General features: G+C 43.2%; 48 protein-coding genes, 1 tRNA gene and 7 pseudogenes (2 of these 56 only partly in view). 25 read left to right on the top strand and 31 right to left on the bottom strand.

The window, feature by feature from the left end; translation table 11 throughout:
- The 6 genes and pseudogenes from NXX38_RS13975 to NXX38_RS13950 form a co-directional block, all read right to left on the bottom strand.
- Window positions 1-718: pseudogene (locus tag NXX38_RS13975) on the bottom strand (HEPN domain-containing protein) (it extends 171 nt beyond the left edge of the window).
- 129 nt (window positions 719-847) lie between these two features.
- Window positions 848-1,294: pseudogene (locus NXX38_RS13970) on the bottom strand (SWIM zinc finger domain-containing protein); the annotation flags it as partial.
- A 9-nt stretch (window positions 1,295-1,303) separates the two neighbouring features.
- Window positions 1,304-2,164: a hypothetical protein gene (locus NXX38_RS13965; protein ID WP_258979816.1), complete on the bottom strand. Its 861-nt coding sequence runs from the start codon at window positions 2,162-2,164 to the stop codon at window positions 1,304-1,306.
- Window positions 2,161-5,826 (bottom strand): ATP-binding protein, encoded by a 3,666-nt coding sequence (locus tag NXX38_RS13960; RefSeq protein ID WP_258979815.1) that lies wholly within the window; start codon window positions 5,824-5,826, stop codon window positions 2,161-2,163. The genes NXX38_RS13965 and NXX38_RS13960 overlap by 4 nt, the downstream gene beginning before the upstream one ends.
- Window positions 5,810-6,361, bottom strand: a complete 552-nt coding sequence (locus tag NXX38_RS13955) for a condensin complex protein MksE (RefSeq protein ID WP_258979814.1) — start codon at window positions 6,359-6,361, stop codon at window positions 5,810-5,812. The genes NXX38_RS13960 and NXX38_RS13955 overlap by 17 nt, the downstream gene beginning before the upstream one ends.
- Before the next feature lie 29 nt (window positions 6,362-6,390).
- Complete coding sequence (locus tag NXX38_RS13950; protein ID WP_258979813.1) at window positions 6,391-7,587, bottom strand: hypothetical protein; 1,197 nt, start codon at window positions 7,585-7,587, stop codon at window positions 6,391-6,393.
- Window positions 7,588-7,872: 285 nt separating this feature from the next.
- On the opposite strand from NXX38_RS13950, the pseudogene bla reads away from it, so the two are divergent.
- From bla to NXX38_RS13935, 3 genes and pseudogenes are all read left to right on the top strand, one after another.
- Window positions 7,873-8,753: pseudogene (bla, locus tag NXX38_RS13945) on the top strand (class A beta-lactamase, subclass A2).
- A 71-nt stretch (window positions 8,754-8,824) separates the two neighbouring features.
- Complete coding sequence (locus NXX38_RS13940) at window positions 8,825-10,255, top strand: GNAT family N-acetyltransferase (RefSeq protein ID WP_195649205.1); 1,431 nt, start codon at window positions 8,825-8,827, stop codon at window positions 10,253-10,255.
- Window positions 10,256-10,277: 22 nt separating this feature from the next.
- Entirely contained in the window at window positions 10,278-10,802 is a 525-nt protein-coding gene (locus tag NXX38_RS13935) for a hypothetical protein (RefSeq protein ID WP_148364486.1), read from the top strand.
- 31 nt (window positions 10,803-10,833) lie between these two features.
- Here the strand turns inward: NXX38_RS13935 and NXX38_RS13930 are convergent, their stop codons facing one another.
- The gene (locus NXX38_RS13930) at window positions 10,834-11,508 is read right to left on the bottom strand and encodes a MarC family protein (protein WP_148364485.1); all 675 of its coding nucleotides are present in this window, start codon (window positions 11,506-11,508) and stop codon (window positions 10,834-10,836) included.
- A 158-nt stretch (window positions 11,509-11,666) separates the two neighbouring features.
- Here NXX38_RS13930 and NXX38_RS13925 point away from each other — a divergent pair, with 158 nt between their 5' ends.
- Entirely contained in the window at window positions 11,667-12,647 is a 981-nt protein-coding gene (locus tag NXX38_RS13925) for a linear amide C-N hydrolase (protein ID WP_004304821.1), read from the top strand.
- Window positions 12,648-12,762: 115 nt separating this feature from the next.
- Here NXX38_RS13925 and NXX38_RS13920 read toward each other — a convergent pair whose 3' ends face one another.
- Window positions 12,763-13,227 carry a MaoC family dehydratase gene (locus NXX38_RS13920; RefSeq protein WP_004301986.1) on the bottom strand — a complete coding sequence of 155 codons (465 nt, stop codon included), beginning with the start codon at window positions 13,225-13,227 and terminating at the stop codon, window positions 12,763-12,765.
- 120 nt (window positions 13,228-13,347) lie between these two features.
- Window positions 13,348-13,875 carry a GDSL-type esterase/lipase family protein gene (locus NXX38_RS13915; RefSeq protein WP_234131954.1) on the bottom strand — a complete coding sequence of 176 codons (528 nt, stop codon included), beginning with the start codon at window positions 13,873-13,875 and terminating at the stop codon, window positions 13,348-13,350.
- Window positions 13,876-13,950: 75 nt separating this feature from the next.
- Between NXX38_RS13915 and NXX38_RS13910 the strand changes: the two genes are divergently transcribed.
- The gene (locus NXX38_RS13910; protein WP_258979810.1) at window positions 13,951-15,654 is read left to right on the top strand and encodes an RluA family pseudouridine synthase; all 1,704 of its coding nucleotides are present in this window, start codon (window positions 13,951-13,953) and stop codon (window positions 15,652-15,654) included.
- On the opposite strand, the pseudogene NXX38_RS13905 reads toward NXX38_RS13910, so the two are convergent.
- From NXX38_RS13905 to NXX38_RS13895, 3 genes and pseudogenes are all read right to left on the bottom strand, one after another.
- A pseudogene (locus tag NXX38_RS13905) lies at window positions 15,651-17,013 on the bottom strand (MATE family efflux transporter). The gene NXX38_RS13910 and the pseudogene NXX38_RS13905 sit on opposite strands and share 4 nt — an antisense overlap.
- Window positions 17,014-17,135: 122 nt before the next feature.
- Window positions 17,136-17,342: a hypothetical protein gene (locus NXX38_RS13900; protein ID WP_148364480.1), complete on the bottom strand. Its 207-nt coding sequence runs from the start codon at window positions 17,340-17,342 to the stop codon at window positions 17,136-17,138.
- Between the two features lie 78 nt (window positions 17,343-17,420).
- Window positions 17,421-18,926 carry a TrkH family potassium uptake protein gene (locus tag NXX38_RS13895; protein ID WP_234131952.1) on the bottom strand — a complete coding sequence of 502 codons (1,506 nt, stop codon included), beginning with the start codon at window positions 18,924-18,926 and terminating at the stop codon, window positions 17,421-17,423.
- Window positions 18,927-19,176: 250 nt separating this feature from the next.
- On the opposite strand from NXX38_RS13895, the gene NXX38_RS13890 reads away from it, so the two are divergent.
- From NXX38_RS13890 to NXX38_RS13875, 4 genes are all read left to right on the top strand, one after another.
- A complete protein-coding gene (locus NXX38_RS13890) occupies window positions 19,177-19,476 on the top strand; it encodes a nitrous oxide-stimulated promoter family protein (RefSeq protein ID WP_074557894.1) in 300 nt (99 codons plus the stop codon).
- 20 nt (window positions 19,477-19,496) lie between these two features.
- The gene (locus tag NXX38_RS13885) at window positions 19,497-20,222 is read left to right on the top strand and encodes an SDR family NAD(P)-dependent oxidoreductase (protein WP_074557892.1); all 726 of its coding nucleotides are present in this window, start codon (window positions 19,497-19,499) and stop codon (window positions 20,220-20,222) included.
- Between the two features lie 20 nt (window positions 20,223-20,242).
- Window positions 20,243-20,509, top strand: coding sequence for a zinc ribbon domain-containing protein (locus NXX38_RS13880; RefSeq protein WP_217723144.1), 267 nt, complete (start codon window positions 20,243-20,245; stop codon window positions 20,507-20,509).
- 460 nt (window positions 20,510-20,969) lie between these two features.
- Complete coding sequence (locus NXX38_RS13875) at window positions 20,970-23,720, top strand: response regulator (RefSeq protein ID WP_258979809.1); 2,751 nt, start codon at window positions 20,970-20,972, stop codon at window positions 23,718-23,720.
- Between the two features lie 41 nt (window positions 23,721-23,761).
- On the opposite strand, the gene NXX38_RS13870 is transcribed toward NXX38_RS13875, so the two are convergent.
- Both NXX38_RS13870 and NXX38_RS13865 read right to left on the bottom strand, forming a co-directional pair.
- A complete protein-coding gene (locus tag NXX38_RS13870; protein WP_148364476.1) occupies window positions 23,762-24,025 on the bottom strand; it encodes a GNAT family N-acetyltransferase in 264 nt (87 codons plus the stop codon).
- An 81-nt stretch (window positions 24,026-24,106) separates the two neighbouring features.
- Window positions 24,107-25,421 (bottom strand): annotated as a pseudogene (locus NXX38_RS13865) (TIGR01777 family oxidoreductase).
- A 130-nt stretch (window positions 25,422-25,551) separates the two neighbouring features.
- Between NXX38_RS13865 and NXX38_RS13860 the strand changes: the two are divergent.
- The gene (locus NXX38_RS13860) at window positions 25,552-26,532 is read left to right on the top strand and encodes a lytic transglycosylase domain-containing protein (RefSeq protein ID WP_195649200.1); all 981 of its coding nucleotides are present in this window, start codon (window positions 25,552-25,554) and stop codon (window positions 26,530-26,532) included.
- 38 nt (window positions 26,533-26,570) lie between these two features.
- Window positions 26,571-27,440, top strand: a complete 870-nt coding sequence (locus NXX38_RS13855) for an ion transporter (RefSeq protein ID WP_074557882.1) — start codon at window positions 26,571-26,573, stop codon at window positions 27,438-27,440.
- Between the two features lie 5 nt (window positions 27,441-27,445).
- Here the strand turns inward: NXX38_RS13855 and NXX38_RS13850 are convergent, their stop codons facing one another.
- Entirely contained in the window at window positions 27,446-27,814 is a 369-nt protein-coding gene (locus tag NXX38_RS13850) for a DUF2809 domain-containing protein (RefSeq protein ID WP_258979807.1), read from the bottom strand.
- Between the two features lie 174 nt (window positions 27,815-27,988).
- Between NXX38_RS13850 and NXX38_RS13845 the strand changes: the two genes are divergently transcribed.
- Window positions 27,989-28,657, top strand: a complete 669-nt coding sequence (locus NXX38_RS13845) for an MgtC/SapB family protein (RefSeq protein WP_148364473.1) — start codon at window positions 27,989-27,991, stop codon at window positions 28,655-28,657.
- 32 nt (window positions 28,658-28,689) lie between these two features.
- On the opposite strand, the gene NXX38_RS13840 is transcribed toward NXX38_RS13845, so the two are convergent.
- From NXX38_RS13840 to NXX38_RS13830, 3 genes are all read right to left on the bottom strand, one after another.
- Window positions 28,690-29,466: a TIGR03915 family putative DNA repair protein gene (locus tag NXX38_RS13840; RefSeq protein ID WP_148364579.1), complete on the bottom strand. Its 777-nt coding sequence runs from the start codon at window positions 29,464-29,466 to the stop codon at window positions 28,690-28,692.
- Window positions 29,467-29,623: 157 nt separating this feature from the next.
- Window positions 29,624-30,892, bottom strand: coding sequence for a putative DNA modification/repair radical SAM protein (locus tag NXX38_RS13835; RefSeq protein WP_004304808.1), 1,269 nt, complete (start codon window positions 30,890-30,892; stop codon window positions 29,624-29,626).
- 269 nt (window positions 30,893-31,161) lie between these two features.
- Entirely contained in the window at window positions 31,162-31,338 is a 177-nt protein-coding gene (locus NXX38_RS13830; RefSeq protein WP_004301965.1) for a histone H1, read from the bottom strand.
- A gap of 148 nt (window positions 31,339-31,486) precedes the next feature.
- On the opposite strand from NXX38_RS13830, the gene NXX38_RS13825 reads away from it, so the two are divergent.
- From NXX38_RS13825 to NXX38_RS13810, 4 genes are all read left to right on the top strand, one after another.
- Entirely contained in the window at window positions 31,487-32,134 is a 648-nt protein-coding gene (locus NXX38_RS13825; RefSeq protein WP_148364472.1) for a helix-turn-helix domain-containing protein, read from the top strand.
- Between the two features lie 46 nt (window positions 32,135-32,180).
- Window positions 32,181-33,569 carry a sodium:alanine symporter family protein gene (locus NXX38_RS13820; RefSeq protein WP_258979804.1) on the top strand — a complete coding sequence of 463 codons (1,389 nt, stop codon included), beginning with the start codon at window positions 32,181-32,183 and terminating at the stop codon, window positions 33,567-33,569.
- 111 nt (window positions 33,570-33,680) lie between these two features.
- Window positions 33,681-34,310 carry a hypothetical protein gene (locus NXX38_RS13815; protein ID WP_148364470.1) on the top strand — a complete coding sequence of 210 codons (630 nt, stop codon included), beginning with the start codon at window positions 33,681-33,683 and terminating at the stop codon, window positions 34,308-34,310.
- Window positions 34,311-34,557: 247 nt separating this feature from the next.
- Window positions 34,558-36,693, top strand: coding sequence for a KamA family radical SAM protein (locus NXX38_RS13810; protein WP_258979802.1), 2,136 nt, complete (start codon window positions 34,558-34,560; stop codon window positions 36,691-36,693).
- 92 nt (window positions 36,694-36,785) lie between these two features.
- Here the strand turns inward: NXX38_RS13810 and NXX38_RS13805 are convergent, their stop codons facing one another.
- From NXX38_RS13805 to NXX38_RS13790, 4 genes and pseudogenes are all read right to left on the bottom strand, one after another.
- Window positions 36,786-38,099, bottom strand: a complete 1,314-nt coding sequence (locus tag NXX38_RS13805; protein ID WP_148364468.1) for a nucleobase:cation symporter-2 family protein — start codon at window positions 38,097-38,099, stop codon at window positions 36,786-36,788.
- A gap of 72 nt (window positions 38,100-38,171) precedes the next feature.
- On the bottom strand, window positions 38,172-38,879 hold the full coding sequence (locus tag NXX38_RS13800; RefSeq protein ID WP_148364467.1) for a DUF5020 family protein: 708 nt from the start codon (window positions 38,877-38,879) through the stop codon (window positions 38,172-38,174).
- Between the two features lie 73 nt (window positions 38,880-38,952).
- Entirely contained in the window at window positions 38,953-40,548 is a 1,596-nt protein-coding gene (locus tag NXX38_RS13795; protein WP_217723154.1) for a SusD/RagB family nutrient-binding outer membrane lipoprotein, read from the bottom strand.
- A gap of 15 nt (window positions 40,549-40,563) precedes the next feature.
- Window positions 40,564-43,693, bottom strand: a pseudogene (locus NXX38_RS13790) (SusC/RagA family TonB-linked outer membrane protein).
- A 108-nt stretch (window positions 43,694-43,801) separates the two neighbouring features.
- Here NXX38_RS13790 and NXX38_RS13785 point away from each other — a divergent pair.
- The 3 genes from NXX38_RS13785 (at window position 43,802) to NXX38_RS13775 (ending at window position 44,920) form a co-directional block, all read left to right on the top strand.
- A complete protein-coding gene (locus tag NXX38_RS13785; RefSeq protein WP_258979801.1) occupies window positions 43,802-44,380 on the top strand; it encodes a uracil-DNA glycosylase family protein in 579 nt (192 codons plus the stop codon).
- Between the two features lie 48 nt (window positions 44,381-44,428).
- On the top strand, window positions 44,429-44,782 hold the full coding sequence (locus NXX38_RS13780) for an arsenate reductase family protein (protein ID WP_004308288.1): 354 nt from the start codon (window positions 44,429-44,431) through the stop codon (window positions 44,780-44,782).
- Window positions 44,783-44,847: 65 nt separating this feature from the next.
- Window positions 44,848-44,920: transfer RNA gene (locus tag NXX38_RS13775), tRNA-Trp, on the top strand.
- A gap of 259 nt (window positions 44,921-45,179) precedes the next feature.
- On the opposite strand, the gene NXX38_RS13770 is transcribed toward NXX38_RS13775, so the two are convergent.
- Window positions 45,180-47,030 (bottom strand): von Willebrand factor type A domain-containing protein, encoded by a 1,851-nt coding sequence (locus NXX38_RS13770; protein ID WP_258979800.1) that lies wholly within the window; start codon window positions 47,028-47,030, stop codon window positions 45,180-45,182.
- Between the two features lie 189 nt (window positions 47,031-47,219).
- Here NXX38_RS13770 and NXX38_RS13765 point away from each other — a divergent pair, with 189 nt between their 5' ends.
- The 5 genes and pseudogenes from NXX38_RS13765 (at window position 47,220) to NXX38_RS13745 (ending at window position 51,326) form a co-directional block, all read left to right on the top strand.
- Window positions 47,220-47,876, top strand: coding sequence for a CDP-alcohol phosphatidyltransferase family protein (locus NXX38_RS13765; protein ID WP_258979799.1), 657 nt, complete (start codon window positions 47,220-47,222; stop codon window positions 47,874-47,876).
- The gene (locus NXX38_RS13760) at window positions 47,873-48,829 is read left to right on the top strand and encodes a phosphatidate cytidylyltransferase (protein ID WP_258979798.1); all 957 of its coding nucleotides are present in this window, start codon (window positions 47,873-47,875) and stop codon (window positions 48,827-48,829) included. The genes NXX38_RS13765 and NXX38_RS13760 overlap by 4 nt, the downstream gene beginning before the upstream one ends.
- A gap of 24 nt (window positions 48,830-48,853) precedes the next feature.
- Window positions 48,854-49,510 carry a lysophospholipid acyltransferase family protein gene (locus NXX38_RS13755; RefSeq protein ID WP_258981951.1) on the top strand — a complete coding sequence of 219 codons (657 nt, stop codon included), beginning with the start codon at window positions 48,854-48,856 and terminating at the stop codon, window positions 49,508-49,510.
- The gene (locus tag NXX38_RS13750) at window positions 49,511-50,083 is read left to right on the top strand and encodes an RNA polymerase sigma factor (RefSeq protein ID WP_004301947.1); all 573 of its coding nucleotides are present in this window, start codon (window positions 49,511-49,513) and stop codon (window positions 50,081-50,083) included. It abuts the gene before it with no gap.
- Window positions 50,080-51,326, top strand: a pseudogene (locus NXX38_RS13745) (carboxypeptidase-like regulatory domain-containing protein). Before NXX38_RS13750 ends, NXX38_RS13745 begins: the two are co-directional and overlap by 4 nt.
- A gap of 25 nt (window positions 51,327-51,351) precedes the next feature.
- Here NXX38_RS13745 and NXX38_RS13740 read toward each other — a convergent pair.
- The 6 genes from NXX38_RS13740 to NXX38_RS13715 all read right to left on the bottom strand — a co-directional run bounded on the left by NXX38_RS13740 (window position 51,352) and on the right by NXX38_RS13715 (window position 56,035).
- On the bottom strand, window positions 51,352-52,224 hold the full coding sequence (locus tag NXX38_RS13740) for a pyridoxamine kinase (protein WP_258979797.1): 873 nt from the start codon (window positions 52,222-52,224) through the stop codon (window positions 51,352-51,354).
- A 135-nt stretch (window positions 52,225-52,359) separates the two neighbouring features.
- On the bottom strand, window positions 52,360-52,941 hold the full coding sequence (locus NXX38_RS13735; RefSeq protein WP_195650569.1) for an LUD domain-containing protein: 582 nt from the start codon (window positions 52,939-52,941) through the stop codon (window positions 52,360-52,362).
- Window positions 52,938-54,323 (bottom strand): lactate utilization protein B, encoded by a 1,386-nt coding sequence (locus NXX38_RS13730; RefSeq protein WP_195650570.1) that lies wholly within the window; start codon window positions 54,321-54,323, stop codon window positions 52,938-52,940. The genes NXX38_RS13735 and NXX38_RS13730 overlap by 4 nt, the downstream gene beginning before the upstream one ends.
- On the bottom strand, window positions 54,320-55,060 hold the full coding sequence (locus tag NXX38_RS13725) for a (Fe-S)-binding protein (RefSeq protein ID WP_148364457.1): 741 nt from the start codon (window positions 55,058-55,060) through the stop codon (window positions 54,320-54,322). The genes NXX38_RS13730 and NXX38_RS13725 overlap by 4 nt, the downstream gene beginning before the upstream one ends.
- 52 nt (window positions 55,061-55,112) lie before the next feature.
- Entirely contained in the window at window positions 55,113-55,658 is a 546-nt protein-coding gene (locus NXX38_RS13720; RefSeq protein ID WP_117936630.1) for a radical SAM protein, read from the bottom strand.
- A gap of 20 nt (window positions 55,659-55,678) precedes the next feature.
- Window positions 55,679-56,035, bottom strand: coding sequence for a 6-carboxytetrahydropterin synthase (locus NXX38_RS13715; protein ID WP_117936628.1), 357 nt, complete (start codon window positions 56,033-56,035; stop codon window positions 55,679-55,681).
- A gap of 129 nt (window positions 56,036-56,164) precedes the next feature.
- On the opposite strand from NXX38_RS13715, the gene NXX38_RS13710 reads away from it, so the two are divergent.
- On the top strand, window positions 56,165-56,524 hold the full coding sequence (locus NXX38_RS13710; RefSeq protein WP_004301938.1) for a YbaN family protein: 360 nt from the start codon (window positions 56,165-56,167) through the stop codon (window positions 56,522-56,524).
- Here NXX38_RS13710 and NXX38_RS13705 read toward each other — a convergent pair.
- Entirely contained in the window at window positions 56,494-57,060 is a 567-nt protein-coding gene (locus NXX38_RS13705; RefSeq protein ID WP_148364456.1) for a 5'-methylthioadenosine/S-adenosylhomocysteine nucleosidase, read from the bottom strand. The two genes, NXX38_RS13710 and NXX38_RS13705, sit on opposite strands and share 31 nt — an antisense overlap.
- A gap of 24 nt (window positions 57,061-57,084) precedes the next feature.
- Window positions 57,085-57,671 carry the final stretch of a Fic family protein gene (locus NXX38_RS13700; RefSeq protein WP_258979794.1) on the bottom strand. The gene runs 718 nt beyond the window's last position, so only the last 587 of its 1,305 coding nucleotides appear in the window; the start codon falls outside the window, past its right edge — the gene reads right to left on this strand; the stop codon is at window positions 57,085-57,087.

Raw genomic sequence — 57,671 nt, 5'->3', positions numbered from 1 at the left:
TTTCTCTTCATCCGTATTTTGAGGAAAGACTGTGGTTAATTCCATAGAAAAACGCTTTACCATCCCACCAAGTTCTTTGATTTTATGACTCTTCGGGCGATAGTTCGTAAAGACCATCAGGATACAATTATAAAGCTTCTCACATGTCTGATGGAAGCAGAAATGCTGAAATTTTATTTTGTTTCTTAGGCAAATAAAATTCATTCACCCCTTCCAAAAGCCCACAAGCATATGGATATAATTCATCAAATTCTTTTTGCGCAATATCCCGAATCTCCCTAAAGCTCAACTTACGTGGTTTAGCCAATTCACATTTACCACTATCGTAAAGCATGATACCCTCCTTTACTATATCCGTAAAGAAATACTGGCTGATTTCCAAATTACGGTTTACTGTATTAATATGTTCTACAACAAATTGTGGAAAAGCATGACGACGGTCCGCAAACAAGTCATGATATTTATTCGTAATACGGTGTAATTTCTCCTCCACTTGCTTAGCCGGTCCGGTTATGACCACAAGAATATCATAATCACTCTGATAGGAAGTATGCACACCGAATTCTATATTACTATCCCATAAAACATAGTTTCCCCTTGCATAACTTCCGAACAGGATAACCATCTGACAATTCCCGATGCTTTTACACACTAAATCCAGCAAGACTGTCAATTCTTCCTGTGTACGTTTGGGTAAACGTTTTATAGACTTTTTCATAATCAAGCTTATTTGATAACCTTACAAAGGTACGAACTTTGCTATCTCCAAACAACAGAGATACAGAAAAACTTATAATTAAGTTGATGTACACAAGTCTTTAGTACCGGAGACCATTCCTTAACTATTAAAATAATTCAAAAGCGCTATTTTAAATTCCGGATTCATTGAGGCATACTCACTGATAAATTTAGAAAGTTCCTGCGGATTAATGAATGACAGCAATTGTTTGATGTCCACATCGGGTTGTACAACCTCTTCTTCCTTTGTAACTATTCTCATTTTTGAAAATGCACTACGTCTCACTCGTTTATTATTATCACGAATTGCCAGAAGTGCTGCCACGACATGCTTGCAGATTTCTCCATCATACGGACAATCACAGTACCAGGATTCTACTTCCTTTCCGTTCATAGATATTTCTACATTATAATCATCCGTTCCCTCTACGATTGCAGTCCATTCACCGGGTGAGGTTTCTTCCAGCTCGGAAACGACATCTGTATCATAATACTCTTCCCCGCGCATCAATATCTTATAGGGGACAAAGTTCTCAAAATTATCCAGTGTAATCATATGACTAATCTAATACTTTATATATCCTTCTTGTTCATACGCTTTCCCATATTTATGAATCATTGCCACCAATGGCCTTAAACGTTCGTCAGAAACCAACATAGCCCTATAACGCAAATACTGATTATCATAAAGTTGCCGGTTTCCGTCCTTGAGGCGTTTCTTCACATCCGCAGGAATGAAAAATTCCGCACGGTTACCCAATTTGACATAGAATTCATTTAAAAAGATAGAAATGCCAGCCAAATCTATGTCTCCGAAATGAATATAGCGATTGGGAATTATCTTTAGCCAGTTACACAAATCCTTCGATTGCGGATAACGGGACACGAAAAGAACTTTCATTCCTTCAAACAAGTACTTTTGGGCACGGATATGCTGAAAATTCTCTCCATTCTCTATACCTACTACTACAACATCTTCAGGAATACGGAAATATTCGTAATCCTGCATGAAGATGGAAGTGCCTTGCAAGGGAGAAAGAACACATGGTTTGCCATGAAAAGTAGCTTCTATAGGCGTATAACAATTGAGGAGAAAACCTTTGAACGTACGGGTATATCTCAATTTAGAGTCCCCCGCCTTCGCCACTTGCTCCGAACGTGACACTTCATCCGGACAGTTCTTCATCTCAATCCAATCTTCCAGCTCCATGCCGGAAGTATAATTCTGGGAGATGTAGATACGGCATCCTTCCGGGTCAATCATACGAAAACTACGCTTACTCCCTCGGGGAACAATAGTGATGATTCCCTCATCCATTAATCTATTTGCTATCAGTCCATCAAACTTTGTGTAAGGTATGAGCTCGCCGCCCAGCATTTTCAGAACCAGCCTCGCCATCGCCAATGTAAATAAACTGCCACTCATTTTTCTATCTTATTATAGGTTAACAATGGGACAACCAGGGTATTTGACCGCCCGTCTTTACTCAATAAATAGGTATAACGATAGTCTTCCACATTGTAAGTAGTGGGAGAACTGTTTACCAACAAAATATTCCGGCAATTGGCAAAGTCCAAAATACCTTTCACATTGTTGGGGTGTAACTTGCCTATTTCATCCATCATACAATGGATTTTAAAGTCACCAAACTTACGTGACGCCTTTTCTTTGAACACATTAATCAGCATGATATTGACCATTGCTTTTACCAAAATGTCCGTGCCGTCAGAACCTACATTGGCAATCTTCTCCACCCATCCCGTATCGTTATCATTCTCTTTCACGCGGAACTCCAGTTTGAATGTATCGGCAAGCGCCAACCGTCTGCGTCCCGGCTCGTCAAGCAGGAATTTCATAAACGACAACAAATGCTGGACAACCACCGCATTGACATCTTCACGGGAATCCTGCGAGAACAAGTCAACCTTTCCCATATTATATTGGTTCTCATCACTAAACCGTTTAATCTCCAGCAATAGCTGCATCAGTTTATCGCTGCTCTGAAGCGGGCGAAGAGCTATTTCCTTTATTACTCCGGCAAAATTCCGCTTGACAAAATCGTCGTTTATATCCTTTATTGTTCTGTGTATCTCGCTTTCATTACGGGTCAGTCCTCCCACTTCCTGCGAAATCCGGCGGATTATATCCGTATACCGTTCACTGATATGTTTCTGATAGTCGGAAATCTTATCATTATCCACAAACTCGCACAGATTGGAAGCGAAATCGTAGTAATCCTGTTCTCCAACCAGTTCCGTACGGAAATGAAACGTGTTTTTTGACGAGAAGTTTCCATTGAACTGCGTCACCGCTTTCTTGAATTCTTCTGTTTTTCTGATAGTGGATACGATGAGCGACTTCAACTCTTCCACAATAACATCGCAATTTTTCCGGGTAGGCTTCTCTCCTATTTCTGTCACAGAAGGCGGACAAAAAGTTTCATCTTTCCGGAACATATCCACTTTATTCAACCCGTCCTCCAATAAGTGCAATTCTTTGCTAATCCGCTCAAGATGCTCGTCCGCCCCTTTTTTCTGAATCTGCAACTTCTCCTTTTTCAGAGCGAAACGTTCGTCCAATGCAACTAGCTTCGCATCCTGTTCTTTCTTCCGACTTCGCGTAGCAGGTTCTTTATCAAACAGTTCCTCCTTGTCTCTTTCATAATAAAGAACTTGCGGGCGGGATCTACCTATATAATCCAATTCTTTATTTATTTCGGCAAGCCTGTCATCATACTTGCGGATAGTGACCGTATCAGCACCCTTCCCATTCAATTCATTCTCCTGCGCCTGCTTCAATTCCTTTTTCCGCTCTACAATTTGCTGTTTCATCCGCTCTATCTCTTGCTGAATGCCGGCAACACACTCCTCCAGTTCCTTCCGGAATTCAGTCCTGCCGTCATTATACACTTTCCGGCAGGCTTTCAACAGTTTTTCCCGTTCCGCCAAATGCTTCTCCTTCTCTCCTTCCGCCACATAAAGACGATGGCCGATTTCATTCAGTTGCGCCTGCAATTCTTCGGTACATCCTCTTTTCCATTCCTCTTCCTTCGTCTTCCATGAGGCGTAATCGGCCTGCAAATTCTTCAATTTTGCTGGAATCTGCATTCGCTCAGCTTCCATCAGATGTTGTTCTTCCAAAATACTATGTATTTGCTTCGAATACTTCTTCTCCAAAGAAGAAACAACTTCCCCCTCTTCTTCTGCCAGTCGGGTGAGACGGTCGGTACAGAGTTGCCGGGCTGCTTGTTGCCTGCCGCGCTCCTGCTTCATTTCCTCGGGAGTGCGGACAGAACGCTCGATTGCTGCCAGATTGAGTGAAACGCCGAACAAAGTCGCTTCCTTATTCACTAATTGAGGTTGCAGTTCATTGTTGTACAACACCAGTTCCTCATCTGCCACCTTGCCTATCGTCTCCTGCCAATCCGGTTTGTTCTTCTCCAACCATTCACACAAAGAACCTTTTCGTTTCTCAATCAAGGCGTCCAATGTTTGTAACTGTTCTTCAATCGCACTCCGCTCTTTGCGAACGATCTCCATCTTTGCCTGAAATTTCCATTTCAATTCTTTCACTTTCCATTCACACTCCTGTCTCAACTGCTTTATTTCTCCTTGTTGCTGACGAATATTAAGCTCCAACTCCTTGTCCTTTTTGCGCAGTTCGTTAATCCCGTCTTCACAATCGGACATTTCCTTTTGATGGGGATGTTCGTATTTCACCTTTTGAAGTTTCAGGTTACACTTTGCCTGTTCATCGCGCAACTGCCGGATACGATTATCCACAGTCTGCACTTTCTCTTCTTGCGTTGCCCTTATTTTTTCTTCTTCCACACGAAGCTGTTGCATCAATTCCTCCTGCTTGCCGGCAATCTCCGCATTCCGAGCATTTATCCGTGCTTGCTGGCTATTCTCAAAAGTACGGAAATCAGCTTCCAGTTTCTCAAACAGCAATCGGTACTTACTCAATACATCCTCATAAGCCCTTGTCAGTTCCGATTTCATATTCCGGACTTGTTCAAGTTCCTGAATCAGTAGTTCTTCGCAAGATACCCGTTTGATGATTTCTTCAATCTGCATCTGCTCGTAATGCAGACGTTTCTCACGTATCTTTTTGAGCAAATCGCTTATTATACCTATATCCCTAATCAAGCCATCACGCTCATTGGTGTACTTTTGTTGCAGTTCACCCATAAGCCGCAGCAACCGTTCACGTTCCGTCTCCGCTTTAGCCTGTTCCTCCTTCACTAACGGAATCTCATGCAAAGCCTGTTTCTCCGCAAAGTTAAGCTCCGCACGCCCTTCACCAATCTGCTTTTGGGTATAAATCAAGTCACGATAGGCGTTCATTACTTTCTCCGCCATCTTCCGGACAGGCACTTCTCCATTCTTGTTCTTAAACCAAAGCATCACGTCCCTGTATTCCTGCTCGAATTCCTTTATCTGGCTACGATAGAAGTCCAAATCGACAGAGATATCCTCATCACTCATCGAACGGATAATGGTATCTTTTATAAAGTCAGCATCCAGTTTGGAATTTAAAAAGACGTTCTGTATCGTACGGGGAATATTCTGATATTTTGCACTTTCCACAATGGCAAACTTGCGGTAAGGTATCATTTCATGCTTGCGGTTATTACCGAAAATAATGTCCCGATACATTTCATAGCTAGTCACTTGTGCAGTAATCTGAATCTTCGAACCGATATGTTCGCGGATGCGTCCCCACTCGGAATGTACCACATTGTGTTCGTCAATGAACCAGTCCTGTTGGAATGGCGCATCAATAAAACGGAAAAACACCCGTCCCTGGGATTTGGCAGCTACCACACAATACGCCCCATTCTCCCGCATCACCTCATAGATAATGTAAGAATTGGCATAAGGAAAGTAAAAAGCATCGAAGCTTTTCTTCTCTTTCGGAATGCCCAGTCTTAGTTTGTCAGCATTATAAAAGAATAGGATGGCACGGAGCAGTGTACTCTTACCAACACCTTGCGTACCTATAAAATGTACGTTCCCATCCAACTTCACTTCCGCATATGGAATATGGGCACTGTTCAGAAAAATAATCTTATTCAGGTATCTCATCTTGCACCTCCTCTGAAATTGTGATACAATCAACCAAGTCCTCCATATAATGGAAAGCCGACAATACTTTATATGTCCCATCGAGTTCGTTTTCTTTCTCTATCAGTCCTATACTCTCCAGTTCTTTCAACAGTTTGCCGACAACTTCATCATATTTCTTCTTATCCGAAAACAGTTTGGTTGCCTTTTCTTTCAATTCGATATCGCATCCTATCTGAATTTCAATATCAGCAGCACGGAACAGAAAGCCCGGGCCGAATGCCGAATGATAGTTTTTTAGGAAACTCAGGTAATCAATCCACTTCTGAATCGCTTCCAGTTTACGTTCCAAATCGACTTTCGATTCCTTGCGAGTAAAGTAGTAATAACCGTCACCGCCTTCCAAATAGAAACCGATACCTTTATAGTAATCATAATAATCGGGCAAATCTTCCTCAATGGCATCATACAAGCGTTTCACTTGGGTAGAGACACTATTGGAAGAAATGAATCCCCCTTTGCTAAGTATATTAAATATTTCTTCAGTGTATTTCATGGTCATCTGTTTTTAGCATTCAGCATACATCATTTGGCATATATTAAAGGGTATTTCACTTCATCGGAGATTTCATAAGTATCCGTAAAGCGAAGTTCGTCGGCATACTGTGATGCCAGTTGGCAGAAAAAGATTAATTTCTCTCCACGTGTCACCTCTTTCCGGTAGCGATAGTTCATCACAAAAGAGAACAGGTGGGTGCTGGACGCCATAAATGAATTATGCACTTCCTGCAAGTTTACGGTATCTATCATTTGCGACTGCCCATCCAGGTATCCTTCTGGAATGGCATCTGCCAGTTGTTTCATTCCTTTCGGAGAATTTCTCTGCCGCGCGACAAGTTTCTTCAAAATCTGAAAAGCCTCATCGGAAGTCCGTAGATTATCAATGGAAAGCTTGATGCGATAACCGACCTGCGGCTCCATCCAGACAGGATTTTTTTGTGCGGCAACAGAACGGATACTTGTATGTTCTTCCAACAAGAACTGGTCTTTCAGGTACTTCAACTTCTTTACTTTCTCAAAGATGCGGTTCTGATAATCTATCAGATTCAGATAATGGATGATTTGTTTCTGGATTTCAATCAGGTTATGGTACGAGTCATTTAGCTGAAGTTTTACATCACTTACTACATTCCGCATCTGTACGTCCATCGCCACTCGGAAGAAAATAGGCTGTCCGTAGTCTATCAATTCCTCACTTTTACGGATCAGCAGAGCAATATTGTTCCGTTTCTCATCAAGCCGGACGAGTTTGGTTTTCTTTATCTTATAATTCGGTTCGTTCTTATAAGTATTATCCATGTTCCTTTTCAAGTCCATCACATTGCGGACTGTAGTCAGAGCGATGTTTTTTAGACAGCGTTTCACTTCACGCTGGTAGTTGTATTTACGTTGCTCGTTATTCTCTTTCAGATAATAGTCAATATTTTCATTCAGTCGCGTCAGGTAATCCTGCACGAAAGAAACATTGATTTCTTCATTTACTTCGAGCACATCTTCAAAGAATTTCAGATAGATATCTTCCATTTCCAGAAAGTCACCAGTATCCCGGATAACCCCATAGTCAATCAGATAACGGATACGCTCTTCTTTGTACTCTGTCATTTCAAGCGCATAATCGTAGCGGAACGAAAGAGACTTCCGTTTGGCAAACATTTCTTTCAGAAGTTCTTTCTCCCTGTCCAGACTTTTGACAAGTTCTTCTATAGAACGAAAAGTGCTCATATTAGTTTTGTCTTTTAATGATGTTTACTACTTCCAAATATTTACATAGTATATATTTCAGTAATAAGATATCACAAAAATAACATAAATGAAATAGTAAACCTAATTTCTGTATCAATATTTTCATTACTACAAAAATTGAGAAACTAACTCTACATATTCATTATACAACTATAAATTTCAAGTAAGAATTTGCAAAGGCAATTACTATTTATACCTTTGTGACTTCAATAGAGAATATGATTTCAATAGAGAATTAGTAACCCGTTAAAAGAGAAATTGATTATGCGTTCATTCATCCTATTTCTTTGTTTAGTCCCCACCCTCCTGTTTGCCCAACAAACTCAACTGGAGACACAGTTGAAAGAAGCCATCAAGGGAAAAAAGCCGAAATAGGAATAGCCGTCATTATTGATGGGAAAGATACGATAACTGTCAATAATGATATTCACTATCCACTGATGAGCGTATTCAAGTTTCATCAGGCATTAGCATTGGCAGATTATATGGGAAAACAGAAGCGATCGCTGGAAACCCGGTTACCCATTAAAAAATCGGATTTAAAGTCGGATACTTACAGTCCGCTACGGGATAAATATCCGCAGGGAGGAATTGAAATGAGTATTGCCGACCTGCTAAAATATACACTTCAACAGAGCGACAACAATGCCTGCGATATTCTTTTTGATTATCAGGGAGGTCCGGATGCCGTAAACAAGTATATCCATTCACTAGGAATCCGGGAATGTGTCATTATCGGAACGGAAACTGCCATGCACGAAGACTTGAACCTATGTTATGAAAACTGGACTACTCCGTTAGCAGCAGCCGAATTAGTGGAGATATTCCGTAAGAAGCCATTGTTTCCCAAAGTGTACAAAGACTTCATATTTCAAACAATGGTGGAATGTCAAACCGGACAAGACCGTCTGGTCGCTCCATTGCTCGACAAAAAAGTAACCGTAGGCCATAAAACCGGAACGGGAGATCTTAATGCGAAAGGACAACAAATCGGCTGTAATGACATCGGTTTCGTTCTTTTGCCCGGTGGACGTAGTTACAGCATAGCTGTCTTCGTGAAGGATTCTGAAGAAAACAATCAGGTGAACAGTAAGATTATCGCAGATATTTCCCGTATCGTTTACGAATATGTAATGCAGCATTAAAATGGAGACAAAGTACGTTCGGTACGAATGAAGATTGAAACAAAGTAATAGAAATTAGAAAATTCATTTATATGAAACTACATCATATCGCTATCTGGACTTTTCGTCTGGAAGAATTAAAAGAGTTCTATGTCCGCTTCTTCGGAGGAAAAAGCAACGAAAAATATATCAATCCCAAGAAAGGATTCGAGTCCTATTTTATCTCCTTTGGAGAGGGAACAGACTTGGAACTGATGAGTCGTACAGATGTACAGAACACTCCCATTGAAGAAAACAGGGTTGGACTGACACATTTCGCTTTCACCTTCCCCAGCCGGGAAGAAGTATTACGCTTCACCGAACAAATGCGTTCGGAAGGATATACTATCGCCGGCGAACCGCGTACTTCGGGAGACGGATACTTTGAAAGTGTAGTCCTCGATCCTGATGGAAACCGGATCGAATGTGTATACCGGAAAACAGCAATCGAACCGGAAACTAAAGCTGGAGAGGAGACTGAAATTGAGCCGAAAACTGAAATTGAAAGTATTCCCCCCGTAACGCTCCATACAGAACGTTTATTTCTCCGCCCCTTCGAAGAGAGAGATGCAGAAGCGTTTTTCGCTTGTTGCCAGAACCCGAATCTGGGGAACAACGCCGGATGGCCGCCTCACCGTACATTGGATGAATCCCGCCAGATCCTTCATTCCACATTTATCAATCAGGAGGGTATATGGGCGGTGATGCTAAAAGACACGAAACAACTGATCGGTTCCGTTGGTATTATTCCCGACCCCAAACGGGAAAATCCACAAGTGAGAATGTTGGGTTACTGGCTCGGCGAGACTTATTGGGGCAAAGGATATATGACCGAAGCAGTGCAAGCCGTCCTCAACTATGGCTTTGAAGAATTGCGGCTTAGCCTCATCACAGCTACTTGTTACCCGCACAATAAACGTTCGCAGAAAGTACTGAAAAAGAACGGTTTCATCTACGAAGGTACACTTCATCAGGCAGAACTGACTTACAACGGAAACATCTACGACCACCAGTGTTACTATCTGCCCGGCATCTCCCAACCTACCCCGGAAGATTATGATGAAATCCTCGATGTATGGGAAATGTCCGTTCGCCACACACATGATTTCCTGACGGAAGAACATATCCAGTTTTATAAACCACTGGTGCGGGATCATTATTTACCTGCCGTTGAACTTTTCGTGATCCGGAATGTCAGCGGAAAGATTGCCGCCTTTATGGGACTGAGCGATGAACTGATCGAAATGTTGTTCGTACACCCCGACGAACAAGGAAAAGGATATGGCAAACGATTAATAGAATACGCAAAAGATAAAAAATATATGGATAAAGTAGATGTAAACGAGCAGAATGAAAAGGCACTCCAATTCTATCTCCATTTAGGATTCCAAGTCATCGGCAGAGATGAAACGGACAGCATGGGCAAACCTTTCCCCATTCTTCATTTACAACTGCCGGAAGCTGATTCCGATAATAGAGATTAATTCCCCAAAACACGAAAGTTACATGAACCTACGTGCAAGATTATCCGAACGAGTACACATTGAAGACATCAGAGAGGTACTCCACTTTATACAGGATGATGAACGGCTTAGAGAAGAAATCTACCAACTGATATTCGACGAAGATGCTATCGTCTCCTATCAGGCATTGTGGGTATGTACTCATTTCTCAAAGGCAGATGTAGAATGGTTAAGCGGGAAACAAGACGTATTGATTGACGCTGCCATGACCTGCCCACACTCTGGAAAACGGAGAATGATTCTGAACCTGATATGCCAGCAACCTGCCGCCGACCCGCCACGAGTGGATTTCCTCGATTTCTGCATGGAACGTATGATCTCCCGTGAGGAACCACCGGGCGTACAGTCGCTCTGTATGAAACTGGCTTATCAACTGACACGCTCCATACCGGAACTGCAACAGGAACTACGCACCATGTTGGAAATCATGGAACCCGACTTATTGGTTCCCGCTATCCGTGCTGTGCGAAGAAACACGCTGAAAGCCATACAAGCAAAGAAAAGCTGATTGTTTTCATCGCCTTTTTTTCATCGTTTGATCAGAGTATATCCAGATGGAAGATCTGGGATATACCCGTCACCGAAATCTGAATACCGATGCAGAAAGTGAAAAAAGCAACAAGCTTATTAATGATTTGATTTCCCACCGGTCCCAACCTCTGAATAAACCTCTGTCCCTGTGAAAGGAAAACGTAAAAGATGGCTGCCATACAAATAATAACAAGTGCAATGACCAAATAATTAATTCCGGTTTGCAGCAACTTGCCTTTAACACTTGCAGACGCCATCAAAGTAAAGATAACCGATATACTGCCCGGCCCGATACTGATAGGAAACGTGATGGGATAAAATATCTTCTGCTCGATGTTTTTCCATCTGAAACCGTCTACATTCTTGCTGGCTTCTTCTTTATCAGACGAACCCGAATCCCCCAACAGCTCCATTGCCGTCTTGCAAATCAGTATTCCACCTCCCAACTGAATAACAGGAATAGCCAGACCGAAAATCAACAGAAACAAATGCCCTATCACCAATGTCCCTACACCGATCATTATAAAATTGAGTGTCAGTTTCTGAATAGCTGCTTTCCGTTGTTGAGGATCGAGGTCTGTAAAGAATCCATTAACGACAAAACCATTTCCCAAAGGATTTATCACCGGAAACAGTGCCATAAACGATGACGAAAATATGATAAGAAGATTGCTTAATGACATAATACCTGTTTTTTGATACTTTATTAATATCTGATATGTATCTAAAACATAAATGGAACGTTATTGTTTTGAGAATATGCTTTTGCGAAAGGAATCCGCATCGGTTGAATTCCTCGTGAAAGCAGCTTATAATAAACCTTTAACTAGAAATTAAAATTATGTGTACAAGAGTCGTTTATTCGGGAAAAAATGGAATGGTGGCAACCGGCCGGTCTATGGATTGGAAAACAGAAATGCACAGTAATCTTTGGGTATTTCCCAAAGGTATGGAAAGAAATGGAGAAACGGGAGCCAACTCCCTGAAATGGACTTCCAAGTATGGCAGTGTGGTGACTTCAGCTTTCGAGATTGCCAGTACGGACGGAATGAATGAGAAAGGGCTGGTTGCCAATCTGCTGTGGCTGCCCGAAACGGAGTATCCGGTCAGAGATCAAACTAAACCGGGACTTGCCATTACCGCATGGGTACAATATATGCTGGATAACTTCGCCAACGTAGAAGAGGCCGTCGCTTTCATCGATGAGAATACTTTCCAAGTGGTATCGGACATGATGCCGGATGGTTCCCGCCTGGCAACCTTGCATTTATCAATTTCCGATGCAACAAGTGATTGTGCGATATTTGAATATACGGGCGGAAAGCTGACTGTCTACCACAGCAAGGAGTACAAAGTGATGACCAACTCCCCTACCTACAACAAACAACTGGCACTAAACGAATACTGGAAATCAATAGGAGGATTGAGCTTCCTGCCCGGAACCAACCGACCGTCCGACCGTTTTGCAAGAGCCAGTTTTTATATCAATGCCCTGCCCCCAACAGATGATGTGAGGATAGCCGTGGCAAGTGTATTCAGCGTTATCCGTAATACTTCTGTTCCTTATGGCATATCCACTCCCGAATTTCCGGAAATTTCCACCACACAATGGAGAACGGTATCGGATAGTAAGAATCTGCTCTACTTCTTCGAATCAAGTCTGACACCTAATACATTCTGGGTAAATCTGCGGGAAACAGACTTGTCGGAAGGAGCTCCGGTACTCAAATTGTCTATCGCCAACGGTGAAACTTATCATGGAAATGCAACGAAAGAGTTTCAACCGGCACAGCCGTTCAGATTTATGGGAGTAAAAGGATAAAATTATCCCCGGAAACGATCCGTCTGAAGCACACCCAAAAAGTTTTTGTATCTAACTCTTGAGACGTATTTCGATCATTTCCGGGGATAAAATCTGTTTCTTTAACAGCTTGCCATTAATTGAAATAATAAAGGAATACAGCAATTCCTTCCAGCGCCTTCTTCGGTTGGTCTTTTATTTCGATAGCAAACTTAATTTCTGCTTTTGCCACACCACGCAGATTGGTCAGTGAGTGCAAAGTAGTCACCAGACGCACGCTCTGTCCTGACAAGACAGCCTGACCGAATTTCATCTTATCCATACCGTAGTTAATCATCATCTTCAGGTTATTTACCTGTATAATCTGATTCCACAGATAAGGAAGCATAGACAATGTCAGGTAGCCATGAGCAATCGTGCTATGATAAGGGCTGTCTACTTTCGCACGTTCCGTATCTACATGAATCCATTGATGATCCAGCGTTGCATCAGCAAAAAGATTAATACGTTCCTGCGAGAGTTCCACATAATCGGAAACACCTATCTGTTGGCCTACTAGTTTTTCAAATTCTTCATACGAATTGATAATTACTTTTTCCATAAGTCTTATCGTTTTTATGGGGGTTATTTACTATTAAATTGGGGACAAAAATAGGAAAAATAAACTGATATGCCACCAAATTTATAAATAAAAGCAAGGAATGAAGTATTTAGGTATGTTTTACAAACCGGAAGCCCGTTTCAGTGCTTCTGACAAAATACTGTAACCCTTGCCATTCAAATGTAAATCGTCGAGAGTCAACTCCGGATTCAGCCTGCCATCCAGCAACAAACGGTCGAAAACATCGAGATAGACAATGTCCGTCCCCTGCAATTTCTCGTATATCTTCTGGTTAAGGACACGAATGAATTGATTCACAGCCGTACTGTAATCATCGTAATCATTACGTGGAAAAATACAGAAAAGATATGTTTTCAGTGAAGGGATGGCAAGAACCGCTTTTACATAACGTTCCACATAATCGTCCATATTTTCATCATTCAACTGATAAATATCATTGGTTCCGAATTGAATGACGACTTGGCAATCGGAAGTGTCTACGGTAAAAGACTCCACATAAACCAGTCCTTCACCGGGAGCACCATAGTTCAGACATTCCCATGAAGGAAAGTAGACATCCAATGCCCAAAATGCCATGTGACTGTTGCCAAGAAAGGCAAATTTAGGTTTCTCTCCCATTCTATTCATGTTACTTCATTCGATAATTCACGGATTTACTTTACTTTTGCAAAGGTAATCACATTCATTCATATATATAAACCGATGATACATTTTTTCAAGCAACCCATTTCTCACCTTGAGTTACCGGATAAATTCACTTATCCTTTCCACTATACGCCTCATCCATTGTGCGTGTTGGCAGCGGAAGAAGTGAAAGAATATATCGCGAGCCGAGAAGAATGGCAAGAAGAGCTAGCTTTCGGAAAAATGTTCGGGGTGTTGATTGTACAAAAAGAGAATAAACAAGAGACTACAAAAAAAGAAGCGGTCAATGAAATTGGTTATCTCGCTGCTTTCTCCGGCAATCTGGCAGGGAAGAATCTGCATCCTTATTTTGTCCCTCCTGTCTACGACTTATTGCAACCGGAAGGATTCTTCAAAATGGAAGAAGAACAAATATCTTCCATCAATATCCGTATTCGTGAATTAGAAAACAGTCGTTCTTATCTCGATTCAAAAGAAAAGTGGAAGACGGAAACGGAACAGGCTAAAGCTATGTTGAATCAGGCTAAAGCAGCACTCAAAGCAGCAAAGGAGGCGAGAGAGATTCGCCGCCAATCATCCCCCGCCCTTTCCGAAGAGGAACAAGCCTCCCTGATCCGGGAAAGCCAACACCAGAAAGCGGAATACAAACGACTGGAAAAAGAATGGAAGAAACGATTAGAAGAACTCGAAACGGAAACAAGACACTTCGAGACTGAAATAGAACAACTGAAAACCGAACGGAAGGAACGTTCGGCAGCCTTGCAAAGAAAGTTGTTCGAGCAGTTCCGGATGCTGAATGCCAGAGGAGAAGTGAAAGACCTATACACTATCTTCGAACAGACAGTTCAGAAAGTTCCTCCTGCCGGTGCGGGTGAATGTGCTTTGCCTAAATTGTTGCAATATGCGTATCTTCATCAATTAAAGCCATTGGCTATGGCCGAATTTTGGTGGGGAGACTCTCCTAAAAACGAAATCCGGCATCACGGATATTATTATCCTTCCTGCAAAGGAAAGTGTGAACCTATTTTGCTGCACATGTTGCAAGGACTGGAAGTAGACGAGAATCCGCTGCTAAACTCCATCCATGAGGATGAAGAACTGGAAATCGTATATGAAGATGAATGGCTAGTAGTAGTCAATAAACCGGCAGGAATGTTATCCGTTCCGGGAAAGGCGGAGGACAGAGATTCAGTCTATCATCGCCTGAAAAAGAAGTATCCCGATGCCACCGGACCTATGATTGTACATCGCCTCGATATGGCAACTTCCGGATTATTGCTCGTAGCGAAAACGAAAGAGGTACATCAACATTTACAAGCACAATTTGCTGACAGAAGTATCAAGAAACGCTATACCGCTGTATTGAATGGGGTAACAGCAAGAACAGAGAAGACAGTATCAACGGAAAAGACAACACTACCATTTGGAAGAGCAGGAAGAATCAACCTTCCTCTCTGTTTGAATCCCCTCGACCGCCCCCGGCAAATCGTCAGTAGAGAACATGGGAAAGAAGCGATTACAGAATACCGGATCATCAGTGAATCCGAAAAATATACCCGGATTACTTTCTATCCGTTGACCGGACGAACACACCAATTACGGGTACACGCCGCCCATCCGGAGGGATTGGGTTGCCCCATTCTTGGGGATGAACTTTATGGAAAGAAAGCGGACAGGTTATACCTCCACGCCGAATATATAGAATTCCGTCATCCCATCAGCGGAAAGATTCTATGCATACAGAAAGAGGCCGACTTCTAAGCTGCAACCGTGCTTGTGAACACCTGCTTTTTCAACCTGCGATAAACGTAGATAAATGCCGGCACGAGGAACAAGTCTGCTGCTATCCAAGCCATCGGATCACCGTAGCAGACAGCAACAAAGCCGAATGCAGGCACAGCGTAAATGCTGACAAGAATACGCGCAATCATCTCCGCCACTCCCGAAAACATGGCAAGATTGGTATATCCCACTCCCTGAATCGTGTAGCGCAGGATGCACAACAATCCAAGCATCGGGAAGAACATACAGGAGATATGCAGGAATAGCTCGGTATCCAACAGAATTTCCGTTTCTGACGGATCTACAAAGATCAACGCGAAATATCTGGCTCCCACCATCAGAAGAACGAACGTAAATGCCGCATAAACGATCATCATCAAAGCACTCGCCTTGATTCCCAACCAGATACGTTCCGGTTTCCCCGCCCCATAATTCTGTCCGCTATATGTAGCCATCGCAATTCCCAGACTTTCGAACGTACAGATAAAGAACATTTTGATTCGCATGGCAGATGTAAAAGCAGCCACACACGCCGTTCCCAACGCATTATTCGCACTCTGAAGCATGATACTGCCGATAGCCGTGATAGAGAACTGTAATCCCATAGGCACACCGATGTAAAGCAATGTCTTTGCCAGTTTCGCCTGAAACCGGCGTTCTTTCGGACTACCCTGCAATATTTCAAACTTCCGGTACATATAAATATAACAAAGGACAGCCGACAGCCCCTGCGAAAAGACAGTAGCAATGGCAGCTCCCGCCACTCCCCAGCCGAGTACCAGAATACAGAACAAGTCAAGAATGATATTCAGAACAGCAGCAAACAGCAAAAACCAGAAAGGCGTCTTACTGTCTCCCAACGCACGGATGATGCTTGAAAGAAGATTATAGGAAGAAAGTGAAAGGAACACCGATAAACGTTACAAGCAAATAAGCATAAGCTCCTTCGAAAATATTCTCCGGTGTGCGCATAATTCGGAGTATGTCCGCACAAAAGAGACTGGTAACAAGAGCAATGACCACAGACATCCCTGCTGCCAGCTTCAAACTGACGGAAACGTAACTGCGCATCGTACTGTAATCTCGTGCACCAAACTTCTGCGCAACGGGAATCCCGAAACCTCCGCAACATCCATTACAGAATCCGAGAATCAGGAAAACAACCGATGTACTGGCTCCCACAGAAGCTAACGCGTTAATTCCCAAAAACTTTCCTACAATTGCAGCATCAACAAGCGAATACGTTTGTTGTAAGAGATTGCCGAGTAAAAGCGGCAATGTGAACTTTAAAATGAGAGGTAATGCCGGCCCTGCCGTCATTTCTTTAGAAGTTGCCATACGTCTATGTTCCAAAATTGGGCGCAAAGATACGGAAAATTCAAGGAATTAGTTCTCGATTTGCGTTCCTCTTTTAGTTGACATAAATCAATAAATGAGTATGAGAGTATGAATACCCCGGTCTATCGTTTCACCAACCGTTTAGGTGAACCATGCCACGAGCATCCCAAGCAGAAGACTTCTGTCAAATCGAACCCCTCCACCGAATCTTCCGGATATTTGGGAACCACTTCACCATCTTCGAGCACATAAACCAGCAGCCTTTCACCTTGTCCATTCTTCACATACATAGCTGCAATCTTACATTGCGGACACAATAACTTTTTCATGCCGCAAAGATACAGATTGTTTCCGTCAACAACAAGCTCTTTCTAAGAAGTTTAAGAAGCCCGCTCATGATTTACAGTTTATCTATTCTTCCAGAATCCCGGATAAAACAACAGGAGTACGCTAAACAGCTCCAGACGTCCCACCAGCATCAGAAAAGAGAGTATCCACTTTGCCGGATCAGGTAAAGAATTCCATGAAAATGCAGGTCCGCAAGTTCCCAATCCCGGACCGACATTGCCTATACTCGAAATAACCGTACTGACGGACTCGGTAAAGCCAACTCCCAAAAACAAGAGAACCGTCCACCCAATCAGGATCAGGACCAAATAAAAAGCAAAGAAAATCAGTACGGTAGTTACGATAGAAGAAGACACCGTCTGCTTATTGATACGAACGGGAAGCACGGCATTCGGATGGAGCAGATGCTTGAACTCATTCCGGATGGCACGTGCCACAATCAGCAACCGCATATTCTTGATACCTCCACTGGTAGACCCCGTACATCCTCCCGAAAGCATCGCAATAAACAATAACAACCACGTGAAAGGAGGCCACATATTATAATCGTCCGTAGCAAAACCGCAGGAAGTATGCACCGTAGACACTTGGAACAATGCTTTCCGGAAAGCCAGCTCCCAGTCGTAATGATTTTGAAAGACAAGTGCCAATGTGATAAGGAAAGTCAAAATACCCACCGACGCCAGGAACCAGTGCAACTCTTCATCTTTGAACAAACGACTGACTTTTCCTTTCAAACACATCAGAAACAAAGAGAAGTTGATACTGGAAACAATCATAAAGATAGCCACCACATATTCTATATACGGAGAATTCCAGTAAGAAATACTGTTCTGCTTCGTAGAATATCCTCCCGTAGCAGTAGTGGCAAACGACTGGCAAATGGCATCAAACAAGCTCATGCCCCCAAACATCAATAAAACAGTTTCCGAAATAGTCAGTACCAGATAAATGGTCCATAACCACTTGGCCATAACATTGATTTTCGGATGGGTACGATCGTGTGTCACTCCCGTAGATTCAGCAGAGAAGAGTTGCACTCCTCCGGTGGTAAAGATAGGAAGAATGGCAATCGTGAAAAACACAATCCCCAAACCACCGATCCATTGCGTCAGGCTTCGCCAGAAAAGCATACCGTGGGAAAGGGATTCAATATCATCGAGAATGGTGGCTCCTGTGGTGGTAAACCCGGACATGGTTTCGAAAAAGGCATTGGTTATCGTATCAATGCTTCCGCTGAAATAAAAAGGAAGCATGCCGAAAGAGGTAAAAAACACCCATGAAAGAGTGACTACACAATATCCGTCTCTCCGGCTCATCTTATTCTCCGCTCCCCGTCCGTAGAGCAGTAACAATCCGCCTACCACAGCATTGATAACACAGGTATAAAGAAAGTATTTATAATCACTTTCCCCGTAACCGGCCGACACTCCGGCACAAAGTAAAAACATCCCCAATTCGATGAATAGCAACATACCCAGCACACGCCCTATCATCTTCCGGTTGATCATGCTATTATTCTTACTCCGAATATACAGACTGTTATCTGAAATGTACTCTTCCATAACTCATGAATTATCTTGTATGCTCCCCTCATAGCCAAGAGTATGCCAAAATGAAAAGGATGCAGATAATTCGCTTATAATCAATGCAATATTTTTTTTCATTATGAAAAAGTAATCTCTAAATACCCTACCAAAATGAAAGGGTGATTTTCAAAATAGAAAAAAGAAGAAGGTGTATTTTAACAGAATACGCCTGTATTTCTGCATAATCTTCACTATCTTTGTCACTTCAAAGTGTAAAAAGAAAGAGATGACAGCATCACACATTGAACGTGAAAAGAAAACAGTAGAATTGATGATCCGCCTCTATTGCCGGAAAAAAGAAAAAAATACAGTTCTTTGTGCCGACTGTGAAGAGTTGCTTCGCTATGCCCATGCCCGTCTCGACCATTGTCCGTTTGGAGAGAAAAAGGGTGCGTGCAAGGAATGCACCGTACATTGCTACAAGCCTGCCATGCGCGAACGAATGCGGCAAGTGATGCGTTTCTCCGGACCGAGGATGTTGCTTTATGCACCCTGGCAGGCCATACGACATTTATTGAACCTATAACTTACTAAAAAAAATCAGTAATGAAAAAAGCCATTATCATTGGCGCTACCTCCGGCATCGGACAAGAAGTTGCAAAATGTCTGTTACTGGATGGATGGCAAATCGGAGTAGCCGGCAGACGGCAATCCGCTCTCGAAAACCTGCAACGGGCAGCACCGGATCAGATTCAGATTCAAGCGTTGGACGTAACACAGGAAGATGCAGGCGAGAAATTGAATATGCTCATCGACAAGGTGGGCGGCATGGATTTGTTTCTTCTTAGTTCGGGCATCGGTTTCCAGAATACGGAGCTAAATATGGAGGTGGAACTGAACACGGCATACACCAATGTTGAGGGATTTATCCGCATGGTGGATACCGCTTTCATCTATTTCAGGAAAAACGGAGGCGGCCACCTGGCAGTCATCAGCTCCATCGCGGGAACGAAAGGGCTTGGGGTGGCTCCTGCCTACTCTGCCACCAAACGTTTCCAGAACACTTACATAGATGCTCTCGAACAACTTTCATATTTACAAAAACTAAATATCCGTTTTACCGATATCCGTCCCGGATTTGTTGCCACCGATTTGCTGAATGACGGAAAACATTATCCGATGTTGATGGACGCAGCCAAAGTGGGACGCCACATTGCCTGGTCACTGGAGCGGAAACAACGGATAGTGGTGATCGACTGGCGCTACCGGATACTGGTCTTTTTCTGGAAAATGATTCCCCGCTGGATGTGGAAACGATTGCCTGTAACATAAACTTATAATCTAACTAAAAAATGGAACAAAAATTTTGTCAAAGTTGCGGTATGCCGATAGACGACTCAACTTTTGGAAAAGAAGCAAATGGTAGCAAGAACGAAGATTATTGCCACTATTGCTATGCGGACGGACATTTCACGAAAGAGTGCACCATGGACGAGATGATCGAACATAATCTAAATTTTCTTAACGAGTTCAATAAAGATTCGAAAGTAAAATACACGGTGGAGGAAGCACGGAAAGCGATGAAAGAGTACTTTCCACAGTTGAAGAGGTGGAAATAAAATGTAATAAATATAAACTTTCAGAGATACATTTATCTCTGAAAGTTTATATAAAACCATGTACAACCATTCTCTCCCCCGCTATAAACAAATTCTTTCAAATTCTATATTTCATGTACGTATCAACGTGCGTACTATCTGCATACAAGCCTAAATTCTAAAATTATCCACAAAAAAATATCATTCATAAAAAACACTAAGCGGCAGATTCCCTTTCTTTTTTCCACAATTATACCGTAATCCAAGAGATATGTTAGTAAACAGGAAATATATCTATAAAATTGGACACAAAAGCAATCGTTCATAACTTCAGCTTTTCCGTTCATTAATTCCTTTTTTCTTATTATTTTTATTACATTTGTATATAGAAGCATGCTACAGTGGTTAAGAAACGATGTACATACACTCTACAACCCAATTACCCATTTGATTCGACAGACAAAAATAAATAACAATAAAAATGAATGAAAAGGAGATTCTTCCCAGTGAAAACAGCCAGACAATCTTTGAACAAGGAATAACTGAATTGATGCACGAACAAATTCTGTTTGCGGAAGGTATATATGCCCATATACCGATAAGCATAGAAATGTATGATACAGACGGAATTTTACGTTTCATCAATGATCACGCATTGAAAATGTACGGAGTCAGCGACCGGAGTGCAGTCGTAGGTGTCGTCAACCTGTTTTCCAGCCCTTACATGGATGACCAGCTCAAAGCCAGAATACAAAGCGGTGAAGAAAACATGACGCTGGAATTTGAATATGATTTCAACCGCATCAATGAAGACGAGTATTTTGCTACTTACAACAAAAATAGCATGATCTTCGAAGTCCAGTTAGTTCCTTTACGGAATAAAGCGGGAGACATCATCGGACATATGCTGCTCTCCAATGACAAGACAGCGGTCAGAGAAACAGAATTCCGGACAGAAGAAAACAAGAAAAATCTGGAAATGGCAATGGAAGCCGCCAATATGTCTTCCTGGGTATACGATGTCCGCAAAAAAACATTCAACTCATTGTATGGAACATCCATTGTCAAAAAAGGAATGACTCTGGAGGAAGTATTAAATATATTGCATCCGCAAGACCGTGACCAGTTGAGAGTCGTGTTCTCACAGCTAATAAATAAGGAGATCGAAAACGGACAAATCACATTACGCGCCTACAATGAGGCCGAAAAACAATATCGCCACTATGAGAGCAGAATGCGCCTGTCCTCCGAACATATGGGGAAGTTATTGATTATCGGAACGCAATTGGACATTACCGAGAAACTGGAAATGGTAAAGAAAACGCAGGAACTGATAGCCAAACGCGAACTTGCCATGCAGGTGAGCAATATCGTTCACTGGGATTTCGATGTACGTACCTGTAAGTTCGAATCTTACCACGATCCTATCAATGATTATGCAAGCGACAAACTTCTCACCATTACAGAGTATCTGGAAGTCATACACCCCGACGACCGGTCTGTTGTCTACGACGCTATGCAATCCATGCTTTCGGGAAAAGAAGTGACCATCAATTTCACCTGTCGCATGCAAACTAAATATGATAATTCATGGCAATATTGCAATATTCTGGGCGTACCGTTCGAGAAAGACGAATACGGCAATAACATACGTTTCACGGGATTCCGGCAAAATATATCCAAACTTCACCAACTGGACGAGGAAGTAAAGGAACGAAATTACAAAATGGAACTTACTTTCAAGACTATCGGAATGTCTTACTGGGATTTCGATGTCATGACCAGACAGTTCAAAGCATTCAATGACCCGGTAAACGATTATCATCCGGAAAGAGCCATCACCCCGAACGATTACATGGAAGTGGCTCACCCGGAGGACTTGGACTGTATCGGCAAATACATCGAGCATATGCTCCAACGGACAGATAAAGAGTTCAGTTTCCAGTACCGCTCCAAAAGTAAATGGGATGTAGAGTGGCAAACTCTGATAGTAACCGGTATTCCGGTTGAAAGAGACAAGAAAGGAAACGTCACCCGCTACACCGGCATAAAGTTCAACAACACGAAGTGGGAAAAGATGGCACAGGAACTGAAAGAGCTGAAAGAGAAGGCAGAACTTTCCGACCGGCTCAAATCAGCATTCCTTGCCAACATGAGCCATGAAATACGTACACCCCTGAATGCCATTGTCGGCTTCTCGGGCTTAATGGTGCATTGCGATAATCCGGAAGAAAAAGAAGAATACATGAATATCATCGAATCCAACAATGAATTATTGTTGCGGCTCATTAATGATATTCTCGACCTTTCCAAAATTGAATCAGGCATCCTCGAACGTAAGAGAGAGAAATTCAATCTGTCCAAGACCTGCAATGAACTATACATGATGATTCAACAGAAAATCACCAATCCTGACGTAAAGGTCTTCGTAGATAATCCTTATGCGGACTGCTGGATATTTCTGGATGCCAACCGTCTTAAACAGGTATGGATGAATTTCCTCACCAATGCGGTGAAGTGCACTCAAGAGGGATTCATCAAAATGGGATATAGCATAGAAAACGAAGGAATCCGTTTCTACGTGCAGGACTCGGGTGTCGGTATTCCGATAGAAGTGCAGGACAGGGTGTTCGGACGTTTTCAGAAGCTTAACGAATTTGCGCAAGGCACAGGACTCGGCCTGGCCATTTCCAGAGCAATCATAGAAGGTGCAGGAGGAAAGATCGGGTTCACTTCCAAGCCCGGTATCGGTTCCACTTTTTGGGCATGGGTTCCTTGTACTACAGATACACAGGGGACTGACATGGCCCAGGAAAACAAAAAAATATCCGGACCGTCGGTTTCCGTTCCGCCACTTCCTTCATTGAGCGATATCAATAAGAAGGCTTTCAAAGTACTGATTGCCGAAGACAATGACAGCAACTTTTCTTTAGTGCAGCACATTCTCTTCAAGTATAATCTTACACGAGTAAAAAATGGAGTGGAAGCTCTTGAGAAGATACGTAACGAACAGTATGACATCATCCTCATGGATATGAAGATGCCGATCATGGGAGGACTCGAAGCGGTACAGAAAATCAGGGAATTCAATACCAAAATTCCGATTATCGCCTTGACAGCTTACGCATTCGATTCTGACAGAGCGAGTGCCATGGAGGCAGGTTGTAATGCATTCCTCACAAAACCATTAAACAAAAGCCAGCTATTAGAACTTTTTTCTACCAAATATTAGTAAAGCACAAACAATTCTGATAACGTCATCCGGACAACGGTTTATACCAGTTCCGGATGGCGTTCTAACCATTTCACCGCATACGAGCAGGTTGCTTTCGGTTTCATCCCGTTGGCCAATGCGTAGCCGTAAGCAGCTTTCACCAGTGCAGCAGCTATTCCGCGGCCTTCTACCGGACGGGGTACAATTGTATGGATAATATCAAGAGAATCACCTATCAGGCGATATTCTACAAAGGCGGTGCGACCGTCTACTTCTGTCTTGAACAATTTTTGTTCGGGCTGATGAATAATTTCGTAATCCATAATTTCTGTTACTTTAAAGTTGGCTTATTGTTCGTTGAGTACTCTTGCAAAATAATCTTGGGTTATTAGCAGGGATTGGGATTAGAGTTGGTCAATCCACTTCAACTGACTCGTATCATATCCACGGCGTTCGGCAACGGTGACGAGTTTCTTCTTGATTGCTTCCGGCAGTTGAGGTGTACGGCTTAGTATCCAGAGATATTTATCGGTACTACTACCTACCAAAGCATAGTTATAATTCTCTTCATCCAGCTCCAAGACGTAATAGTCAGAATAGAAGCTAAGGAAGAAAGACACTTTCAGTTTACCCGGCTGTGCGGGATCGGGTATCTTGGCGTGTCCGTTGGCAGTCTTGCAGATGTCGTAAGGAGAATTACGTTTGCATCCCCGGTTCTCTACACGAATCATGCCGTCGGGACGAAGCGTGTAAGTAGCCGTGACGTCTACAAGTCCATGTTCAAAACGGTTCTCGTAACGGGCTATTTCATACCAGAGTCCCATATACCGGTGCAGGTCGAGAGAGGTAACCGTACTGTGATCCGTACCTCTGAAAAGACGTTCGACATTGGAAATGGAGAAATGAAATCCCGCTTCCGTCAGACGCGTAGGGCGGACTCTCTGACCGGCAGTCAGGAAAGAGGCAGCTTCACCATATAAGATTCGGAAAACTTTTTGAGGAACCACAATCGTTGTCCATGCCTGATAAGCCTTTCCCATCGCATGGGTGAAAGCATTTTGCGAGATCTGTTGCGGGGCAACCAAGTTGTATACACCACGTGTTTCTTCGTGAGTGATAAAGAATTCCATTGCACGACAAAGGTCGTGTATCGATATCCATGGAAAAGCTTGCGTACCGGGACCGATGGCGGTGGCTATCTTTGTGGCCTGTAAAGGACGAAGCATCTGCTGCATCGCTCCCCCCGTCCGGAGAAAGCACTACGCCGAAGCGTGTAATAACGAGCCTGGTAGGTTCGGGACAGTGTTTCGCTTCCTTTTCCCACGCATAGCAAAGATCGGACAGAAAGCCTTCTCCACGGGTACGGGTATATTCGTCCACCTCCGCTTCCGAAGGATAATAGCCTACGGCGGAAGCCGAAATCATCAGTTTCGGTTTCGTCTTGACTGCGTTTAAAGCGCGGATAATACGATTGGTTACGACAATACGACTATTGAAAAGCTCCTGTTTATATTCCGGTGTCCAACGCTTATTGATAGGTGCACCTGCCAGATTGATGACAACATCGCAATGGGTCAATGTCTGAATCAAATAACCGGACATACCTTCGCGAAACATCGACCTTCCCAGAGGAATGATCCGGTGTCCGCCCTTTTCTGTGAGATAATTAGAAAGATGTTTACCGATATATCCGGTAGCTCCGGTCATTGCTATATTCATCTTGATTCATTGTTTATTTAACTCTATTAGAAAAACGTATAAAATGCAAGAAAAGTTCTTTGAAAAAGGCAAAATGAGGTTATCTTTGCAAGGTAGACTTAAACATTGAAGCATCCAAAAAGGTTATAAAATGAAAAGACGAATGAAAATCAACTATATTCTTACACTTATATTAGTATTTTGCATCGGTGCTTCCATCCCTGTATTGACAGGCAGCAGCCAAGTGAACGAACAACATTCCGCTAAATCGGAAGTGCCGTATTGTGTTACTCCGCCTACCGTTCCCACACAAGTCACCTTCGACGGGGAAACGATTGATCTCCGGCGCTACGACCGCCGCGAACGGATGGACCGCGAGATGATGGCCTTCACCTATATGCATTCCACCACCATGCTATTGATAAAGCGTGCCAACCGTTACTTCCCCATCGTGGAACCGATACTGAAAGCAAACGGCATTCCTGATGACTTCAAATACCTGATGGTCATCGAAAGCAACCTGAACAACATTGCACGCTCTCCGGCAGGAGCAGCGGGTCTGTGGCAATTTATGCCTGCCACCGGACGGGAATTCGGGCTGGAAGTGAACGATAACGTAGACGAGCGTTACCATATTGAAAAAGCAACCGTTGCCGCCTGCAAATACTTCAAACAAGCGTATGCCAAATATGGCGACTGGATGGCTGTCTCCGCTGCCTATAACGCCGGACAGGGACGTATCTCCTCCCAACTCGAAAAGCAGTTGGCAAATCATGCCATGGACTTATGGCTGGTAGAGGAAACTTCCCGCTATATGTTTCGCCTGCTGGCAGCCAAAGAGATATTCAATAACCCGCAACGTTACGGATTCCTCTTGAAACGGGAACATCTGTATCCGCCTATTCCTTATAAAGAGGTAACCGTCAACACTTCTATCGACGATCTGAACGACTACGCAAAGTCACAGGGAATCACCTATGCCCAACTCCGCGATGCCAATCCCTGGCTGCGCGACACTTCATTGAAAAACAAGACCGGAAAGACATACATTCTCTATATTCCTACACAAGAGGGAATGTATTACAACCCGCAAAAAACCGTTGCCTATAATAAACAGTGGGTCATCGACTAAAAAGGCTTTTTCTTTAATTCCGGCCAAACACTATTGATATGAAACTGAAAGAAAGAATCCATCTTTTTTTGCATGACGAGAAACTGAAACGAAAGTTGTACGTCATCATCTTCGAATCGGACACCCCTGCCGGGAAATTGTTCGACGTGATTCTTATCGGCTGTATTCTGGTCAGCGTATTGCTCGTTATCATCGAAAGCCTGAAAGGACTTCCCACCTATCTGACGACTCCGTTCGTCATTATGGAGTTCCTTTTCACCGGCTTTTTTACTTTCGAATATCTGACGAGGATTTACTGTTCACCCCGTCCCCGGAAATACATATTCAGCTTTTTCGGTATCGTAGACCTATTGGCCACGCTGCCTCTTTACATCGGTCTGCTTTTTCCGGGCGCCCGCTATCTACTCATCATCCGCGCCTTCCGCCTGATACGTGTGTTCCGCGTCTTCAAGCTTTTCAACTTTCTGAATGAGGGGGAACGGCTGCTCACTGCCTTGCGTGAAAGTAGTAAGAAGATTGCAGTGTTCTTCTTGTTTGTCGTCATTCTGGTGACTTCCATCGGAACGCTAATGTATATGATTGAAGGAACGCAACCCAACTCCCAGTTCAACAATATCCCGAACAGCATCTATTGGGCTATCGTCACCATGACTACCGTAGGTTATGGAGATATTACTCCCGCCACCGGCCTCGGAAAATTCCTTTCCGCCTGTGTCATGCTGATCGGTTACACGATTATCGCTGTACCCACAGGTATCGTATCTGCCTCCATGATGAAAGAGTATAAACGCAGGAGAGACAAAGAATGTCCCAACTGCCATCGCTCCGGACACGAAGATAATGCAGAGTTTTGCAAATATTGCGGCCACAGCCTGGACCCATCCGAAACCAAAGCGGAAGAGAAATAAGTCCTCTATGATCTACGCCGGACGAAATGCTCGAATAAGACAATGAAAACGCATCCCACAGCATAGCAGGCAATATCTCCCCAATCGAACGTAGAACCCAGCACAATTCGGGCTACACGGTTCGTAACGCCCAATGTTTCCACCAGTTGGAAGTATTGCAACACTTCTACGAAACAGGCAAAAAGAAAGACATAAAACGGTATCCGCGGAATCCCCGTCGGTAGAAAGATACGTACAAAGCTATATACCAGCACTACAACCAGCATATCTCCGACATAGGGACGTATGAAACGGTCGCGCACATACAAAGCTATCAACACCTCAATACAGAAGATCACCAGAAAGCTGATTATATAAAAAATTCTTTTCTTCATTATTTGCTCGGTCGCGGGATTAAACATTTATTTGAATCTGCGAATATACGATAAAATGAATTGGATACGTTCAAATATTGCTAAATGATTGATACAAAAAGGGGAAATAATTGTATATTTATAGTCCTAAGCATTTTTCCACAAACAATAAAAAACAGAAAGGAGATTGAACACATGATGTTGAATATGGATTTTGTAATCCGTTTATTGGTTGCCGGAATACTGGGAGCCATCATCGGACTGGATCGTGAATACCGTGCCAAAGAAGCCGGATACCGCACTCATTTTCTCGTGTCGCTAGGTAGTGCTTTGATTATGATCGTTTCCCAATACGGATTTCAGGAAATTATAAAAGAAAGTAGTGTCACACTTGATCCCAGTCGGGTGGCGGCACAGGTTGTCAGCGGTATCGGGTTTATCGGTGCAGGAACCATCATCTTTCAAAAACAGATTGTACGCGGACTGACTACCGCCGCAGGGATCTGGGCAACAGCAGGTATCGGCCTGGCGGTAGGTGCAGGAATGTACACCATCAGCATTGCCGCCACGATATTGACCCTCGTCGGACTGGAACTACTTAGCTATCTATTTAAAAGCATCGGAATGAAAAGCTCAATGGTTTCTTTCTCAACTCCCAACAAAGACATACTGAAACAGATAGCGGACAGATTCAACTCTAAAGACTACCTGATAGTCTCTTACGAGATGGAAACGCTACACACGGGCGAAACAGAATCTTATCAGGTTACCATGGTTATCAAGTCGAAACGAAATAATGATGAAGGGCATCTGCTTTCGCTGATACAGGAATTTCCGGATGTAACGGTGCAGCGAATTGAATAGTCAGACTTTCGCTCCTCTCCCAAAATGGAAATCTACTTCTGCTTTTCCGTCAAATACTTCCAATAACGTACAGGCATATCCTGCCTGTGCTTTCTCGGATTCATGCGTTCTTTGATACAAATGGCCTTGAAATATGTCTTCCAAAGTTGTTGGAAAAGCTTCTCATCCTTGTCCATCAGGCTTTCGTCCAGCATCCCCGTAATCAAATGGGATTCACGGCTGTCATCATCAAACGAGATAGTCGTCACCTCCTGCAAATCATAATAAAATCCGTAACGGCGTTTCATGTCGTAAATAATCCACTTCTGATCGGCAAAACGATCTTTGAAATGGTGAACGGTCAGCGGGAGCGCATTATACTGCGGTTCGAAAGCGGCAAAGAATGTACCGTCGGCAGCTTTCTGAAAACGGACAAACTGCATCAGGTGCACACGTTCGCCATCCACTTTTTTCCATATTTGCGCTAATTGCAAAACATCCGGATCACCAAAGTTGGTTTCAATAGAGCGGGGTGCATCAATTGCTTTACGGATATATCGAAAAATAAGTATTCCTATTTCCGGAAGTTCCGACAGCCAACTTTGCGTGAGGCAACCCAAAGCAGAAGAGGAAACTTTCTTCTGCAATCCCCGCCACACACGCCCGGCCTTTTCTTCATCGGTCACTACCGTATGCAGCTCATCACAAAATAAAGGCAAAGCATCTCCTTCCGACAGCAAAGCATCGGGAAAGGTCTTGCGGAAATAGGCGTCGAATACGGCCGTCAGCAGCCCATCAAAGGTTTTATCATAAATATAAACACTAAACATATTTACTATTAGACAATTCACAATTTACTATTTAAGTTACTATTAGACGATCTACGCTTGGTATCACTTTTGAAATCATTAACGTCCGATGCATACATGATATTTTACAATGCTAACTTAAATAGTAAATAGTAAATCGTCTAATAGTAAATTATTCTTATTCGCCAAAATCAAGCAACAACTGCCGCTCATCCACTTTCTTTTTCGGTTTCGGCAACAACAGACTGCGTACCCGTTGCGGAGAAAGTTCGTTCACCGTCTGCATCTGGAGAGGCAGTTCTTTGCAAGTGATGAAATATTGCGCTTTCTTCATTACTACTCCTATCTTCTTCAGTTCATAAAATCCCAGCCGCGAAAAACGACGGGAAGCAACAATTAGTTTCGCAGACTTCACCCCTACTCCCGGCACACGGAGCAACATTTCGTAGTCCGCCTTATTGATGTCGACAGGGAACTGTTCGGGATGGCGCAAAGCCCACGAGAGTTTCGGGTCTATCTCGAGATCGAGATCCGGATAGGAATCATCCACAATCTCATCTACCTTGAATTGATAAAAACGCAATAACCAGTCAGCCTGATAGAGGCGGTTTTCACGTACTAAAGGCGGCTGTTTCAATGCCGGAAGGCGCTTATCATACGTATTCACAGAGACGTAGCCCGAATAATAGACACGTTTCATGGTAGGGCGCCCGTAAAGTGCCGACGAAAGAAAAAGAATATCTTTATCTGATTCGGAGGTAGCTCCCACAATCACTTGGGTACTTTGTCCTGCAGGTGCGAAACGGGGTGCGTGGCGAAACTTCTGCCGTTCTTCTTTGCTCTCCAACACGCCTTGTTGAATGTATTTCATCGGAGCAAATACGCTTTTGTGATCCTTCTCCGGCGCCAGAAGTTTCAGGTTTTCTTCTTTGGGAATTTCGACGTTGACACTAAGGCGATCGGCATACAACCCGGCTTCATTCACCAATTCGCGACTGGCTCCGGGAATACTCTTGAGATGGATATAACCGTTAAAACGGTACACTTGCCGCAAATCTTTGGCTACACGCACAAGTCTCTCCATTGTATAGTCCGGATTACGGACCACTCCGGAGCTAAGAAACAGCCCTTCGATATAGTTACGACGGTAGAATTCCATCGTCAGCTCCACCAATTCCGAAACGGAAAAGGTAGCGCGGGGAAGATCGTTGCTACGACGGTTGACGCAATAGGCACAATCGTAAATGCAATAATTGGTAAGCATGATTTTCAATAGCGAGATACATCGACCGTCCTCGGCAAAACTGTGGCATATCCCCCATCCTCCCACAGTGTTTCCCAGCGTTCCCGGCTTATTGGAACGCACCGTACCACTGGAAGAACAGGAAACATCGTACTTGGCAGATTCTGCAAGTATCTTCAGTTTAGCTAAGACGTTTTCGTTCATCATTCCCGATCTTGATTCTTTTCGCAAATATACGATTTAATTTGAGATAGATATTCAATATGAATCAATACTATATTAAAACCTTATCAGTCGTTTCTTCACGAGTCATGCAATGAATTGCTACATACAAAGATACCCCTTTCTACTTAAACAATTGTCACTATCTGTACTAAAACAATTAAAACTCATTCCACATTAAACCAAAAAGAGGGCATATCGCTTCACGATATGCCCTCTCTTTTTCTGATATCTTAGTAGTCTTCTAACTATTATTTCTTAGAAGCTTCCAAAGATGCTTTACGGAATTCTTTCATTGCTTTTTCGATTTCCAAAGAAGCCTTACGAGCACGAGTTCCTGCTGCTTTGTTACCGTTTTCGATCTGTGCGTTAGCATCTTTTGAGAAGTCAGCATAAAGAGCTGCTACCTTTTCTACCAATTCTTTCATAATCCTTTTATTTTTTTCGTTAATAATGTGCCGCAAAAAATACACTGTTTCCCGAAATAAAAGCATAAAATCAATATTTTTTTTGAAATAATCTTCGAAAAATATCTAAAAAAAGGACTTTTTATCAATTTTACCTACCTTTGCAGCCATGAAACCGCTTACTGATACCGATTATATACATGCACTGATTGCTGAAGGAGAGCACCAGCAACAGGATTTTAAATTCGAAATTTCCGACGCACGCAAAATTGCCAAAACACTTTCGGCTTTTGCCAACACGGACGGAGGACGATTACTTATTGGCGTTAAAGACAATGGTAAAATTGCAGGAGTACGCTCCGAAGAAGAAAAATATATGATTGAAGCCGCAGCACAACTTTATTGCGTGCCGGAAGTGGAATATTCTCTGCAAACATACATTGTGGAAGGACGGCAAGTGTTAGTGGCAACCATCGAAGAGACTCCACATAAACCGGTTTATGCCAAGGACGAAACCGGAAAGCCCCTAGCCTATCTCCGCATCAAGGACGAAAATATTCTGGCAACTCCCATACATCTCCGCGTATGGCAACAGAGCGATAGTCCCCGTGGAGAACTCATCCGCTACACCGAACGTGAACAGCTCCTGCTCGACCAACTGGAACACGGAACTTTACTCTCACTCAACCGTTACTGTCGCCAAACCGGACTTTCACGACGTGCCGCTGAACATCTGCTCGCCAAATTTGTTCGTTATGACATTGTGGAACCTGTATTCGAAAATCATAAATTCTACTTCCGAATAAAAGACGAATAACCACAAACAACCCCAATACTTAATACTTTATACTTAATACTTAACTATGACTTTTATCAACGAGATTAACGACATACTTTGGACGTATATTCTAATTATCATGTTATTAGGATGTGCAGTCTGGTTCAGCATACGGACACGTTTTGTGCAATTTCGTATGATCCGGGAAATGATCGTGCTGTTAAGCGAATCCGCCGGCAAAGGAAAACAGGGAGAGAAACATGTATCTTCTTTTCAGGCATTCGCTATTTCCATCGCCAGTCGCGTGGGTACGGGGAATCTTGCGGGAGTGGCTACTGCCATTGCCATCGGAGGTCCCGGAGCTATTTTCTGGATGTGGGTCATCGCACTGTTAGGGGCTTCGAGTGCTTTCATTGAGTCTACTTTGGGACAATTATACAAAATACGCGGAAAGGATTCATTCATTGGAGGACCTGCTTATTATATGAAAAAAGGGTTGAAACAACCGTGGATGGGAATGCTTTTTGCCATATTAATAAGCATTACTTTCGGGTTTGCTTTCAATTCTGTACAGAGTAATACGATCTGTGCCGCCGCAGAGCATGCCTTTGGGTTCAATCATATTATATTGGGAGGTGTGCTGACTTTGCTGACATTGCTTATCATCTTTGGAGGTATTCAACGCATTGCCCGCGTCAGTAGTATTATCGTGCCTGTTATGGCATTGGGATATGTAGGGCTGGCACTGGTTATTGTCGTACTCAATATCACTCATTTACCGGGTATTATCGCACTGATTGTCAGCCATGCTTTCGGTTGGGAGCAGGCATTGGCAGGAGGAGTTGGTATGGCATTAATGCAAGGTATCAAGAGAGGACTTTTCAGTAATGAGGCCGGTATGGGTTCGGCTCCGAATGCGGCTGCTACGGCTCATGTCAGCCATCCCATAAAACAAGGGTTGATACAGACTTTGGCGGTATTTACAGATACATTATTGATATGTACTTGTACGGCTTTTATCATCCTCTTTAGTGGTGCTCCTTTGGATGGTTCGGCTAATGGAGTGCAGCTGACTCAACAGGCGTTGACAAACGAAATCGGTTCTTCCGGCAGTATCTTCGTTGCCATTGCTCTTTTCTTTTTTGCTTTCAGCAGTATTCTGGGAAATTATTATTACGGTGAGGCTAATATCCGCTTTATCACTCACCGGAAGTGGGTACTTCATGGTTACAGGATATTGGTGGGTGGTATGGTGCTCTTCGGTTCACTTGCCACATTGGATATGGTATGGAGCCTGGCAGATGTCACGATGGCGTTAATGGCTATCTGCAATCTGATCGCTATCCTTTTCCTCGGAAAATATGCTATCCGTCTGTTAAATGATTACCGGGCGCAAAAGAAAGTTGGCATCCAAAGCCCTGTTTTTAAGAAAGAGACAATGCCGGACATCGAAAAGGACTTGGAATGTTGGTGAAAACCAACTGTTTTTGTACCTTTGCACGCAAATTGACAAATGGTAGTTATGTTATATACCTCCCACACGCTCAAATAGTAAATTGTAAATAATAAAATTGTAGAGATAACAATGGGCTTATTTGGTTTATTCAAGAAAAAATCCGATGAAACGAAAGTCGGCAATGTAGAAGATTTCATATCACTGACCCGGGTATATTTCCAGTCAGTTATCGCCACAAACCTCGGTATCACTAATATCCGCTTCTTGCCGGACGTAGCTAACTTCAAACGTTTGTTTAAAGTTCCTACTCAAAACGGTAAACTGGGATTGGCCGAAAAGTCTGCTGCACGCAAAATGCTGATGCAGGATTATGGGTTGAACGAGAACTTCTTTAAGGAAATCGACTCTTCCGTGAAACGGAACTGCCGCACTCAAAATGATATTCAATCTTATTTGTTCATGTATCAGGGATTTTCCAATGATCTGATGATGTTGATGGGAAATCTGATGCAGTGGAAGTTCCGTATGCCGTCGATCTTCAAGAAGGCTTTGTATGGTATGACACAGAAAACGGTACATGATGTTTGTACCAAGACCGTGTGGAAAGCTGATGATGTGCACAAAACAGCTGCGGCTGTCCGCCAATACAAAGAGCGTTTGGGATATTCGGAACAGTGGATGACGGATTATGTGTATAATATTGTTCTCCTTGCCAAGAAGGAACCAAAAAGGAAGAATGATGACACGGAAACGAAATAACAAGTCGCTTTAAATGTTAGAAAAGCGTAAAGATTAATAGGATAGAAAAAGCGGGGGTTTTATACCTCCGCTTTTTTTGTTATCTTTATGTACTTTTTTCTTTTGTCTTGATACAAAAGAAAAAGTACCAAAAAGAAAAAAATCAAGGCTGCGCCTGCCCGGTTACTTGATGCCATGCAGACGAGGCCGAAGGGACCGTGCGGCGTGAATAATGTATGATAATAATTTTTAAATAGAGAGATTGCTTATGAAACAAAAGAAAATGCTTACACTTACTTTTTCACAGTTGAAACAAATCTATAATCAAGAAATTCCGGAGGTGGTGGAGATGGCTGATAAGAGCTCTTCTGTGGAAGAGTTCAAGGCTGGGATACTGCGGTTTTTGGAAGCTTGCGGGATAGAAAATGAGGCTGCGGAGGAGGCGAGGGAGCAAATTCGACTCTTACTCCATTATGATGGGCAGAATGTCCATGAACTGTCTACAGGACAGGATATGCCAGTACAGACTATCAGGCTACTTTATGAGTTTCTGACGGGGACGTTGGAAAATATGGAGATGCCGACGGATTTGTTTATTGAAATTTTCCAGATGTTTAAACGGTTAAAGGGAGAGGTTGTGCCTTTGCCATCGCCGCAACGTATCAAAAGTCGGAATGACCGGTGGGAAACGGGATTGGATGAAGAGGTATGTGAGATGCGTGATGAGAATAAGGAAAGGATGTTGCACTTGCTGATTCAGAAGATTGAGAACAGGAAATCGAAGCCTTCGGTGCGTTTTCATTTTGAGGAGGGAATGAGTTATGAAGAAAAGTACAGGTTGGTAAGTGAGTGGTGGAATGATTTCCGCTTTCATTTGGCGATGGCTGTGAAAAGTCCGAGTGAGTTGAATCGGTTCTTGGGAAATTCACTTTCTTCAGAGACTATGTATTTGCTTTATCGTGCCCGGAAGAAAGGAATGCCGTTTTTTGCGACTCCTTATTATTTATCATTACTTAATGTAACGGGATATGGGTATAATGACGAGGCTATCCGGAGTTATATTCTGTATTCTCCACGTTTGGTGGAGACGTATGGAAATATTCGTGCGTGGGAAAAGGAGGATATTGTAGAGGCCGGGAAGCCTAATGCTGCGGGATGGCTTTTGCCGGACGGACATAATATTCATCGTCGGTATCCGGAGGTAGCTATCCTCATTCCTGATACTATGGGACGGGCTTGCGGAGGACTTTGTGCTTCTTGTCAACGTATGTATGATTTCCAGAGCGAGCGGTTGAATTTCGAGTTTGAGTCTTTACGCCCGAAAGAGTCATGGGATCGTAAGTTGCGCCGGTTGATGACTTATTTTGAAGAGGATACGCAGTTGCGGGATATTCTGATTACAGGGGGCGATGCGCTGATGAGTCAGAATAAAACACTTCAGAACATTCTGGATGCGGTGTACCGGATGGCGGCACGCAAACAAAGGGCGAATCTTGAACGTAAGGATGGAGAGAAATATGCGGAATTGCAACGGGTACGGTTGGGGTCACGCCTGTTGGCTTACTTGCCGATGCGTATCAACGACGGACTGATTGATATTCTGCGAGAATTCAAGGAGAAGGCATCGGCCATCGGTGTGAAACAGTTTATTATTCAGACTCATTTCCAGACACCGTTGGAGGTTACTCCTGAAGCTAAAGAAGCGATTCGGAAGATTCTTTCTGCAGGATGGATTATTACAAACCAACTAGTATATACAGTAGCTGCTTCACGTCGAGGGCATACGACCCGGCTTCGCCAGGTGCTCAATTCATTGGGGGTGGTGTGTTATTACACTTTCTCGGTAAAGGGATTCAATGAGAATTATGCGGTATTTGCACCCAACAGTCGTTCGATGCAGGAACAACAGGAGGAAAAGATTTATGGCTGGATGACACAGGAACAGGAAGAGGAATTATATAAGATATTAGAAACGAAAGTCGGAGCGGAAAAGGAGCCCAAAGAAGATGTTGCCAAGCAATTAAGACGCTTCATGAGAAAACATCATTTGCCTTTCCTTGCTACAGATCGCAGTGTACTGAATTTACCGGCTATCGGTAAGAGCATGACTTTCCAGTTGGTGGGACTAACAGAAGAAGGAAAACGAATTCTACGCTTCGAACATGACGGCACTCGTCATCATAGCCCGATTATCGATCAGATGGGGCAGATTTATATCGTAGAGAATAAATCGCTAGCTGCTTACCTGCGCCAGTTAGCCAAGATGGGAGAAGATCCGGAAGACTATGCTTCTATCTGGAATTATACGAAAGGAGAAACCGAACCTCGTTTCAGCCTTTACGAGTATCCTGATTTCCCTTTCCGTACAACAGATAGAATGAGTAATTTAAGTATTAAGGAATAAGAAATAAGTATTAAGTATTAATCGACAAATATCAAGCGTAAACCAGCTGCTTCGGTGGTAATACTTAATACCTAATACTTAATACTTATTTTTCATTCTTTTACCCGTATTACTATATTTGCAATAATTGCAGTTAAGCCTCCGGTGGTGATTCCTGAAGAGAAGATACTTCGAATTGCTTCCGGAGCTTGTTGTAATACATCCGGCATTAATTCTACACCCAAGCCTAAAGAAAGGCTGACTGCTAATACTAAAGTCTCTTTACGTCCTATTTCTTGTGAGGAGACAATACGGATTCCTGCAGCGGCTACTGTACCGAACATCAATAAAGTGGCACCGCCTAATACAGGATCGGGCATTAAAGAAAATACGGCACCGACGATGGGGAATAAACCTAAAAGAACGAGCATTGCTGCAATATAATAGCCGACATAGCGGCTGGCTACTCCGGTCAGTTGAATAATACCGTTGTTTTGTGCAAAGATGGAGTTTGGAAAAGAGTTGAATACACCGGCGAGAAAGGAGTTGAATCCATCCGCCATTACTCCACCGGAAACTCGTTTCAAATAGGAATCTCCTTCAATGGGAAGTCCGGAAATCATAGAGTTGGCAGTTACATCACCTGTTGCTTCGATGGCTGTGATTAGATAAACCAAGCCAATGGCTATGAAAGAAGATACATTGAAATCAACACCGTATTTGAAAGGTTGGGGAATATTAAAGCTCATCAGCATTTCCATATTTAACGAACTCATATCCACTTTTCCTAAGACAAATGCCAAGGCATAACCAAGACAAAGTCCGAGCACAATGGAACTCATACGCAGGTATTTATTCCGGCAACGGTTAAAAAACAAGACGCTAAGCAGCACCAGTGCTGCAATGGACAGATTTTCCCAAGTAGCAAATGTACCGTTATCCATAGCCGCATATCCGCCTCCGCAAGATACAATACCGACCTTTATCAGGCTTAATCCGATCAATAGTACAACAATACCGGATACCAACGGAGTAATGATATTGCGCAGATACTTGAATGTGCGGCTGACAATCATCTCGATAGGTGCGGCAGCCATACAGGAACCGAATATCAAGGGCAAACCACCCACCAATCCGGTGGCGATGATAGGGCCGATAAAAGAAAAACTGGTTCCCTGAATGCAGAGTAACTTTGCTCCTATCGCACCCAAACGACGGCATTGTATGAAAGTAGATACTCCCGAAGCAAAAAGAGACATGGAAACCAGAAAGCTTGTCTTTTCCACATCCAGTTTCAAGGCACTCGCGATGATTAGCGGAGGTGTAATAATTGCTACGAAAATAGCCAAGAGATGTTGTAAAGCCGCAAACAGGGCGTCTTTAAAGGGGGGACGGTCTTCTACGCCGTAGATTAAATCAGTTTTCATTTAACAGGTGTTCTATATATTTTTAACTTCCGCAGAGGGATAGACAGAGATTCTTCCGGAATTTGGATTTTCTTAGTTCAGTGTCCATTTGAGGGCGAGTGTCGGGATAACATAAAAGCCATCACGACCGCCAAAGTTATTACTCAATTCGACTTCGGAGCCAACACTAAGATTGAATTTTTTATTTACTCCTTTGATTTTGTTCAGGTTCACCCAGAATTGTGGTTCGGAGAGGAAGATAGTCTTTCCGTAGTTGGTTTCTTCACGCCACCAGTCGGCAAAGCCGGAGAAAGTGAGCAGATTGCGGCAGAAATTTACGTACCACGTACCTGTCAGCTGGAAGTTGTTGGGCGATTGGTGTTTCTGAATATACTTATACATAGCAGTCAGCGTGAAGCCTTTGGAAAAGGAAGCATTATTAAAAGTGTAGGTAGCTCCTGCCAGATAAGCATTTTTATAAGACATGCCTTTTGATAATCCACCGTTATATTCAAGATGTGCAGAAAAAGGACCTTTCCAGAATTTCAGTTCACGCGCTATTTCCCAATAAGCGGAAGCGACACCTTCGGAAGTGTAATCCATATCGACAAAGAAATAAGTGCTTCCCCAAGTATCAGGCTGAAACTTCTCCACTGTGGAGGTGAGCAGCGGGCGACCTTGCAAATCTTTATCATACAAAGAACGTCCGAAATCATAATGTAGCTGAATGTTTTGCGCCTGCAATCCCGGTACGGCAGAGAGCAACATACAGAGGAAAAGAGCAGAGATAATTTGTTTCATAAGTAAATGTGTTTAAATGAAGATGCAAAAATAGTTAAAGCTACACATATAAACACATTACTTCTGTCTTTTTTTATTCCAGGTTATTATTTCCCGTATCCCACCAGAGTCTTGTACCTCCATGGTCATCTCCGCCTAAAGCCTCGACAAGAGCAGAATATTGCTCCGAGTCTTCTGTCTGCAATGTACCTGGGAAATTAAGACGGCGCACCATGATCTCCGTGTCGATGCATCCGCTCCTACTATGATTGAATCGAACGGGAAATAAACGGGGATATCCCGTCCGTCTTTGTTCGGTCCAGGCTTCGCAACCTTCCGGGAACATGGCAATCCATTTCTGCGTGATAATCTTCTCCAGTTTGGTCTCCTTATCATCCTGCGGATTCCATTTGGGAGTGACTTTACAACGGGCCTCTATATTATTTTCTTCATCATAAGTGTCTATAAAGTCGGAAGCTGTCAGCTCACTTTTCAGGTAATCCTCCACCCCATAAATTCCCCATTGATGAAAAGAGGTAGTTACACCGTTCCGGTAACAAGCTTCTTCATCTTCATCCGTCCATCCGCGCAAAGCAGCTTCGGCACGCAGAAACCAGACTTCCGAAGCAGTCATCAGAGGTGTATCGGTATCCTGCTTGACAAACAGCTTTGACAATCCCGAATAATGACTATGAGCAAAGCAGGTTCCCTGGCGAATTCCACGATACTGTCCTTTAAGGGCCTCATCCATACAGGGTTCAAAATAAATTTCCAAACGGGGATCGTTATATCCGGTCAAAATTGATTCCATGTTAGCACTCATGTAAGTTTCATTCCACACACGGTTAAGTTCTCCCAATGGATTGGTATACCCGGATTTGGTAGAAACAAACACTCCTCCTGTTTCCGCTTCAAAGAAGCCGTAACCGTTTTCCTTTATTTTCTGTATTTCAGCATGCGCTTTATCTGGAGCAACAGAAGCAAGGCGCATTGCCAGACGCAGACGCAGGGAATTGGCAAACTTTACCCAGGAAGGATATTTCCCGTCCAACAAAATATCAAAACGTGCAAATCCATTGGATTCCGGTTTCTCATCTATATAGTTGGTGAGAGCAACTACAGCAGAATCGAGTTCATTGAAAAACTCATAATAGACATCCTCTTGTTTATCCGGACGGTAATGTTTTTCGGCATTAGCAAAATTTTTATAAATGATAGGACCATAATAATCCGTCACACGGTGCATCGCTTCCACCTTTAATATTTTCGTTATCCCGAACAGAGCAGGATGTGTATTTCGGGTAGCATTCTCCGACTGATATATCTGTGGGAAAATATAAGAATACATGTGTGTCCACATGGCGCTATTCCAGCCGTCCTGCATATTATAATCGGAGTTATGCGAGCCCCCGTTCAGCGGTTTGCCGTCATGCATATACCCACTGAACATATCCGCGTTCAGATTCTGTATCAGCTGGAAAGGCCAGTTCTTTCCTTTTCCGTAATCGTAATTAAAATAAATACCTTGCTGAATAATTCCCAAACGGATTCCATAGCCATTGTCATCAATAATCAAGTCATCATCCGTGATACCGGACAAATCGGTATTGTAATCACGGAAGTTACCGGTACAAGCTACGGAAAACAGCAATAACCCCAACAAATATAGATATACAGATTTTCTCTTCATTTCTCTCTCTTACCTTTAAAATTCACATTTCAGAGTAAAGCCCAGACTACGGGTCGTAGGCATTCCGAACACTTCAATTCCTTGATTATCATTTCCGGTAGAAAGTACCAGATCCGGATCAAAAGGAGCTTTCTTATACAAGAAACATAGATTGCGGGCTACAAACGAAAGCTGAACATCTTTCAGCACCTTCGTTTTCTGTATCCACTTCTTGGAGAAATTATAGTTCAAAGATACTTCACGCAACCGCAAGTTGGTAGCATCATACATATAATACTCCGTCACCCCGGCACGCCCGCCTACTATTTTATAGAATCCTTTCACATCGTTTATACGCTGACCGTCGAGCATTACATATCCCCTGTCACGCGCATCAGCCGTTATTTCAGATACTCCATAAAGATCCATTTCCGCCTGCGTCTGCGAAAGGACTTTGCCTCCATAACGCCAATCAAGCAGAAAATAAAGGGTGAAGCCTTTGTAAGAGAACGTATGATCCCATCCCATCATAAAGACAGGGTTGGCATTTCCCACTTTCACCGTATTCCCATCGCCCTCCACTAATGGAAGTCCTTTATTATCACCCTCTGTTTCGTAGACAATATTGCCTGCATCATCACGCACAAAGGCCTTACCATAAATATCACCGATAGAACCGCCTTTAATAAGTTTCATAGCATAACTGGAAGAAAAGCTCGTAGGTCCGTAGACTAATTCTTTCAGCTCATCGTGCAATTTCACTATCTTATTCTTGTTGGTAGAGAAGTTAACGGAAGTTTTCCAAGTAAAACTAGGAGTTAATATGGGAGTCCCATTCAACGTCACTTCCCATCCCCGATTCTGAATATTTCCTGCATTTACATATCGATAAGCATACTTATCCCCTGCAAGTGCAGGCAGTTTGAAAAACTGATTGTAAGTATTGGTACGATAATAAGTCAGATTAATACCCAAACGGTGTTGGAAGAATCTCCATTCTGTTCCAAATTCCATTGCATGAGTCATTTCCGGCTCCATTTCCTTAAAAGGTGCGGCATCATTCGCCTGTATCTCGCCACCGGCATTAATCTGCGAAGAGGGATTAGTGATATGCGGAGGAATATCATTTCCTACTTTACTGTAAGCGCCACGCAATTTAGCGAAAGAAACCCATTCGGGTAACTTCACCCATTTATCAAGTAATATGGAGAGCCCTACAGAAGGATAAGCGAATCCGGTTTTTTCATGGCTGGTATAAGACAAGGTTGACGCCCAGTCATTACGGGCCGTCAAATCAAGGAACAATTTCTCCTTATAACCGATCTGTGCCGTACCGAATATAGATTGCAACTGACGATGCTCATCTATTTTCTGGTCAATACTGGCAGAACTGTTCATAACGATATTGGCAATATTAAACACATTAGCAAATTTCAAAGAAGCATTCTTCGAATCATAACGGGTAGAATTTCTGATTCGGTCATTTATACTACCACCAATCGCCGCATCCAGTGTAAAATCCCCCCCAGATTTTCTTCACCATCGCCATGACATCACCATACATCTGCGTTTCCTGATAATCCATCTCAACATATCGTCCGTTCGCTCCACACAGAGCGGTGGCGGTAGACGCATAGAATTTTTGGCGTAACTTGTCCGCCCAGTAATCCATGTTGCCACGGGCTTGAATCGTCAGCCAGTCATTAACTTTAAAGTTTGCTGAAAGAGAAAGGATAACGCGCGTACGTGTTTCTTTACTTTGTATGCGGTTCGTTATCCAGTATGGATTCTGTTCGAAGTCTTCGGTAAACGTATGCCAATTCTGCACACCCAGTTTCCGTTCTTCGTCATAGGTTTCAAAATGATCTTTATAATAAGACAGATCCTCCCCACGAGGGAAACGATAGAGCCCTACCAATGGATTCATATAGAAACCTCCCGATACCGGCTTATTCTCAACGGTCTGTTTCATGACATTTACACTACCATCCAGTTTCAGACGTTTGTCGAACATAGTAGCCGTCTCACGCAAGTTTATATTATGCTTTTTCAGTTTATTCTTGTCGATTATCCCCTTTCCGGTAGTATTGGCATAGGAGAAATAAGTTTGCAGGTTTTCATTTCCATAACTGATAGATACGGAAGTCATCGAAGTCAATCCGGTACGGAAAAAGTCATTCAGATTATCATAAGCCATCAGATTCTCTTTCTCGCCCCAACTGTCTACTACATCACTGACACCATAACGATTCTGCATTTTAGGCATACTGAATGCTTTCTCGAAAGTGAGTCCCGTAGAGAAATTAATATTCCTTTGTCCGACAGAGTTTCCTTTTTTAGTCGTAATAAGAATCACTCCGTTAGCAGCCATACTACCATATAAAGCCGCAGCAGGAGCACCTTTCAGAATACTGATACTTTCCACATCTTCCGGATTCAGGTTAGAGATTCCGTCTCCTCCATCACGATTTCCTGCATTTGCCGTCCCCCCAATAGCCGAATAAGCCTGTTCGGAAGAGGTGTTCGACATCGGTACTCCATCTATTACATAAAGCGGTTGATTATCACCGGATACCGAACGGATTCCCCGGAGACTGACTTTTGCGGAACCACCCATACCGGAAGAATTCTTATTGATTTGTACACCGGCAGCTTTTCCCGCTAAGGCAGTAATCATATTTATTTCTTTCACCCGATTCAGTTCCTCTCCCTTGATTTTCTGCACAGAATAAGCTAATGAAGCTTCATCCTTTTCAAGTCCCAAGGCTGTTACGATGACATGTTCAAGCATCACCGCATCTTCCTGAAGACGTATTTCAAGCACATTCCGACCTGTCACATTGACTTCTACAGTCTTGTAACCTACAAAAGAAACTTGTAAGACAGCACTATCCGGCACAGACAAAAAGAATTTTCCATCAATATCGGTCACAGTACCATTGGTTCCCCCCTTTTCGCGTATTGTAGCACCGATCAGTGGTTCACCATAGATATCAATAACACGCCCTCTCACGGTATTATTATCAGAAGGTATTTCTATCGTCCCTCTTAACACTTGTTGCTCCGAAGCATAACAATTTCCTCCCACCAGGAAAAATAGGCCCATTAAGAAGCAACTCACAAAAACTTCTTTTTTCAATGATATAATAAAATATTGTTTGTTCATCACGCCGCAAAAATAACTAATTATTTTAAATCTAGCATTTTTTCTCATTGATTTTGAGGGAAATAAACATTATCACTATTTTTGTACGAAATTAAAATGAAAGGAATTATGGAAATCGAAACACATCCGCTAGAACCGTTTCTCCCAGCGAAATCAAAGCTTCTGATGCTAGGAAGTTTTCCGCCACAGAAAAAACGTTGGTCTATGGAGTTTTACTACCCGAACCTAAACAACGACATGTGGCGTATATATGGAATTTTATTCTTTAATGATAAGAATCACTTTCTAAATTCAACACTAAAATCGTTCTGTCGCGAGCAAATCATAGACTTTTTGAACAAAAAGGGGATTGCCCTATTCGATACGGCTTCATCCATTCGCCGGTTACAGGATAATGCATCGGACAAGTTTCTTGAAGTAGTGGAAGCTACCGATGTTGCAGCATTACTGCGGCAACTTCCCGAATGCAAAGCAATCGTCACTACGGGCCAAAAAGCAACGGACACTCTCCGACAGCAATTCGACATAGAAGAGCCCAAAGTAGGTGATTACTCCGAATTTGTTTTCGAAGGACGTGCCATGCGGCTTTACCGGATGCCCTCATCATCAAGGGCGTATCCATTAGCATTGGACAAGAAAGCAGCCGCTTACCGGATTATGTTTCAGGATTTACAGATATTGAAGTGAAGTTCAAGTATTAAGTATAAAATATCAAGTATTAAATTATAAATGAATATGGCAACATTATTTTTGCAGTACCCGGCATGCAGCACATGCCAAAAAGCCAAGAAATGGTTAACAGAAAATAACATTGAGTTTACCAACCGCTTAATCGTAGAAGAAAATCCTACGGTGGAAGAATTAAAGGCATGGATTCCACGCAGCGGTCTGCCAGTGAAGAAATTCTTCAACACTAGCGGATTAGTATATAAAGAGCTGAAACTAAGCGAGAAGCTACCTGCAATGAGTGAGGAAGAACAGATAGCACTATTGGCAACCAACGGTAAATTGGTGAAACGCCCATTGGTAGTGACAGACAGCTTCGTTCTGGTCGGTTTTAAGCCCGATGAGTGGGAAAAATTAAAATAATTCAAAACTTATTTACCCGAATGTTTGGAGATTCAGAAGTTTCTACTACCTTTGCAGCCGCAAACACGGGAGTAGCTCAGTTGGTAGAGCACCGGTCTCCAAAACCGGGTGTCGGGAGTTCGAGCCTCTCCTCCCGTGCAGAGTTAAATAGCTGTAAACAATAAGTTTACGGCTATTTTTCGTTTCAGGTCGGACGAAATTCGGACGAAAGAAATGATAGTGACGCTATCCGACAAAGATAGTGACGGTATACAACAGCGATAGCGTCACTATCCCGAACATATACCGTCACTATCATTTTCTACGATTATCCATCTGGAATTCTACGTTCATTCATATCTGCGAATCTTACGCATAGTCATATAGCGTACACTCACAATGACTCCCGCCCGATTTCCTAGTTCTTATTCGTTCTTTCCAATCCTTTGGCAGCCTCAACCAAACGGATGAATTCTCTTCTATATCCTTTATCATCATTATTCAGTCCCTGTTTGGCCAGATTAATCACTTTATCGTAACTGGCATTTCCTTTGAAGTCAGAGTCCCGAAGTAACTGTCCGAACATAGCCACTGCAGAAGCAAAGCGGAAATCGGAAGAAACATTATTGCCTTTATTATCAACGAAAGGAAGTTCCATTTTCTTGCTGACATCTTTATCCGGAGCTTTATAACGCAGTTTCACAGTCAGGAGATCATTAGAGCCTGTCGGTTTCACTGCCACTTTCTCTTTCTTCTGATATTTCAGATCATCTATTTTACCCACATATTCATTCTTTGCACCTGTAGGAATCACTTCGTAAAAAGCAGTTACCGTATGTCCCGCACCCATATCTCCGGCATCTTTAGCATCATTATTAAAGTCTTCGTCTTTCAACAGACGGCTTTCGTAACCAATCAAACGATACGCCTGCACTTGGGAAGGATTAAATTCCACTTGCAGTTTGACGTCTTTCGCCACCGTATGCAATGTAGCACCGAATTCGCCTACTAAAACACGGTTGGCTTCCTGCAAGTTATCTATATAAGCATGATTACCGTTTCCCTTTTCTGCCAACACCTGAATCTTTTTATCTTTATAATTACCCATGCCATAACCTAATACGGTAAGGAACACTCCACTCTTACGTTCTTTTTCAATCAATTGCTCCAATCCTTCGGCGGAAGAAACACCCACATTAAAATCACCGTCAGAGCAAAGTATGATACGGTTGTTGCCATTAGAGATAAAATTCTTCTTGGCTATTTTATACGCCAACAGGATACCCGCACCACCTGCCGTAGAACCACCTGCCGTCAATTCATCTATCGCTTCACGAATCTTCTGTTTGTCACTACCCGGAGTGGCCTCCAGTTTCACACCGGCACTGCCTGCATAAGTCACGATAGCTACTTTATCTTTATCCCGTAAGTTGTTTACCAACAATTTGAGAGATGATTTCACCAAATCCAACCGGTTGGCTCCCCACATAGAGCCGGAGACGTCAATCAGAAACACCAGATTAGATGCAGGCAAATTATCCGTCGGAATTTCTTTAGCTTTCAAGCCGATACGCACAAGACGGTGATCCGCATTCCAGGGACATGCTCCGGCTTCCATCGTGATTTTCACAGGATCACTTCCTGTCGGTTTCGGATAATCATAGGAAAAGTAGTTCACTAATTCTTCCGTACGGATAGCATCTACAGGAGGCAATTCCCCTTTATTGATAAAACGACGCATATTACTATAAGAAGCAGCATCTACATCAATAGAGAAAGTAGAAAGCGGAGCATCCGACACACTCTTAAATCCATTCTCCTGAATCTGCCCGTATTCTTCCGCATTTACAGCATCATACATGATTCCCGGTGTCGGACATACCGCCATATAAGCAGCAGACACCGATTTAGTAGCCTTTAACTCATGCCCGTATCCTACCACTACACATTCTTCCAATACCACATCATCCGCTTTCATCTTCACATCCAGCGTAGCCGATTTCACCACCCTTCTCTCTTGCTTATACCCGATATACTGAAACAACAACGTCTCCCCCTTCTTGGCCTGAATTGTATACCGGCCCTTCATATTCGTTATTGCCCCCTTCGAAGTACCCTTGATCTGTACCGAACAACCTACAAGCGGATTTCCATCCTTTGCATCCGTCACCGTACCCGACACAGTAATAACTTGCGCATTCATCCTACCTAAAGAAATAACCGCCATTAGCAGCACGAGCATCATCGCTCTGAATTGATTTGTTTTCATAACTTCTTATTTTAAAATGTTACTATTAGTTCGCTTTTATTATAGAGATGCACATTTCACACAGATTCCATAAATTGCCTGAACTTTTTTTTATCCGGCAGAAAAAAGAGTCATTTCAAAATTCTCACTCATTCCTTTGCAACTCTTAAGATGATGTGTATATTTGCCAATCATAAACATATTATAAATATGAAAAACGAAGTCGACGGAAGGCGGGAAATAGCCTCACGAAACACGGCCTGGGCTACTATTATTGCCCGCAAACTAACTCGTTGGGGTGTCACTCCCAATCAAATTTCCATGATGAGCGTATTCTTCGCTATGGTGGGGTGCCTTCTGTTGATCGGCACAGTCATTGATCCCGGTTTTAACAAGTATGTAGCCTACATTCTGTTCATCGTTTGCATGCAGTTGCGGTTACTCTGCAACCTGTTCGATGGGATGGTAGCTATTGAAGGAGGGAAGAAAAGTGCCAACGGAGATCTCTACAATGATATGCCCGACCGCTTTGCTGATGCTTTGTTCATCATTCCCGTCGGATATATAGCAGGCGGATTCGGTATTGAACTGGGATGGCTAGCGGCCCTTCTTGCCGTTATGACAGCTTATTTCCGCTGGATAGGAGCCTACAAAACGCACCAGCATTTCTTTAATGGTCCGATGGCCAAGCAACACCGCATGGCATTGCTCACGCTTGCCTTTGTAGTAGCCACCTGCACCATTCACGCAGGATACGACCGGATGGTATGTCTCATAGCCCTGATAATTATGAATGTCGGCCTTGTCGCAACACTGATACGCCGTCTGTACCTCATGTCACACACAACAAACAATGAAATAAAATGAAAGAACTACTGGATATCATATTTCCTACGCTAAGCGATGAACTGATTATCGTCATTTCGCTCATCATCGGACTGCTTGTTACGGCAAGCCTTATTCTTTTTCTCGTAAAGAAGATCTCTCCAAAAACAAATATCAGCGAACTCTCCGCCCGCACACGTTCATGGTGGATCATGGCGGGCATGTTTATCGGCGCTGTATTTATCAGCTTTAACATTTCTTACTTCTTCCTTGCCTTTCTCTCTTTCATCGCTTTCAGAGAACTGTATTCGGTGTTGGGATTCAGAGAGGCAGATCGCGGAGCACTGTTTTGGGGGATATTGGCCATTCCCATTCAATATTACCTTGCTTACCTTGCCTGGTATGGAGCATTCATCATCTTCATTCCGGTAGTTATGTTTCTCGTATTGCCCTTACGACTTGTTTTAAAGGGAGACACCCACGGAATTACCAAGTCGATGGCTCTGTTGCAATGGATTCTGATGCTTTCGGTATTCGGTATCAGCCACCTCGCTTATCTCCTGTCACTTCCCGAACTGCCGGGATTCAATGCGGGAGGACGAGGTCTGCTATTATTCCTTGTATTCCTTACGGAAATCAACGATGTCATGCAATTTATCTGGGGCAAACTTCTCGGACGGCATAAGATACTTCCGAAAGTAAGTCCAAACAAAACGTGGGAAGGATTTCTGGGCGGCGTAATCAGTACCACCGTCATTGGTTACTTCCTCGGTTTCCTGACTCCCCTCTCCGCTTCCAACGTTATCCTGGTAAGTGCTCTCGTTGCGATTGCCGGATTCTCGGGAGACGTAGTCATCTCCGCCATCAAGAGAGATAAAGGAATTAAGGATATGGGGAACAGTATTCCCGGTCATGGAGGAGTATTCGACCGGATAGATTCTCTGGCCTACACGGCTCCTGTATTTTTTCATTTAGTTTATTACATTGCATATTAAACGGAGAGAATGGAAAAAAGATTCATGCAAGCTGCTGCCATGCAGATTATATATAAAGGTGTATTCCAATGGTTCCTGAAATTGGTTGTAGGAGTTCAGTTCACCGATTGCCAGTTCCTCAAAAAGGAAAAGCAATTCATCATCCTTGCCAACCATAACAGCCATCTGGACACCCTAAGCTTGTTATCTTCCCTGCCGGGAGAACTTTTATGGAAAGTCAAACCCGTAGCAGCAGAAGATTATTTCGGGAAAACCCGCTTTCAGGCTTCCATCAGCAACTTTTTCATCAACACACTGCTAATCAGAAGAAAAGGAGAAAAAGATTCGGAGCATGATCCGATCCGTAAGATGCTTGAAGCCATCGATGCCGGATATTCGCTGATTCTTTTTCCGGAAGGAACCAGAGGAAAGCCGGAACAGATGGGAAAAATTAAATCCGGCATAGCCCGCATCCTGTCTCTGCGACCCGAAGTGAAATATATTCCCGTATTCATGACCGGTATGGGACGTTCTCTGCCCAAAGGAAAAATGATACTGTTGCCATATAAAGCATCTATCTATTACGGTATGCCTGCATTGGCAAAGAGTACGGATACACATGAAATATTAGACCAGATTACAGGTGATTTTGAAGCAATGAAAGAAAAATATCAAGTCATTATTGACGAAGAAGAGGAATAGATGTTGTTTTTCAAAAGAAAAATATCAAAACTATCGGACGAGGAATTACTAATACATTATACGAAGTCCGGCGATACGGAATATTTCGGCGAATTATATAACCGATATATCCCGTTATTATACGGACTTTGCCTGAAATATCTGCATGATGAAGACCGGGCACAGGAGGCGGTCATGCAGTTGTTTGAAGATTTATTGCCTAAACTGGGAAATTATGAGATAAAAGTGTTCAAGCCATGGCTCTACCGGGTGGCAAAGAATCATTGCCTGCAACTTTTACGAAAGGAAAATAAGGAAATTACGTTAGATTATACCGTTAATGTTATGGAATCCGACGAATTTCTGCATCTATTAAGTGAGGAGGAAAGTTCAGAGGAACAACTAAAGGCATTACATCACTGTCTCGAAAAGTTGCCCGAAGAACAACGGACCAGCATTACGCGTTTCTTTTTAGAGGAAATGTCGTATGCCGACATTGTGGAACAGACCGGATTTACTCTGAACAATGTGAAAAGCTATATCCAAAACGGAAAGCGAAACTTAAAAATTTGTATTAAGAAACAAGCCCTATGAAACTATTGGACTACATACGAGGACTCCGCAAAGGAAAAGAGGCACACCGGCTGGAAAAAAGTCGATGCAGGACCCTTTCCTGGCTGATGCTATGGATGGATACAACCAAGTGGAGGGAAATCACGAACAACGGATCGAGAAACTGCGGATGCAGGTTTCTGCTCATTCGGCAAAGAAAAAGAACACTTATGCTATCACCTGGAGCATCGCTGCATGTCTGGTTATCGGATTCGGTATCAGCAGTTATTTCCTGTTCCTGAAAAAGAGCATGACAGATGAAGTGTTTATCGCTGAAGAGTCTGTTCCTGCAAAGTTGCCTGAAGCTGCAACACCGGCAACTCCTACAAATCCGGCGACTCCGGCAGCTCCTGTAACCCCGCGAAAGGAAATCGCGCTGGCTGCCACAAAGGTCAAAACGGATTCTACCCCTATTTCCGGAATTGCTGTGAAACAAGCGGATAAAAAGGATATGATTGCCAAAAACCAAACTGCTCCTACCGCTAAAAGTGCATCCGCAGTAATAGAACCGATGATGGAGGAAGCCTTGGAGCAGACTGCTGAATTGCAAGAGGTAGCAGCAACAATGGATACTTCCGAGTCCGCTTCCGACAAGAAAATGAGAATGGCTAAAGTGGTGACTATTCCCAACAGTAACATTATTCAGGGAAAAGTGACCAATGAAAAAGGAGAACCGATCATCGGGGCCAGTGTGGCATATAAAGGGACAAATATCGGAACCATTACGAATATGAACGGAGAGTTTTCGCTGGTTAAAAAAGAAGGTAAAAAACAGTTGACAGCGCAGTTCATCGGATATGATCCGGTAGAAATTCCGGTAGATACCAGCCAGACAATGCTCATTGCCATGAACGAAAACAAACAAACGCTTAACGAAGTGGTGGTAGTGGGATACGGAACAAATAAAAATAAGAAGTCGACAACCGTCGTGACGGCTAAGGAGCAGGCAGACAAAGATATTACTCCGCAACCCGTGATTGGTAAACGCAAATATCAGAAGTACCTGAAGGAGAATCTGGTTCGTCCGACGGATGAAAAATGCGCACAAGTGAAAGGGAAAGTGGTATTAACTTTCCTGGTTAACAAGGAAGGGCGTCCCTTCTACATCAAAGTAAAAGAGAGCCTCTGCGAATCTTCCGACAAGGAAGCCATCCGCCTGATTCAGGAAGGTCCGGACTGGATTTATGGCAATAAATCAGTGGAAATAACCGTCAAATTCGAATAGGACAAAAATTTGTGAATGTAAAAGATTAAATCAATTCATAACTGGCCATCTGTATCGGCATATCCAGATTGTGAAGTACTTTCTCCAACAGAATCCCCTCCCGATTGTCATATTCATACCCGAAAGTGGCACGGATTCCTTGCAGGATAAATTGAGTGGCACGGTCTAATGCCATCGGCAAGCTGTCTCCCTGCATCAAAGAGCCGGTTATGACACTTGTAAAAGTATCTCCCGTGCCAGGATAATGTGCAGGCAGATAAGGACAGGTCACTTTCCAGTAGCGGTTTCCCTGACGGTTATAAGCGTAGACAGACGTTTTATGGGGTTCATCATGCACGGGGACACTGGTTATGATAACCACTTGCGGACCTTTATCAGACAAAAGGCGAAGATATTCTTTCAGTTCTTCATCCGTGTTGTCTGCTTTATAGGGTTCATCCAATAAATAAAATAACTCCGTCAGATTGGGAGTAATCACATCTGCTTTGGTTATCAGGTGGCGCATTTCTTTCACCATCTCCATATCAAAGTTAGTGTACAGCCGGCCGTTATCTCCCAACACCGGATCGGCAACTATCAGGCTATCCGGCTGACGAAAGTCTTTGATAAAATCAGAAACAATCTGAATCTGTTTCGGAGAGCCCAGATATCCGGTGTAGATAGCGTCAAACTTCACCTCCAGTTTCTTCCACTGGGCAATAATCTTCGGCATTTCGTCCGTCAGGTCGAGGAAGGAGAAACCGGGATATTGCGTATGGTTGGATAATACAGCCGTAGGAAGCGGACAAACCTGAAAGCCCATGGATGAAAGAATAGGAATAACGACAGTGAGAGACACGCGTCCCATTCCCGAAAGGTCATGAACGGCGGCTATTTTCTTTACTTTATTGGCATACATATCATTTAAATTTAAACATTTGACTACTCTTCTATGAACGAACCGGAACAGAGGCTCTATTTACAATAAACAGAAGTTCTGTTTATACCGAACAGAGGCTCTACTTCCTACCAATAGAGCCTCTGTTTTGAAACACTAGATTAATATCACTAATACGTCCCGTGCCCCATGTGCTCCCATCACCAATGCCTGTTCAATGTCGGCAGTCTTTGAAGGACCGGAGATGAATGTTCCGAATTGATATTCCTGTCCATCCAGTTCGCGGTAAGCATCATACATGGTATCCACTATTTTATTCCGGTCGAGCAGGATAACCAGCTTTTCCGAGATAAAATAAATAGCTTTATATTTCACCGTCTGCGGTATCCAAATGGCTCCGTTCTCGGCAACTCCTATTTCTCCTTTCACTACGGCCACATCGGTGCCATCCAACTCTTTCGGATCATCCAGATTGTCGGGATTGAATGTCGCGCAGGAAATATCCGGTAAGACGGAAGCAATGCGCATAGCATCCGGATAAGTCCGACGTATGACCGCATTCACATCTTCTCCTTCGCCCAATACCACTGCTGTGCCACCCACTGCACGACTGATTGCACAAAATTGTTCTATCTTGTCAGGATACGACAATCGTTTCATATCCGCAATATCCGGTTTATCATAACGAGTTTGCGTATTCTTGCGAATACTGGCTAATATCTCTTCTCTGCTGCTCATTTGGATTCCTCCTTTCCCTGTACTTTGTTTTTCTTCCACATTTCATTGAACGACTCTTTGGCAAATTCCGGCAGTTCACGCCCTTTTCCCCAATCGTCGAGATCGTTGTATTTCATAAAACGGGGCAGACCGTTTACTACCGGAGCCGCCCACAAAGCAGCATTGAACAATGCCGGACGTTCCATCAGGAACTTCATACCACCGGACATGATCTTCTTTCCTGTATTGGCTTTTCCCAGTCCGTCCAAATCCTGACGCCACTTGTAAATCTGTTCGGCCAAATCAACTTTCACCGGACAAACATCAGAGCAGGACATACACAGAGAGCAGGCAGAAAGATTATCATAATATTTCTCCGGATCATGAGCCATGCCCAGATTGATACCGATAGGTCCGGGAATGAAATAGGTATAAGAGTATCCCCCACTCCGGCGATATACCGGGCAGGTATTCATACACGCACCACAACGGATGCAATTCAGTGTCTTGATATGATCGGGCTTGGAAAGCAATGTACTTCGGCCGTTATCTACAATGATGATATGATATTCACCGCCTTCGCGGGGACGGCGGTAATGGGAAGTGTAGGTGGTCACCGGTTGTCCGGTAGCCGAACGGGCAAGCAATCGGGTGAATACGCCCAGTGCATCCAAATCCGGAACAATCTTTTCCATACCGAAAGCGGCGATGTTCAATTTCGGATAGGAAGTACCCATATCAGCGTTTCCCTCATTCGTGCAGACTACGATGTCACCGGTTGAAGCTACGGCAAAGTTGGCCCCTGTCATAGCGGCTTCGGCATTCAGGAAGAGAGGTCGCAGGTTCTTACGTGCCGCATGAGTCAGGTAGGTAGGGTCGAAGTTTCCTTCCTCGGTTCCCATCTCCTTTTCGAAAAGTTCGCCTACCTGTTCCCGTTTGATGTGGATGGCAGGCAGTACGATGTGACTCGGTTCGAGATGCATCAGTTGCAGGATGCGTTCGCCCAAATCGGACTCTACGACATCAATGCCCCGCTCCATCAGGAAAGGATTCAGTCCGCACTCTTCGGCAAGCATGGATTTACTCTTGATGAAATGATGCACATTATGTTCATTCAATATCTCATAGACAATGGCGCAGTATTCATCGGCATCTTTTGCCCAATGCACAATGGCACCGTTGGCGGTAGCGTTCTTCTCGAACTCCAGCAGAAGTTCTTCGAGGTGGCTGTTGGAATATAGTTTCAGTTCGCAAGCCTTGTTGCGCAACTCTTCCCATTCGGGAACTTCCTTGCTCATCTTATCCCTTTTGGCACGGACCATCCAAAGGGTCTCATTATGCCATGCTGCCATCTTGCTGTCCTGCAAGAACTTCTCGGCAGCCTTTGAATGTTTTGTACTCATGATTGCGACGCTAGAATTTCTACAATATGGATAATCTGAATAGGCAGATGCTCCCGTTTGATAACACCTTGCATGTGCATCAGGCAGGAACTGTCCGCTCCGACAATATATTCGGCTCCGGTGGCCATGTGGTCTTTCACCTTATCACGCCCCATGCAGACGGAGACTGCCTGCTCCTCCACGGCAAACATTCCGCCAAAGCCGCAACACTCGTCAATATGGCTGGGTTCGAAAACTTCGATTCCTTCAACCAGATCGAGCAAATCACGCAATTTATTGTAATAAGGAATATTCAGTTCGGAGGGAGCCGAAATTAACAATTCACGCACCCCATGACAACTATTGTGAATACTAACCTTATGGGGAAAGCGTGCAGGAATCTTCGAAGGCTTCAGTACATCATGAATAAAATCACAAATATCATAAATCTTTCCCGCGCTCTGACAAGCGTGTCCTTCTTTCTCTAATATGCCCGGATGATTCTCTTTCACAAAGGCCACACAACTGGCGGAAGGACCGACTATGTAATCATACTTCCGGAACAAATCGTCAAAACGGAGTGCCAATTTCATCGATTCGTCTTCAAAACCGGCATTTGCCATCGGTTGTCCGCAACAGGTCTGATCCAACGGATAATCGACGTCTACTCCCAAACTTTTCAATAACTTATACGATGCCACTCCCACATTGGGATAAATAGCATTGATATAACAAGGAATAAACAAACCTACTTTCATAACTATATTATGTAATAATTTAAGCTTCCTCCGTATCACCCGTTTATTTTGTTCAACGGATGTCGATTAATTTGTGTGTTTGCAGGCTGAGTCTCCATTTGGGATGTCGCATTACACAGTCCACTGTCAAAGCAGTGTTATTACAAGAACAAGGCTGGAGGAAAAAATGTTCGGCAGGAAGTAGTTCAAAAATACTTATATCTTGTCCTTCATAGACAACTTTCACTTCGTCCATCCGGTCGATTGCCAGTTTTGCCCCTTGTTTGGGTGAGCAGGTCACCCAGTCGATAGATGCCGGTAAGGGGTGTGTACCGTTGGTTTCGATGGTCACATATTTACCGGCCTGATGCAAAAGGTCGATCAATTGGTCGTCTATCCATAAGGAAGGTTCGCCACCTGTGAGGACAACGGTAACGGCTGGATATTTTTTCACTTCGGTGATAATTTCTTCATCGGTCATCATGGTTCCTTCTTCGTGTTGTGTGTCGCAAAAGTCACATTTCAGGTTGCAGCCGGAGAAACGCACGAAGATGGCCGGAGTTCCGGTGTGGTAACCTTCGCCCTGCAAACTGTAAAAGATTTCATTAATCTTTCTCATCGTCATACTTGTTTAATTTGCTACTCTTGTCCTTCTGCGCTGGCGGAATCTTTCTCATAGATGACTATGTTTCCTTCCGATTCCTGCACCTCTACCTTATAGCATTGGGGAATCTGTTTGCACACCCACCGGGCGATATTCTCTGCTGTGGGATTGAACGGAAGTACTTCATTCAGATTTTGATGGTCGAGTTTTTCCATGACCACTTCTTTGATACGAGTGAAATCTACCACCATTCCTTCGGAGTTGAGCCGCATAGAACGGCAATAGACGGTAATAATCCAGTTGTGACCGTGTAAACTGGCGCATTTACTGCGATACGGGAGTACCAGCTTATGAGAAGCCGAGATCTCCATGCGTTTGATTACTGTAAACATGGGTGTATGTATTTTAATAGTTACACGCATCTAATGTCACCTCGATGCAACGACAAAGGTAATATAAAATAGAGTTTTCATTCAGCAAAGAGTGTTATTTTTTCCCTTTTTTTGCACTATCTTTGCCGCATGAAAACTCTGTATATTGTTTTAGGTAGTATCTCCCTTGCACTCGGCATTCTCGGCATCTTTCTGCCGTTACTGCCTACTACCCCTTTTCTGTTACTCACCGCTGCCCTTTATTTCAAAGGGTCTCCCCGACTATATAACTGGCTGCTCAATCATCGGCACTTCGGTCCTTATATCCGCAATTACCGCGAAAACAAGGCGATCCCTCTTCGAGCCAAAGTAATCTCGCTCGTGCTGATGTGGGGAACTATGCTTTATTGCATTTTCTTCCTGATTCCTCTGATATGGGTAAAGATTCTCCTGGGACTGATTGCCGCAGGAGTCACTTATCATATTCTTTCTTTCAAGACATTGAAGTAATGTGATAGTCCCTGTCGGGCATCGGCAAGTTTATCTTCCCAATGTTTCACGGAGTTCTGACCAATAATGTCAGTCACATATTTCACGGAAATAAACGGAATTTCTTTCGAACGGCAAACGAATGCCTGTGCATAGGCTTCCATGTCTACGACATCTCCGCTAACGTGAGTCAATTCTGTCAGGAAGCCATCTCCCGTGTTACAGATTCCTTCTTCCGTCCAGTGCTTGCAATAACCTTTTTCTTCGAGCAAGGACGATGAATCAATCTCACACTCCAATCCGAACTCTTTCATTTTCTGCATATCACGGTCTACGAACTTGCGGCAGACAAAGATATCTCCTACCTGATGGTTGACTGTTCCGGCACTTCCGATATTGAGTACAAAGTCCGGTTGTACCTGGCGGATTGCTTCTGCCAGATGAAAAGCTGATTTTACTTTTCCAATACCTGTACGAATGTAATAAGGTTCTACATCCGGCCATTTAATCTCTACAAATTCGCCTTGGACGGCGTAGGTTACTAATATTTTCAACATGGATTTCTTTATATCATAAAATTATTATTCAATGAGATATGCAAAATACTTATATACAATATCTTCAATCGACATTTCATTTTGTTCAAAACGTATTTTGTCCAATGAAGATATTCTTTCTTCTATTGTCTTTTGTCCTCTATATACAGTGGAAATATAATCTTTCCCGTCGCGACTGATAATAGCAGAACCTGTAAAATCAAACATTCGGGAGTCAGGAGCTATATAATTCAATGTATATGATATATCTCTGACACGTCCTTGTATAGGAGAAAGAATTCCTTTTGCTACCAAATCTTTCACATCACGAGTTGCAGTATCTAACGAAACTTCGGCCAGTTTACTCCAGTTTTTAGCAGTAAGCTTTCCGTCATAACCGTTCAAATATATATTAAGAATAGTCCGTTGCCTTTCCGTGATAACCGCCTCTACATGAGTCTTCCAGAAAATAGCCTTATTAAGTATTTCACTCAACATCACATTAGACTCACTTACGGCCCGTTCAAGACAAGTAAAATACCATTCCAACCATTCCGTAATATCTCCATCTCCACGTTGTGTCCGCTCCAACATTCGATAATATTCTTTCTTTTCCTTACAAATTTGCAGAG

The organism is Bacteroides sp. BFG-637 (assembly GCF_024793605.1).
Lineage (GTDB): Bacteria > Bacteroidota > Bacteroidia > Bacteroidales > Bacteroidaceae > Bacteroides > Bacteroides vicugnae.
The sequence above is the reverse complement of the archived record's forward strand: the minus strand, read 5'-3'. Positions and strand labels throughout refer to the sequence as shown.

What these genes read in the sequence shown, in the direction of transcription:
- NXX38_RS13840 (WP_148364579.1), bottom strand. Translation starts at nt 29,466, where the DNA reads ATGTTTAGTGTTTATATTTATGATAAAACCTTTGATGGGCTGCTGACG.
- NXX38_RS13835 (WP_004304808.1), bottom strand. Translation starts at nt 30,892, where the DNA reads ATGAACGAAAACGTCTTAGCTAAACTGAAGATACTTGCAGAATCTGCC.
- NXX38_RS13810 (WP_258979802.1), top strand. Translation starts at nt 34,558, where the DNA reads ATGAAACAAAAGAAAATGCTTACACTTACTTTTTCACAGTTGAAACAA.
- NXX38_RS13875 (WP_258979809.1), top strand. Translation starts at nt 20,970, where the DNA reads ATGAATGAAAAGGAGATTCTTCCCAGTGAAAACAGCCAGACAATCTTT.
- NXX38_RS13750 (WP_004301947.1), top strand. Translation starts at nt 49,511, where the DNA reads ATGTTGTTTTTCAAAAGAAAAATATCAAAACTATCGGACGAGGAATTA.
- NXX38_RS13820 (WP_258979804.1), top strand. Translation starts at nt 32,181, where the DNA reads ATGACTTTTATCAACGAGATTAACGACATACTTTGGACGTATATTCTA.
- NXX38_RS13960 (WP_258979815.1), bottom strand. Translation starts at nt 5,826, where the DNA reads ATGAGATACCTGAATAAGATTATTTTTCTGAACAGTGCCCATATTCCA.
- NXX38_RS13800 (WP_148364467.1), bottom strand. Translation starts at nt 38,879, where the DNA reads ATGAAACAAATTATCTCTGCTCTTTTCCTCTGTATGTTGCTCTCTGCC.
- NXX38_RS13890 (WP_074557894.1), top strand. Translation starts at nt 19,177, where the DNA reads ATGACAGCATCACACATTGAACGTGAAAAGAAAACAGTAGAATTGATG.
- NXX38_RS13900 (WP_148364480.1), bottom strand. Translation starts at nt 17,342, where the DNA reads ATGAAAAAGTTATTGTGTCCGCAATGTAAGATTGCAGCTATGTATGTG.
- NXX38_RS13760 (WP_258979798.1), top strand. Translation starts at nt 47,873, where the DNA reads ATGAAAGAACTACTGGATATCATATTTCCTACGCTAAGCGATGAACTG.
- NXX38_RS13755 (WP_258981951.1), top strand. Translation starts at nt 48,854, where the DNA reads ATGCAAGCTGCTGCCATGCAGATTATATATAAAGGTGTATTCCAATGG.
- NXX38_RS13710 (WP_004301938.1), top strand. Translation starts at nt 56,165, where the DNA reads ATGAAAACTCTGTATATTGTTTTAGGTAGTATCTCCCTTGCACTCGGC.
- NXX38_RS13735 (WP_195650569.1), bottom strand. Translation starts at nt 52,941, where the DNA reads ATGAGCAGCAGAGAAGAGATATTAGCCAGTATTCGCAAGAATACGCAA.
- NXX38_RS13930 (WP_148364485.1), bottom strand. Translation starts at nt 11,508, where the DNA reads ATGTCATTAAGCAATCTTCTTATCATATTTTCGTCATCGTTTATGGCA.
- NXX38_RS13825 (WP_148364472.1), top strand. Translation starts at nt 31,487, where the DNA reads ATGAAACCGCTTACTGATACCGATTATATACATGCACTGATTGCTGAA.
- NXX38_RS13845 (WP_148364473.1), top strand. Translation starts at nt 27,989, where the DNA reads ATGATGTTGAATATGGATTTTGTAATCCGTTTATTGGTTGCCGGAATA.
- NXX38_RS13730 (WP_195650570.1), bottom strand. Translation starts at nt 54,323, where the DNA reads ATGAGTACAAAACATTCAAAGGCTGCCGAGAAGTTCTTGCAGGACAGC.
- NXX38_RS13715 (WP_117936628.1), bottom strand. Translation starts at nt 56,035, where the DNA reads ATGTTTACAGTAATCAAACGCATGGAGATCTCGGCTTCTCATAAGCTG.
- NXX38_RS13910 (WP_258979810.1), top strand. Translation starts at nt 13,951, where the DNA reads ATGATACATTTTTTCAAGCAACCCATTTCTCACCTTGAGTTACCGGAT.
- NXX38_RS13720 (WP_117936630.1), bottom strand. Translation starts at nt 55,658, where the DNA reads ATGAGAAAGATTAATGAAATCTTTTACAGTTTGCAGGGCGAAGGTTAC.
- NXX38_RS13950 (WP_258979813.1), bottom strand. Translation starts at nt 7,587, where the DNA reads ATGAGCACTTTTCGTTCTATAGAAGAACTTGTCAAAAGTCTGGACAGG.
- NXX38_RS13850 (WP_258979807.1), bottom strand. Translation starts at nt 27,814, where the DNA reads ATGAAGAAAAGAATTTTTTATATAATCAGCTTTCTGGTGATCTTCTGT.
- NXX38_RS13725 (WP_148364457.1), bottom strand. Translation starts at nt 55,060, where the DNA reads ATGAAAGTAGGTTTGTTTATTCCTTGTTATATCAATGCTATTTATCCC.
- NXX38_RS13795 (WP_217723154.1), bottom strand. Translation starts at nt 40,548, where the DNA reads ATGAAGAGAAAATCTGTATATCTATATTTGTTGGGGTTATTGCTGTTT.
- NXX38_RS13880 (WP_217723144.1), top strand. Translation starts at nt 20,243, where the DNA reads ATGGAACAAAAATTTTGTCAAAGTTGCGGTATGCCGATAGACGACTCA.
- NXX38_RS13925 (WP_004304821.1), top strand. Translation starts at nt 11,667, where the DNA reads ATGTGTACAAGAGTCGTTTATTCGGGAAAAAATGGAATGGTGGCAACC.
- NXX38_RS13805 (WP_148364468.1), bottom strand. Translation starts at nt 38,099, where the DNA reads ATGAAAACTGATTTAATCTACGGCGTAGAAGACCGTCCCCCCTTTAAA.
- NXX38_RS13895 (WP_234131952.1), bottom strand. Translation starts at nt 18,926, where the DNA reads ATGGAAGAGTACATTTCAGATAACAGTCTGTATATTCGGAGTAAGAAT.
- NXX38_RS13815 (WP_148364470.1), top strand. Translation starts at nt 33,681, where the DNA reads ATGGGCTTATTTGGTTTATTCAAGAAAAAATCCGATGAAACGAAAGTC.
- NXX38_RS13935 (WP_148364486.1), top strand. Translation starts at nt 10,278, where the DNA reads ATGAACCTACGTGCAAGATTATCCGAACGAGTACACATTGAAGACATC.
- NXX38_RS13965 (WP_258979816.1), bottom strand. Translation starts at nt 2,164, where the DNA reads ATGAGTGGCAGTTTATTTACATTGGCGATGGCGAGGCTGGTTCTGAAA.
- NXX38_RS13920 (WP_004301986.1), bottom strand. Translation starts at nt 13,227, where the DNA reads ATGGAAAAAGTAATTATCAATTCGTATGAAGAATTTGAAAAACTAGTA.
- NXX38_RS13765 (WP_258979799.1), top strand. Translation starts at nt 47,220, where the DNA reads ATGAAAAACGAAGTCGACGGAAGGCGGGAAATAGCCTCACGAAACACG.
- NXX38_RS13940 (WP_195649205.1), top strand. Translation starts at nt 8,825, where the DNA reads ATGAAACTACATCATATCGCTATCTGGACTTTTCGTCTGGAAGAATTA.
- NXX38_RS13740 (WP_258979797.1), bottom strand. Translation starts at nt 52,224, where the DNA reads ATGTATGCCAATAAAGTAAAGAAAATAGCCGCCGTTCATGACCTTTCG.
- NXX38_RS13855 (WP_074557882.1), top strand. Translation starts at nt 26,571, where the DNA reads ATGAAACTGAAAGAAAGAATCCATCTTTTTTTGCATGACGAGAAACTG.
- NXX38_RS13955 (WP_258979814.1), bottom strand. Translation starts at nt 6,361, where the DNA reads ATGAAATACACTGAAGAAATATTTAATATACTTAGCAAAGGGGGATTC.
- NXX38_RS13770 (WP_258979800.1), bottom strand. Translation starts at nt 47,030, where the DNA reads ATGAAAACAAATCAATTCAGAGCGATGATGCTCGTGCTGCTAATGGCG.
- NXX38_RS13705 (WP_148364456.1), bottom strand. Translation starts at nt 57,060, where the DNA reads ATGTTGAAAATATTAGTAACCTACGCCGTCCAAGGCGAATTTGTAGAG.
- NXX38_RS13860 (WP_195649200.1), top strand. Translation starts at nt 25,552, where the DNA reads ATGAAAAGACGAATGAAAATCAACTATATTCTTACACTTATATTAGTA.
- NXX38_RS13870 (WP_148364476.1), bottom strand. Translation starts at nt 24,025, where the DNA reads ATGGATTACGAAATTATTCATCAGCCCGAACAAAAATTGTTCAAGACA.
- NXX38_RS13885 (WP_074557892.1), top strand. Translation starts at nt 19,497, where the DNA reads ATGAAAAAAGCCATTATCATTGGCGCTACCTCCGGCATCGGACAAGAA.
- NXX38_RS13785 (WP_258979801.1), top strand. Translation starts at nt 43,802, where the DNA reads ATGGAAATCGAAACACATCCGCTAGAACCGTTTCTCCCAGCGAAATCA.
- NXX38_RS13830 (WP_004301965.1), bottom strand. Translation starts at nt 31,338, where the DNA reads ATGAAAGAATTGGTAGAAAAGGTAGCAGCTCTTTATGCTGACTTCTCA.
- NXX38_RS13780 (WP_004308288.1), top strand. Translation starts at nt 44,429, where the DNA reads ATGGCAACATTATTTTTGCAGTACCCGGCATGCAGCACATGCCAAAAA.
- NXX38_RS13915 (WP_234131954.1), bottom strand. Translation starts at nt 13,875, where the DNA reads ATGAATAGAATGGGAGAGAAACCTAAATTTGCCTTTCTTGGCAACAGT.